The organism is Methylobacterium nonmethylotrophicum (assembly GCF_004745635.1).
In the GTDB taxonomy this organism is placed as follows: domain Bacteria; phylum Pseudomonadota; class Alphaproteobacteria; order Rhizobiales; family Beijerinckiaceae; genus Methylobacterium; species Methylobacterium nonmethylotrophicum.
Genome location: NZ_SRLB01000004.1, coordinates 113,921 through 169,517, shown reverse-complemented (window position 1 = coordinate 169,517; position 55,597 = coordinate 113,921). Strand labels below are relative to the sequence as shown.

The following is a 55,597-nucleotide window of genomic DNA, read 5'->3' as shown; positions in this document are numbered from 1 at the left end:
CAGTAGCCGACGCTCCGCGACCAGCCGATGGCGACCCCGAGGGTGAAGCCGGTGAGCGCCCCGAGGGCGTAGCCGCCGGCCAGCAGCCGCAGGGAGTGCCAGACGCTGTCGGCGAGCCGCGGGTAATCCTCGACGAAGACCTCCAGGATCGCCTGCGGCGGCGGGAAGAACGGCATCGGCAGCCAGCCGGCCTTGGCGGTCGCCGCCTCCCACAGGCCGGTCAGGCCGGCGAGCACGACGAGCCAGGGCGACCAGCCCTGGACCCGCCGGGCGAGGCCGGCCTCGCCGGGACGCAGGAAGCCGGCCGCCAGGAGCAGGGCGCCGAACCCCGCGAAGCCGGCGGCGAGCTCGCGGGTGAGGCCGAAATCGCCCAGGTCGGCTGGCAGGGCCACGAGGGCGGCAAGGCCGATCCAGGCGGCGGAGGCCGCCACGGAGGCCGTGGCGGGCAGGAAGGCGGGGCGCCGGACGGCCGCCCCCGCCCGGGCGAGCGCGATGTCGCTCATGACCGCCGCCTTCAGCTCAGGACGTCGGCGGTGACGCGCTCGGCGAATTGCCGGGCGTCGGTGCGGGCGCGGATGACCTTCACGATCTTCAGCTCGTCGACGTAAGCCGCGATCTGCTGCTTGAGCTCGGCCCCGAGGGGATGGTGGTGATGGGTGTGGCTGCGCAGCATCGCGGCCAGCTCCTCGACCGAGCCCTTGCCGCCGTAGCCGGCAAAGACCTTGGCGGCGTAGGCGGGATCATGCGCGACTGAGGCGCCGGACTCCAGCAGCGCCCGGGTGAGCGCGGTCGCCACCGGGCGCTCGTCGCGCACCAGCGAGCCGCGGACCGCCAGGACGCAGCAGGTGCGGTCGCGGTACTCGGCCGAGAGGTTGTTGGCGACCTCGGTGAGGCGGGTGTCCTTCATCCACAGGAAGGTGCGGGGATCGCCGTCGGCGAGCGCCTGGGCCTCGCCCTTCTCGACCGCGAGATTGAGGAGGTCGAGGGGATAGACCCGCCACTCGACGTCGCGCTCGGGGTCGATGCCGCGCTTGGCCAGGAGCAGGCTGAAGAAGTTCTTGGCCGGCGAGGCCTGGTCGCTCACCGCGATCACCTTGCCCTTCAGCGCCTCGAGGCTGGTCGCCCCGGCGGTGGTGGCGCCGAGCAGCCGCATGCAGCCGCCGTGGATGCCCGCCGTGACCTTGACGTCGAAGCCCTGCTCCAGGGGCTTGAGCCAGCGCAGCGCCATGCCGATGCCGGCATCCGCCTTGCCGGTGGCGATCGCCTCGAGGAGCTGCTCCGTCGAGCCGCCGAAATTGACGAACTCCACGTCGAGCCCGTGCCGGGCGAAGACGCCGCTCTCCTTGGCGACGGGGGCCGCCGCGGTGCAGATCGCCGAGGCGTTCCAGGCGAGCTTGATCGGGCGCAGCGCGCCGGCGGGCGCCGGCCCCTCGGCGGCGACCCGGCAGATCGGCGCCCCGTCGAGACCCGGCACGGGCAGGAGCCCGGCGGAGGAGGGCGAGCCGACGAGGCCGAAGGGCGTCGCGAGGCCGAGGGCGCCGGCCCGGGCGAGGAAGCGGCGACGGGTGTGGAGAGGCTTAGGCAGCGTCATCGTCGGGGGTCTTCGCGGGGGGAGGATCAGGCGGCGCGGGCGGGTGCGTCGGGCGCGCGGTGCTCGATCGTGCCGCGCACGGCCTGGGGCGCGCGCAAGAGGTTGAGGATCGGGCAGGCGCGGTCGACCTCCGCCTCGAGCCGCGCCACCGCCTCCGGCGAGGCCGGCGAGACGATCCGCACGGTGTAGGCGATGTCGTGCGGGCTGACCGGCACCGCCTCGAAGCCCGGGCGCCCGGCCCGGGCCTCGAGCTGGCCGCTCACCGCGACCTCGATCGCCTCGAGGGGCACGCCGAGGCGCGCGGCCTGGATCAGGTAGGAATGGGCCAGGCAGCTGCCGAGGATGCCGAGCTGCAGTTCCGGCGAACCCGGCCCGAGGTCGTAGCCGGCGAAGTCCGGCGGCGAATCCGTCACGACCTGATGGTCGCGGATCCGGATCCGGCGCACGCCGCTGCGCCCCTCGACGGTGACGCGCGCGGAAAGCGGCACCGGCCCCAGGCTGCCGGCCTCGATCCGCGCCTCCCGTGCCGCCACCGCCGCGCGTTTCTCCGCCAAGTATTCGTTGAGCGACGTCATGCCGACCTCATGCATTCAGGGCGCCGATATTCGCCGCATCTGATCTGTCGTGATGCGTCGATCTTGTCGCCGCCGATGAGGATCGTCAACGAGACGGGATTGCTTTTATCTTCGGGTTTGTTGGAACAGGTGTGCGAGACCTGATGCGCCGACAGAAGGATTCTTCTCGGAGGGCCGGTTCTACCGTCCGACTGCTCGGCAAGGCGCCCGGATCGGAGGCCGGTTTGCGCTCTCGCCCCGCTCAGCCTTCGGGACAGCGTGCCGCGATGCCCGCGACGACCTCGTCGACGATGGCGTGCAGCTCCGAGGGCGCCACGCCGTCGCGCGCCTGGATCGAGATGCCCTGCATGACGGCGGCGAGGTGCCGGGCGAGCGTCTCCGCGGGATCGTCCTTCGCGAAGGGAGACAGGGCCTGCACGATCCTCGCGCGCAACGCCTCCCGCCGCGCGGCGGCGTCGCGGGCCAGGTCGGCATGGTCGGGATGACAGGCGACGAGGCCGCTCGAGATCATGCAGCCGCGCTCGAGCGGGCGCTGCGTCACGGCCGCCACGGCATCGGTGAGCAGCCGCCGCACCGCGTCCGGCAGCGACGCCGCCGACTGGATCGCCGCCACGTCCAGGCCGCCCCGCGTCTCCTCGTAGCGCGCCATCGCGCGCTCGTAGAGGCCCGCCTTGCTGCCGAAGGCGGCATACAGGCTCGGGGGCGCCACGCCGATCGCCTTCGTCAGGTCCCCGACCGACACGCCCTCGTAGCCATGGCGCCAGAACAGCAGCATCGCGGTGTCGATCGCCGCATCGCGATCGAAGCTCCACGGCCGGCCGCCGCGCACCTTGCCGCCCTGTTTCATAGCGATCACTAAACGACGCTTGACGCCCCAGGTCAAGGAGATAGGCTAGCGATCACTAAACAGCAGGACCCGCTCCATGGACCAGACCCGTCGCCACCTCGTGACCGCCCTCGCCGCCCTGGGCGCGGCGGCCCGGGCCGGGGCGCCCGACGGGACCCGCACGGACGGGTCCTCCCGGGAGGATGGCCGAGAAGGCCTTCACCGCGCGCTCGGCCGACGGCACGGTGCCGGCGGGCGAGGCCGCGGGCGACGAGGGGGCGCCCGGGATCCTGTTCATCAGCCTGTTTGACTTCCGAGAACGGTATCGCATGGGCCTGATCTATCCCGTCCACGACCTCATCCTGAGGTGCTGGCGATCGAAGATCGCACGTGAAAGGAGCCTCGAAGGAGTACTCCAGATCTCACAGTGATGACTGGACGTCTCCTTCAAGGTCAGTCGATCTTCAATCGTGCGCGATCTCCGATCGCCTTCACCTCAGGATGCGGTTGAGGGTGGGATAAATCTGGCACGCACGTCAAACAGGCTCTCAGAACAGAGCGGAACGGACTTCGCCCTATCCGCACTCGCCGGAGTGAGAACGGCTCTCACGGCTCTGAACGGCGATCGGCGCCGAGCCCGGACTCCCACCTGGAGCGCTTTCGCCTCTTCAGGCAAGGATGCCGGTCCGGCGTCGATCCCCGCGCCGGGCGCGACGTCGGAGCGTCCCGCGGCATCCTTACGCCGGCATGCAGAGTGCGCGTGCCCCGGTACCCGCGGGCGGCCGCGGGCGCGGCATCGCCGCGGCCGGGCAGGGCGGCGGATCGTCGTCGTCGTCCCGGCGGCCGGGGCGTCCGGACCGGCGCAGGGCCGCCAGGCCGCGCGGCCGCCTGCGCGGCGGCTCACGCCGCGCCGGAAGACCGGCGGCTCCGCCATCGAGCTGGGCCAGGGCTGCGAGCACGGCGTCGACCGGGACCGGCTCGGCCCGGCAGCCCGCCAGGCAGCGCAGGCCCGGCGCGTTCTCCAGCGCACAGGCATCCGAGGCCCAGGACGCCAGGACCGCGCGCTTCTCCGCCCGCGACAGGTGCGGGTGCGCCACGACCTCGCGCGGATGGCGAAAGACGTCGCCGGGCGCGACGAGCGCCTGCCACGCCTCGAACGCGGCCGGATGGCCGGCGGGCGGGTTCATGGGGCCGGAGGTCATCGGACCTGACGTCATGAGCCCGGAGGTCATCGGGCCGGAATTCAAGGGACCGGAACGGGTGAGGTGCATCTCCATCGTCGACACGGGTCATCCTCCCTGATGGCGCGTGGCCTTTCACGGCACGAAGCTCGTCCCCGGGGGCGGGCCGCCCCCGGGAGGTCGTTCGTCGGCGGGGTGGCGCAGAGCCCAGGCGGGCCCGGTTTCACGCAGCCTTCGTGCGGTTCTCGACTTGAGCCGGCGCGCTCTGGGTCAGCGCGTTCTGGGCCGGCGCGTTGTCCTGCCCGCGCGCGGCCTGCAGGCCGCCGATGGCGATGCGGCGCGGCTTGAGCGCCTCCGGCACCTCGCGCTTGAGCTCCACGGTCAGGAGCCCGTGCTCCAGGACCGCGCCGGTGACCCGCACGTGGTCGGCCAGGTTGAAGGTCTGGCGGAAGGCGCGCGCCGCGATGCCCCGGTGCAGGTACTGGCGCTCCCCATCCCGGTCCTTCCGCTGGCCGGTGACGACCAGCGTGGTGTCGTGCTGGGTCAGTTCGATCTCGTCCTGCGTGAAGCCGGCGACCGCCATGGTGATGCGGTAGGCGTCCTCCGCCACCTTCTCGATGTCGTAGGGCGGCCACTGCGTCGAGGGCTCGACGCGGGCGGCCTGGTCGATCAGCGCGAACAGGCGGTCGAAGCCGACGGTGGACCGGTAGAGCGGAGCGAAGTCGAAGGTCCTCATGACCACATCCTCCTGGAGAGCAACGTGATGACGAGGGCCGCCGGACGGCCTGTCCGGCGCCCAACGCGCGAGCCCGTTCGGGCCTCGCACGCGCGTAACGCCCCAGGCGAATGTGAGTTCCAGGCTCGCGCGAGATTTTTTCGCTGCGGCGACCTCCCCGACTTCGGGCGGCGAGGGCAGCCGCGGTTCCCGATGCCGCCGCGCGGCAATGCCGGCGGCGTGCGGTCTGGCGCGGGCCATCCAGCCGGCTGAGAACGAACGGGGCCGTCCGCTCATCACCGATCACGGAACCGGACGGCCTCGACCCACGTTCTCGCTGCTATCGACAGCAAGCTGTCATTTCGACAGGAGGCTGAGGATGGAACATTCGACCGATCCCGCTTCGAAGATTCCTTCGGAAGACCGCCTCCGGGCGCGCCGTGCCTGGTCGGGTCTCGTGATCGAGGTGTTTCGCCTCAACGGCGACCTCCTGGAGGCGGGCGACACCCTCGTGGAGGATCTCGGGCTGACCAGCGCCCGCTGGCAGGTGCTGGGGGCCGTCGACCTCGCCCCGGCCCCGCTGCCCGTCGCGCACATCGCCCGCAACATGGGCCTGGCCCGCCAGTCGGTGCAGCGCCTCGTCGACGACATGCTGGCGGAGGGGCTGGTCCGCCTCGCGCCCAACCCCCACCACCGCCGCGCCGCGCTCGTGGCGATGACCCCGCGCGGCGAGGCGGCCTACCGCGAGGCCATGGCGCGCAAGGACCTCTTGGCGGACGCGCTGGCCGAAGGCCTGGCGCCGGAGGCTCTCGAAGCGGCCGGCGCGCTCCTGCGCGTCCTCCAGCAGCGGATCGACGCCGGCCGCGGCCGCATCGCCTCCCTCGCCACCACGACACGCCAGGAGACCCGAGGATGACCGACGCCACCGCCTCGCCCGGATACGACGCCGACGTGATCGTCGTCGGCGCCGGACCCATCGGCCTGACGACCGGCTGCGCCCTGCGCCATCACGGCGTCTCGTGCCTGCTACTGGAGCGGCGCCAGGCGGAGAAGGCGTATTCCCGCGCCAACAACCTGTGGGCGCGGCCGCAGGAACTGCTCGCCAGCATCGGCCTGCGCGACGCCCTGGCGGCGGACGCCTACGCGATCCACACCATCAACTTCTTCGTCAACGGCACGCCGACGGCCCCCATTCCCATCGCCGACGTCGCCAGTCCCTATCCGGAGGTCCTCTACAGCGCGCAGAACGTGATCGAGCGGACCCTGGCCGAGGCGTTCGCGGCGCGGGGCGGCCGGCTGGAGCGCGGCGGCACGGTCGTCGACGTCGTTCCCGACGAGGCGGGCGTCACCGTCATCCTCGCGCGAGGGGAGGGGGCGCCGGAGGAACGGAGGCGATGCCGCTACCTCGTGGCCGCGGACGGCGCCAGGAGCACGATCCGGCCGCTGCTCGGCCTCGACTTCGAACCCGAAGGGCTGCAGGGCTGCATGAACCGGCAGGTGGATGCCAGGCTGTCGTGGCGCCGCTCGCCGGAACCCGACCAGCTCTGGTTCTTCTATTACGAGCGGGGCTTTGCCGGCATCCTGCCGGTCTCGGGCGGCTACCACCGGCTGTTCTTCCTGGCCGACGACACCGGCGTGCCGGACCGCGACCCGACCCTCGACGAGATGCAGGCGGTGGCGCGCGAGGTCACGGGCGACGAGACCCTCACCCTGAGCGACCCGCAATGGCTCACCCACAGCCGCTTCGCGTACGGGGTCTCGCCCGGCTACGCGCGCGGCCGCGTGGTCCTGGCGGGGGATGCCGGGCACCTGTCCCTGCCGATCGGCGGCCAGGGCATGAATGCGGGCCTGCACGACGCGGTCGAGATCGCGTGGCGGCTCGCCATGACCTTGCGGGGGCAGGCGGCGCCGGTCGTCCTCGACTCCTACGACGGCGAGCGGGGCGGCGAGCACGCCCGGCTGAGCGCCCAGCAGGCGCGCGGGTTCCGGTGGACGGTCTATCGCGGCCCGGTCGCCGACACGGTGCTGGGGCTCGCCGCGAAGGCGTTGCCGAAGCTCGGCTCGCTGCTCCAGGGGACGGACGACATGCAGCAGATGGGCGTGGCCTATCCCGGGAGCCTGCTCAACGAGGACCGCCTGTCCGGGCTGACGCAGCGGCTGCGCCCGGGACCGATGCCGGGCGAGCGTGCGCCGGACGCGCAGGTGACGGCCGGGGGCCGGACCACGACCCTGTTCCCGTTCCTCTACAACCCGGACGGATGGACCACGGGCTGGGCGCTCCTGTGCTTCGACGGCCGGTCGCCGGCCCCCGGCGCCTCGCTGCTCGAGGCCGTCGAGGCCGTCGCGCCCTGGCCCTGGGTGCGTCCGCGCCTCGTCCTGGCCGGCCCGATGGTCGAGGGCGGTGATGTCCCGGTGCTCTCGGACATGGATGGCAGGGCGCATGGCGCCTACGGGCTCGAGGGCAGGCCGGCCCTCGTGCTGATCCGCCCGGACGGGCACATCGCCTTCCGGGGCGACGCCGACCGGACCGGCCACCTGCAGGCATATTGCCTCAGGGTCTTCGGTGCGGCCCCCGGGGATGCCGGGCCCGTCAGCGGGCGGACGGAGCCGGCCCTGGCGACCTGACCGGGCAGCGGCGGCCGCGCTCCGCGGTCAGGCAAAACCCCTCCGACCGCCCTCTCGTGCCGCGTCGGCGCCGGCCGGCTCAGGCCGATCCGGCCGGCGCCCGCGCGAGACGCGCCGCGACGGTGTCGAAGGCCTTCTGGTAGACGCCGTGATGGACCTGCGGGATCAGCACGAGGTCGTCGGCCGGGGAGGCGGTCCAGTCGCCGAACCAGGTTCCGAAGGTGTGGCCGGCATCCGTCACCGGCCGCAGGCGCGGGCCCGAGACGTAGTGCAGCCACGGCATCGGGCTCTTCGTGATGCGGTACGTGTAGGAGCGCGTCCGGTCGCAGAGCTGGATCAGCTCCTCGTTGAGGTGGCCCTCGCCGAACAGGAAGTCGCGCACGCCCGACACCTTGTCGGGGCGCACGCCGCCCAGCATGTGCATGCGCGTGATGTCCTCGTGCCAGGCCGCCATGCCGGCGAAGTCGCGGATCGTCGCCCAGACCGCCTCGACCGGCGCCGGGATCACCGAGGAGCAGAACACCTTGTGCGGCGGCAGGCCCTGCCAGCGCGCGGCGCCCGCGGGCATCCCGGGCCGCTCGCGGGCGATCTTCGCCTTGAGCGCGTCCCAGCCCGCCTTGAACACCCCGTCGGCGATGATCCCGGCATAGCGGCCGGCATCCTCGGGCCGCTCGTCGAAGGTGGCCTCCCACTCGGCGAAGGTGGAATCGCCGTTGGTGACCGGGATCAGCGTGACGCGGGCGAGGTACTCCGTCACCGGGAAGGCCGGCGTCTCGAAATTGTAGCTGAAGCTGTAGCGGTGGTCGTCGAGGGAGAGCAGCCGCTCGCGCACCAGGGTGCCGTCGCCGAGGCGGAAGGCGCGCACGCAGCCGACCACGTCGGCGTCGAGCCCGTCCTCGATCCGGCTGTCGGTGATGCCCGGCACCCAGGACGGCAGGCCGTTGAAGTCGCGGATGAGCGACCACACGGTCTCGACCGGGGCCGCGATGATCGTGGAGGCGTAGGCGCGGGCCATCAGCGGGTCTCCGGGAAGGCGATGGACTTGAAGGCGCGGGTGCGCTCGGTGAGCGCCGTCTCGGCCGGCAGGCGCTCCATCGAGGAGGCGCCGTAGAAGCCGTGGCACAGGCGGGTGTTGGCGAGCACGTAAGCGGCGTCCTCCGGGGTCGCGATTGGGCCGCCGTGGCAGAGCACGATCACGTCCGGGCGCACGCGCCGCGCCGCCTCGGCCCAGGCGTCGATCAGGGCCGGGCAGTCGGCCAGCGTCAGCGCCGTCTCGGCGCCGATCGCCCCGCCGGTGGTGAGGCCCATATGCGGGACGATGATGTCGGCGCCCGCCCGCGCCATCTCGGCCGCCTCCTCGGCGCTGAACACGTAGGGCGTGGTGAGCAGGTCCTTGGCGTGGGCCAGCCGGATCATGTCGATCTCGTGCCCGAACCCCATGCCGGTCTCCTCGAGGTTCGCCCGGAACGTGCCGTCGATGAGCCCCACCGTCGGGAAGTTCTGGACGCCGGAGAATCCGAGCCCGATCAGCTCGTCGAGGTAGTGATCCATGATGACGAAGGGGTCGGTGCCGTTGACCCCGGCGATGACGGGCGTGCGGCGCACCACGGGGAGCACCTCCCGGGCCATCTCCTTCACGATCTCGTTGGCGTTGCCGTAGGCGAGCAGCCCCGCGAGCGAGCCGCGCCCGGCCATGCGGTAGCGGCCCGAATTGTAGATCACGATCAGGTCGATGCCGCCGGCCTCCTCGCACTTGGCGGAGAGGCCGGTGCCGGCGCCGCCCCCGATGATGGGCTGGCGCCGGGCGATCATGGCGTGGAACCTCGCCAGGAGGTCGCGGCGGGCGTGGCGGGGCATGGGCTCAGGTCCTCTGATGCAGGGCGTCCAGGAAGGCGCCGACGAGCGCCTGCGCGAAGGCCGGATCGTTGATGGCGGCGTCGACCTCGACGAGCCGCCGGTTCGGGGCCGCGCGCCAGCCGTCGCGGATCGCCGCGAACAGGGCCGCGTCGGCCTCCGGGTCATGGAAGGGCAGCCCCGGGACGTCGATCGCCGAGACGCCGCGAAGCGGCAGAAGGAAGCGCACCGGTCCCTCCATGCGGTTGAGCCGCTCGACGATGAACGCGCCGATCGCCCGGTTCTCCTCCGGCGTGGTGCGCATCAGCGTCACCTGCGGGTTGTGGACGTAGAGAGTCCGGTCGCGGTAGCGCGCCGGCACGGTCTCCCGGGCGCCGAAATTCACCATGTCGACGGCCCCGACCGAGCCGATATAGGGGAGCCGCGTCCGGATCGCGGCGCCGAAGCGGTCCGCCGTGCAGGGGAACACGCCGCCGAACAGGTGGTCGGCGACCTCGGTGGTGGTGATGTCGAGGAGGCCGGCGAGCAGCCCCGAATCGGCGAGCTTCTCCATCGACTGGCCGCCGGTGCCGGTGGCGTGGAAGACGTAGGTCTCGTACTCGGCCGCCAGCGCCTCGCGGACCTGCGTCACGCAGGAGGTGGTCACGCCGAACATCGTGAGGCCGAGGCCGGGCTTGTCGGCCGGTGCCGAGGGCGGCGTGCGCAGGGCCATCCCGGCCGCCGCGTGGGCGGCGTTGCCGATCACCCGGCGCGAGATCGCGTTGAGGCCGGCGATGTCGACGACCGCGTACATCAGCGCGATGTCGCTCGGGCCGACATAGTCGGCGGTGTGGCCGGAGGCGACCGTCGAGACGACGAGCTTCGGCACGCCGACCGGCAGGGACCGCATCGCCTGCGTGACGAGGGCGGTGTTGCCCGAGCCGCCGAGGCCGAGCACCGCCCCGATGTCGTCGCGCGTCGCGAGGAAACGCGTGAGGGCGTCGGCCATCGCGGCGACCGCCGCACCGCGGTCGCGGCCGCCGAGCACCGCGTCGGCACCCTCCGGATGGTGGGCGGCGACCTCACGGGCCGGCACGTCCGCCAGCGCCGAGGCGCCGAGCGTGCCGACATCGACCAGCACGGCCCGCGCGCCCGCTGCCCGGGCGACATCGCGGGCATAGAGCAGCTCGGCCTCCTTGGTGTCGCAGGTGCCGACGACGTAGACGACGCTCATCGCGCTCCTCCCTCCGGTGTTCTTGTTTGTCAGTGCTTCCCTGCGGCGACGCCCAGGTAGCGCCGCTGCAGGTCCTCGTTGCCGGCAAGCTCTGCCGCCCGCAGGGTCGCGGCGATGCGGCCGGTCGCCATCACGGCGACCGTGTCGCAGACGGCGGTCGCCATGCGCAGGTTCTGCTCGACCAGGAGGAGCCCGATGCCCTCCTGGGCGAGGCCGCGCAGCACCTCCGCCAGGTGGTCGACGATCACCGGCGCCAGCCCCTCGGAGGGCTCGTCCATGATGACGAGCCGCGGGTTCATCAGGAGCGCGCGGGCGATGGCGAGCATCTGCTGCTCGCCCCCCGAGAGCTGCGTGCCCCCGTTGCGCCGCCGCTCGGCGAGCCGCGGGAAGGTCTCGTAGGCCCTGGCCCGGGTCCAGCGGGCGCGCGGGCCCTGCTCGACGAGGCGCAGGTGCTCGTCCACGGTCAGCGACGGGAAGGTGCGCCGTCCCTGCGGCACGAGGGCGATTCCGGCCCGGGCGATGCGGTTCGGCGCCCGCCCGATCAGGCGCGCGCCGTCGAGGCTGATCTCGCCCCGGCCCGCGACCAGGCCCATGATCGCCCCGCACAGGGTCGTCTTGCCCATGCCGTTGCGCCCGACGATGGCGACCGGCGCCCGGTCGACCGCGAGGTCGACGCCCTGGAGGATGTGGGCCTGCCCGAAATGGACGTGGAGGTCGCGCACGACGAGCATTCGCTGGCCCCCTCACTGCCCCTTGCCGAGATAGATCGCCTGCACGGTCGGGTCGGAGCCGATCCGGTCGGGCGTCGCCTCGACGGCGACCGCCCCGTCCTTCATCACCGTCACGATGTCCGAGGCCGGCAGCGCCACGTCCATGTCGTGCTCGACCAGCACCAGGGTGAGGCTGCGCGGCAGGTCGCGCAGCAGCGCCAGCAGCTCCGGCCGGTCGCCGGGCGAGAGGCCGGCGGCGGGCTCGTCGAGCATCAGCACCTTCGGGTCGCAGGCGAGCGCCATCCCGACCTCCAGCTGCCGGCGCTGGCCGTGCGAGAGGTCCGAGACCGGCCGCTCCGCGAGATGCGCCAGGCGCATCCGTTCGGCGAGCGCCCGGGCGCGGACGAGGTCGGGGTCGTTGCGCCCGGGCCGGCGGAACGAGAACCGGCCCGGCCGGCCGCCGCGCACCGCGAGGTAGAGGTTGTCGAGGACGCAGAGCCGGTCGAAGAGCAGCGAGGTCTGGTAGGTCCGCCCGATCCCGAGCCGCGTGCGCCGGTGGGCCGGCAGACCGGTGATGTCCAGGCCGAAGAACGCGATCCGCCCCTCCGTCGGCGGGAAGTCGCCGCAGACGAGGTTGAACAAGGTGGTCTTGCCCGCGCCGTTGGGGCCGAGGACGGCCCGGCGCTCGCCGGCCGCCACGCGCAAGGAGACGCCGCGGACGGCATGCAGCGCGCCGAAGCGGCGGCCGATTCCGGTGAGCGCGAGGGCGGGTTCGGGGGTCATGCGGGGCTCGCTCGAGGGCGCGGGGCGCCCGCGCCGGGGCGCGGGCATGGGTGCGGGCATGGGTGCGGGGCTGCGTCAGGTGCCGGCGATGCAGCCGGTATTGCCGCGCGACGGCGCCCCGAGGGCGAGGAAGCGCTCCTCCGGCACCCCGAGGGTCTGGGTGATCGCGGGCGCCCGGGCGAAGGCGACCGTCACGGGCTTGCCGTCCCGCTCCTCGATCTTGGTCAGGAAGATGTCGGACACCGCCTGCCGGTTGTGGTCGAGGAAGACCTCGGCCCCCATCGGGTTCTTGAAGCGGCGCTTGGCCAACGCCGCCTGGAAGGCCTGCTGGTCGCCCGAGAGGTCGCCCCGCACCTCCTCCAGCGCGCCGAGGATGCCCTGGAGGTTGGTGGTGTAGTTCACCCCGTGGATCGACGGCGACTGGAACCCGCCCTCGTTCGCCCAGCGCTTGCGGTAGCGGGCGACGAAGTCGTTCCAGTTCGGGTCCTCGTTGACGTCGGCGATCGGGCCGCCGCTGACCATGCCGACCATCAGCTTGCGGTGGGGGCCGCGGGCCGACATCATGGTCTGGTCGGCCATGATCGAGCCGCCGATGATCGGCAGGGCGCCGCCGGCCTGCGCGTACTGGGTCATGAAGGCGAGGCCGTCGGTGCCGCCATGGACCACCACCAGGGCCCCGGCGCTCTTCGGGATCTGGGCGATCTGCGAGGCGAAGTCGGTGGTCCCGAGGGGCGACCACAGATAGGTCGCCCGGCCGCCGGCGCGGCAATATTCGAGGCTGAAGCCGAACACCTGGGCGTACGGGAAGGCGTAGTCGCCGGCGACGACGCAGACCTCCTCGATGCCCATCGTCTTGCGGACGTGGTTGCCGACGCCGGCCATCCACTGGGTGCCGTCGGTGGAGAACCGGAAGAAGTTCTTCGAGGGATTGCGCAGGGTGGTGTCGGCGGCGGCCGACGAGCCGTTGACGATGGTCTTGCCGGTGAGGGTGGCGGAATAGTCCTTCAGCGCGATGCCCTCGGCGCCCGAGAGCGGCCCGAGCACGATGTCGACCCCGTCCTGCTCGACGAGCTTGCGGGCGCGGGCGAGCGCCACGTCGGCGCGGGCGTTCGAGCTCTCGCGGATGAACTCGATGCGCCGGCCGCCGGCCGTGTGGTTGATCCGCTCCAGCTCCATCTGGACGCAGCGGAACGAATCCTGGCCGCCGGTGGCGAAGGGTCCCTCCAGGGTGGTGAGACCGCCGAGCTTGATCGGCGCGTTCTGGGCGATGGCCGGGGCCGGGAAGGCGCCCGCGAGGGTGGCAGTGCTCAAGCCGGCGAGGGCCTGGCGGCGGGTCAGCGTCGTCATCGTGCGTCCTCCATCGGCCCCGATCGTCCGGCCCGGCGCGCGGGGCCGTCCCCGCCGGGCCTCGTTGTGTCGCTGCGGATTGCGCCTCAGCCGGTCCCGGCCGTCCGCGGGGCAGCGTCGGGTCTCGGGCGCGGCAGCCGGCGCAGGCCGGGGATGCGGCGCACGAGGCCCACGATCCCGTCCGGCGAGACCAGCACGATGCCGAGGAAGACGAGGCCGATCAGGGTGTTGAAGCGGTCGCGGTCGTACAGGGAGGCCGCGAAGGTGTCGAAGACCGCGAAGATCAGCGAGCCCACGAAGGCGCCGGCCGGGTGGCCGAGCCCGCCGATCACGCTGATGATGAGGATGTTGACGCTGGCGCCAAGCCCGATCGAGCCGGGCGAGATGCCGATGTTGTAGATCGTCGTCAGCACGCCGCCGCAGCCGGCGATGAAGCCCGCGACCCCGAAGGCGGCGATGCGGTGGAGCGCCACGTCGTAGCCGAGCGCCGCGGCGCGGCGGGGGTTGTCGCGGATCGCCTGGAGCACGAGCCCGAACGGGGTGCGCACGAGGTAGAGCACGCCGGCATAGAGGAGCGCCGCCACCGCGAGGGAGGCATAGTAGAACAGCTGCGGCTGGCGGAACGGCACGCCGAACAGGCTCGGCCCGACGACGTTGCGGATGCCCTCGTAGCCGTTGAACCAGGCGATGTTCGATTCCGCGAAGCGCGAGACCGCCATCGCCAGCGCCAGGGTGATCATCAGGAGGTAGATGTCGCGGGTGCGCACCGCGACCGCCCCGATCACGAGCCCGGCCAGCGTCGCCGCGAGGATCCCGGCCGGGACCGCGAGGGCGTAGGGCAGGCCCCCGACGATGCCCGGCACCGCCCCCTCGACCAGGATCGCCACCCCGTAGCCGGCGATGCCCGCCACCGTCATCTGCGCCAGGGAGACGAAGCCGCCATAGGTGGCGAGGAACGTGAGCGACAACGCCACGACGCCGTAGACCAGGGCGCGCCCGAGGATGTTGACGGTCCAGAACTGCGCCTGGGCCTGCGGCAGGACGAGCCCGAGGAGGAACGGGGCGGCCAGCAGGACGGCGAGCGCGAGCGTCGAGAGACGGGCGCTCATGCTGGCCGCCCCATCAGGCCCTGCGGGCGCACCGCCAGCACCGCGACCATCAGCCCGAAGGTGAGGATGACCGCGTAGGTCGGAAACAGCGCCTGCCCGATCTGCTCGGCGAGGCCGACCAGCACCGCCCCGACCGCGGTGCCCGGCACCGAGCCCATGCCGCCGACGATCACCACGACGAGGGAGGTGAGGAGGAAGCGGCCGTCCACGCCCTGCGCGAGGGGCTGGGCCGTCGCGCCGATCACCCCGCCGAGGCCGGCGAGCGCCGCGCCGAGGGCGAAGACTGCGAGCGCCACGCCCGGCACGTTCACCCCGCAGGCGGCCAGCATGGTCCGGTCGTCGACGCCCGCCCGTACCATCAGGCCGAGCTTCGTCCGGGCGAGGAGCAGCCACAGGCCGGCTCCGACCGCGACCGCGACCGCGATCTGCACCAGCCGGAAGGTCGGGTAGCGGCCGACGAGCGGCAGGTCGGTGGTGCCGAACAGCGCGTCGGGGGCGAAGAACTGCCGGGGCGTCCCGCCGAACTGCGCGAGCAGCTGGTCGGCCACGACGATCGAGACGCCGATGGTGACGAGGGCCTGGCGCAGCTCCTGGCCCTGCATCCAGCCGAGCAGCAGCGCCTGCATGGCGGCCCCCGCCAGGGCCGCCGCCGCCATGCCGACCGGCACTGCGAGATACCAGGCGTACCACGCGTCGCGGTCGTAGAGCGGCTCGAACACCGCGTAGGCGACATAGGCGCCCACCAGGTAGAGCGAGCCATGCGCCATGTTCACCGTGCGCATCAGGCCGAAGATCAGCGAGAAGCCGGAAGCGACCACGAAGTAGAGCGCGGCGAGGGTGAGCCCGTTCAGCACCACGGTGGCGGCGAGTGCCATCGGACAACCTCCCCTTCTGCCGCGTCGCGCGTGGCGGCCGCGGTCAAGACCCGATTATGTCTCTCGGGTGTTGACGGCACTGTCCGCGCCGGCACGCCGCAAGTCCAGCCCGCGGCGATGACGCGATGGGTAAGATTGGGTAGACGTGCCGCCTGTGCGGCTGGAGCGCGCGAACCTGAGGAGGGTGCCGTTGGAGAGACCAGGCCCGCTGACCCTGCGGACGACGCTCGCCGGCCTCGGTCCGGCCGAGCGGGCCCGGACGCTGTTCGTGCCGGCGCTCGCCGGCGCGCCCGAGGCCCTGTTCGATCTCCTGGCGCTGCTGCCGGTCTGCGACGTCAACGGCGCCCTGACCGCCTGCCTGGCGGCCGGCGCCCTCGGCGAGGGACCGGCGCCGGTCGCGGGCCTGTTCTGCGTCGATCCGTTCCTGCGCGTCCCCGATCTGGCCGAGGCCTTGCTCGCCGCCGGCCTGCGGCGGGTCGCCAATTACCCGAGCATCCAGGCCATCGACGGGGAGACCGGCCGGACCATCGCGGCGGTGGGGTACGGGCCGCAGGAGGAGATCGCCACCCTCGTGCGCCTGCGCGAGGCCGGCCTCGCGCCGGTCGGCTGCGCCGCCTCGGCGGCCTTCGCGGCGGAGCTGGCGGCGGCCGGCATCGCGCCGGTCCTCGCCATCCCGGCCCTCGGCTCGGGCGGCCTCACCTTCGGGCCCTTCACTCCGTGAGGCCGTAGCGGCGCATCTTGTTGTAGAGGGTTTTTCGCGAGAGCCCCAGGAAGGCGGCGGTCTCGGCGCGGCGGAAGCGGTTGCGGCGCAGGGCGTCGACGATCCAGGCGCGCTCGTCGGCCACCGGCCCGGGACGCGGCTCGGCGGGAGCCTGGCCGAGCCGGGCGACGCTCTCGCTGCGGATCGTCCCGTCCGGGCTCTCGGCGGCGGCGCGGGCGAGGAAGGAGCGCAGCTCGCGCAGGTTGCCGGGCCAGTCCCGGGTCATCAGCAGGCGGTAGACGGCGGGCTCGATGGTCGCCGGCGCCTGGCGCCCCTCGCGGCGGGTCAGGCCCCGCAGCATCGCGCGGGCCAGGAGCGGGATGTCCTCCGGACGGTCGCGCAGGGGCGGGACGTCGACTTGGCCCGCCTCGATCCGCGCGAGCAGCGCCGGGACGATGCCGGCCTGATCCGTGGCGGTGACGACGAGGCGGGCGCCCCGCCGCTCCTCGCGCCCGAACCGCCCGACGATCGCCTGCTCCACAACCCGGGCGAGGCGCTCCTGCAGCACCGGCGGCAGCTGCCCGATCGCCTCCACCACCACCGTCCCGTCGGCCGCATCGAGCGCCCCCGGGCGTCCGGCCCCGTCGCCGAACAGCGTCTCGCCGATCTCGGGATCCGCCGCGTCGAGCACGAAGAACGGCCCGGTCCGCCGGCTCGCCACGTGGACCGCGCGGGCGACCGTGGTGCGGCCGGAACCCGGCTCGCCCCGCACCAGCACGGCGAGGTCGGTGGCGACGAGGCGGGCGATCCGCTCGACCATCCGGGCGACCGCCTCGGACTGGCCGACGAGGCCGGCGAGCGCCGTGATGCGGGCGTGCTCGCGCTGCGCCTCGTCCCGGGCCGGCCGCAGCAGGCTCGCGGTCTTGAAGGCGGAGGCGGTCTGCATCACCGACATCTCGAGCGGCAGCCGGTCGAGGGTCGAGCCGCCGACATAGCCGTCCGCCTTCGCCTCGTCGCAGACCCGGATCATGCCGGCCGAATCGACGATCGGCCCGCCCTCGACCACGCAGATCGTCCCGGGCCGGGCCTGCCGGACCCACTGGAAGACCCGCCGCGCGCGGTCGGCGGCCTCGTCGAGCGGCACCCCCGGGATGCCGAGCGAGCCGCCCGCGTTCCAGCCGAAGTTGAGGCACAGGATGTCGACCTCGGCGGACAGCAGCGCCTCGATCTCCTCCCGGGTCTTGGCGTAGCCGAAGCTGGCGAGGCCCGCCGCGCGCGCGGCGCGCAGGAGGGCGATCTCGCGCGCGTAGCCGAGGCCAGCCGCCTCCAGCGTCGCGCGGAACCGGCCCTCGAAATGGATCGCGGTCGGGAAGTTGGCGATGCCGGCATAGCCGGCCTTGGCGAGCCGCGCGACCAGCGCCGGGATGTCGAGCCGCGGATCGAAGGCGGCGGCGCCGAAGAACACCGGCACCGACACCCGGCCGAGGATCTCGCCGCGGGCGAAGGCATCCGTGAAGCCGTTCGCCTCGCGGATCGGGAAGAGCGCCGCGATCGAGGCCGCGCCCATCACCCGCAGGCGCCCGGCATTGAGGACGAGCAGGAAATCGGCCCCGCCCTGCACGCTCGCCCGCGCGGTCATGCCGAGCCCGATCGCCGCACCGATCAGCAGGTCGTTGGCGGGGCGTCCGTGGAAGAGGGGCGGCACGGGCATGAGCGGCGGTCGGACATCCCGCCGCGGCGAGGGGCGGGCCGAGGATCGCCGCAGCCGACCCACCATACGACATCGGACCGATCGCGTCAGGCGACCGCTGTCCCCGCCGCGATCCGGATTTCGGCGTCGCTCGGGCGTGCAGGTCCCCGGTTCGGCGGCGACGCCGCCGCCCGCGACTGCCCCGCCTGCGTCCCGGGGGAGGTTCCGGGCCAGTCTCCCGGCGCGTGTCCCCGGGACCTCATGCTCCGCGCCCCCCGCAGCGCATCTTCGCGGGTCAGCGGTTCTGGTGCCGGGGCTGCCAGCGCAGCAGGTAGGATTGCATGCGCTGGATCCCGGCCGAGAGCACGATGCCGACGATCATCAGCACGAAGACCGCCACCATCATCCCGGCCGCCTCGCCGCGGGCCTCCGACTCGATGATGAGGCGCCCGATCCCGAACTCGGCGCCGATGAACTCGCCGACGATGACGCCGATCAGCGCGAAGGACACCGCGGGCGTCAGCGAGGCGAAGACCCACGCCATGGTCGAGGGGATGATGACGGTCCGGGTGATCTGCCACTCCGAGGCGCCGAGCAGCCGCGAGGCGTTGACGTAGTCCGGATCGACCGAGCGCGCGCCCTCGAAGGTGTTGAAGAACACCAGGAACACCACGACGATCCAGGAGGTCGCGATCTTCGAGGCGTCGCCGATGCCGAAGGCCAGGATGATGATCGGCGCCAGCGCGATCCGGGGGATCGAGTTCACCGCGGTGACGAAGGGCGAGGCGATCTCGGCGGCCCGCGGCGAGCGGCCGAGCAGCAGGCCGAGCACGACGCCGCTCGTGACCCCGGTCAGGAAGCCGAAGAAGGTGTTGCGCAGCGTCACGAAGGTCGCGAACCACAGGTTGTTCTCGTAGCGCGCCGTGCAGGCCGAGAACGCCGTCCCGCCGGGCATCGCCCATTCGCCGGGCTTCGGCTGCAGGCAGCTCAGGTGCAGGAACTGCGCGAAGATCTCGGAGGGCCGCGACACGAAGTAGGGGTCGAACAGGTCCGGCACCGCCCAGGGCGCGTAGGGCTTGAGGCTCCAGGCCCATTGCCAGAGGGCGAGCAGGGCGGCGACGATGCCGACCTGCCAGGCGAGGGTCGTGAGGGGGCGGCTCATGACCTTCTCGCCTTCTTGAACTCCTCGCCGAGCGCGTGCCAGATCCGCGAGAACAGGGCGGCGTATTCGGGCGTCTCGCGCATCGCGACGCCGTCGCGCGGGCGCGGGAACGGCACCTCGAAGCTGTCCTTGATCCGCCCCGGGCGGGCGGAGAACAGGATGATCCGATCCGACAGGGTGAGGGCCTCGCCGAGATCGTGGGTGACGAACAGCACCGTCTGCTTCTCGCGTTCCCAGATCTTGAGCAGCACGTCGTGCATGTCGAGCTTGGTGTGGGTGTCGAGGGCGCCGAACGGCTCGTCCATCAGCAGGATCTCGGGCTCGCGCACGAGCGTGCGCATCAGCGAGGCGCGCTGGCGCATGCCGCCGGAGAGCGAGGCCGGATAGGCCGCCTCGAAGCCGGTGAGCCCCACCCGGGCCACCGCCCGGGCGACGCGCTCGCGCCTGTCCGCCTTGCTCAGCCCGGCGAGTTCGAGGCCGTAGCCGATATTGTCGGCGACCGTGCGCCAGGGAAACAGCGTGTCCTTCTGGTAGACGTAGCCGACCTGCGGCGTGGTGCGGCCCGGCACGACGGCCTTGCCGTCGATCAGGATCGTGCCGCTGGTCGGGGCCAGAAGCGTCGCGATCATGTTGAGCACCGTGCTCTTGCCGGAGCCCGAGGGGCCGAGCAGCGACACGAACTCGCCCTGGCGCACGGTGAACGAGACGTCCTCGACGGCGTCGATCCGGCGGCCGTGCAGGGCGAACGACTTCGACAGGCCGCGCACGTCGACCCGCACGGGCGCGAGCGCGGCCTGGGCCGGAGGGTCGGCGAAGGCGAGCATCAGGCCGGGTACTTCGCGGCGGCGGCCTCGGCGAAGCGCGCCGCGTAGACCGATTCGAGCGGCAGCCGCTGCACGCCGGTCATCTCGCGGAACCACACCTTGGCGCCCCGCTCGAAGGCCGCCTGGTCGATCAGGCCGGCCGGGTTGGCGACCGCCTTGGTGGCCTTGATCTCGATCAGGTTCGACTCGCGCGAGGTCGAGCCGACGAAGGGCTCGATCGCGCCGTAGATCTCCTCCGGCGTGTGCTTGTCGACCCATTGCCCGGCGCGCATCACCGCGTTGGTCCAGGCCTGGATGAGGGCCGGGTCGCGGTCGATGCGCGCCTGCAGGCAGTAATTGACCGTCACCGGCACCGTGCCGCCGATCACGGCGTTCCAGTTGCGCGGGTCCGAGCCGTCGTAGAGCAGCTTGCCGTAGCCCTGGCGCTCGACCTCGCCGACGAGCGAGTAGGTGTTGATGAGGACGTCGACCTGCTTCGTCTTCAGCGAGCCGAGCATCGTGTCGACGTTGCCGACGCCGAGCCAGGTGACGGTGCCGTCGTAGCCGAGCTGCTCGAGGAAGTAGGTCGACCAGACGTGGGTGGTGCCGCCGATCGAGGAGACGCCGACGAGGGGCTTGCGCCCGTCCGGGCGCTTCCAGGCGACGAACTTGGCGAGGTCCGTGATGCCCTGCTCGTAGAGATCGGCCCGGATCATGAACTGCAGCCCGGCCGCGATGCGGTCGACGGCGGTGAGCGCCTTGCAGGGCCGCCCCTTGTTCGTCAGCAGCATCGGGTGGACGAAGTCGGCCAGCGCGAAGTCGCCCTGGCCCGAGGCGATGATCTCCCGGGTCTTCACCCCCGACCCGCCCTGGACGAGGCGGCTGTCGAGGCCCTCGTCCTTGAAGTAGCCGAGCCCTTGGGCGGCGAACATCACCATGTAGCTGCAGGTCGCGACCGGGTAGATGCCCTTGGCGGCGCTCGCGGCGCGCGCCGTGCGCGACCCGGCAAGGGCGGCACCGGCGCCGAGCGCCGTCACCACGCTGCGCCGGGTCAGGATGGACGTCTTCGGCAGGGACGTCAGGGGGGACGTCATGGCTCGCGGTCTCCCGATCGGGTTTGCAAGACTATCCGGCGTGCGAAGGTTGGTTTTATTGCTTTTTATGGGTCATACGGCTTTCGCTTGATCTATTCGTGTTGACCAAGCGCGGGATCCCCTCTCCCGTGTGGGAGAGGGGTAGGGGCGATCGAAGATCGCGCAAGGGTGACACGCTTCAGTGTAGAGCGCTGAGCGTCGTGCTGGCAGCGGAACGATTGGTGCCTAATCCGGCACCGTCTCCACCCTCACCCCCGGCCCCTCTCCCACACGGGAGAGGGGAGATGTGCTTAGTCTCCCACCCCTCAGCCCGCGAGGCGGTCGAGCGAGGCCAGCACGGCGTCCCCCATGGCGGCGGTGGAGATCGGCGCGCGCCCGGGCTCGGCGATGTCGGCGGTGCGAGCGCCGCTCGCCAGGGCGTCGCCGACCGCCCGCTCCAGGAGGATCGCGTCGTCCAGCCGGCCGAGGGTGAGCCGCAGCATCATCGCGACGCTCAGGATCGAGCCGAGCGGGTTGGCGATGCCGCGGCCGGCGATGTCGGGGGCCGAGCCGTGGACCGGCTCGTACAGGGCCGGGCGCTTGCCCTGAGCGTCCGCCGGCCCGAGGGAGGCGGAGGGCAGCATCCCGAGCGAGCCCGCCGCCATGGCGGCGCAGTCCGAGAGGATGTCGCCGAAGATGTTGTCCGTCACCATGACGTCGAACTGGCTCGGCGCCCGCACGATCTGCATCGCGGCGTTGTCGACGTACATGTGGGACAGCTCGACGTCCGGGAACTCCTCGGCGTGGAGCGCGATCACCTCCTCGCGCCACAGCACGCTCGCCTCCATCACGTTGGCCTTGTCGACCGAGCAGAGCTTGCCGCGCCGGCTGCGGGCGAGGTCGAAGGCGAAGCGGGCCACCCGCCGGACCTCCTCGGTGGTGTAGCTGTTGGTGTTGAAGCCGCGCCGGCTGCCGTCGGGCCTCGTCTCGATCCCGCGCGGCTCGCCGAAATAGATGCCGCTCGACAATTCGCGCACGATCACGAAATCGACGCCGTTCAGGACGCGCTCCTTCAGCGGGGCCGAATCGTACAGGGCCGGATCGGTCACGATCGGGCGCAGGTTGGCGTAGAGGTCGAGGGAGCGGCGCAGCTTCAGCAGGCTGCCCTCGCGGCGCGCCTCCGGCGGGACCTCGGCGGTCTCCGGGCCGCCGGTGGCGCCGAACAGGATCGCGTCGGCGCCCTCGATCGCCGCGCGGGTCTCGGGCGGGATCACCTTGCCGGTGCGGCGGTAGGCCTCGAGCCCGAACGCCGCTTCCTCGACCGCGACCGGCAGGCGGCGACGGTCCGAAAACCACGCCAGCACGCGGCTCGCCTGGGCCGTCACCTCCGGCCCGATGCCCTCGCCGCCGATCACCGCGACGCGCATCATGTTGGTCCCGCTCATGCCGGATCTCCCGCCGCATACACCCAGGGCCGCGCCTGCCGGTCCCGCGCCTGGAAGCGCGCGATCGCGTCGGCCTGCCGGAGCGTCGTGCCGATCTCGTCGAGCCCCTGCAGCAGGGCCTCGCGCCGGCGCGCCTCGACCGCGAAGGGGAAGCGCTTGCCCGAGGGCGAGACGACGACGCGCTCCTCGAGGTCGACCGTGACCTTGCCGGCGCCCTGGCTCTCCTCGACCTCGCGGGCGAGGCCCGCCACGGTCGCCTCGTCGAGGACGACCGGCAGGATCCCGTTCTGGAAGCAGTTGTTGAAGAAGATGTCGCCGAAGCTCGGCGCGATGACGCAGGCGACGCCGCGCTCCTGGAGCGACCACACCGCGCCCTCGCGTGACGAGCCGCAGCCGAAGTTGCGTCCGCCCAGGATGACTTGCGCCTCCCGGTAGGGCGGCCGGTTGAGGATGAAGTCGGGATCCTCGGACCCGTCGGCGCGGTAGCGGAGCGCCCCGAAGCACCAGGGCGCCAGCGTGCCGCGGATGCCGTTGCCGACCAGCCGCTCGATGCGGATGATCACGTCGGTGTCGATGTTCTCGATCAGGATCGGCGCGGCCACGGCCTCGAGGCGGGTGAAGCGCTTCATCCGGCCCTCCTCACGTCGGCGATGGCGCCGGCGAGCGCGGCCGCCGCGGCCATCGCGGGGCTCGCCAGATGGGTGCGGGCGCGCGGCCCCTGGCGGCCGACGAAGTTGCGGTTGCTCGTCGAGACCGAGCGCTGCCCGGCCGGCACGACCTCGCCGTTGGCGGCCAGGCACATCGAGCAGCCGGGCTCGCGCCACTCGAACCCGGCCTCGACGAAGACCCGGTCGAGCCCCTCGGCCTCGGCCTCGCGCTTGACGATCTCGGAGCCCGGCACGACCCAGGCGCGCACGCCCTCCGCCACCCGCCGGCCGCGGGCGACCTCCGCCGCCTCGCGCAGGTCCGACAGGCGGCCGTTGGTGCACGAGCCGATGAACACCCAGTCGACGGGGGTGCCGGCGATCGGGCCGCCCGGGGACAGGCCCATATAGTCGAGGGCCGCCGCCATCGCGCGGGCCCGGGTCGGGTCGGCCTCGGCCGAGGGGTCGGGGATCAGGCCGTCGACCGGCACGACGTGCTCGGGGCTGGTGCCCCAGGTGACCTGAGGGGCGACGCGTCCGACGTCGATCACCACCTCGCGGTCGAAGGCGGCCTCAGAGTCGCCGGCCAGGTCGCGCCAGGCGGCGACCGCCCGGTCCCAGGCCTCGCCCTTCGGCGCGTAGGGCTTTCCCTCGAGGTAGGCGAAGGTGGTGTCGTCGGGCGCCACCATGCCGATCTTGGCGCCGAGCTCGATCGACAGGTTGCAGATGGTGAGCCGCCCCTCGACCGGCATCGCCCGGATGGCCGAGCCGGCATACTCCACCGCGTAGCCGGTGCCGCCGGCCGCGCCGATGACGCCGATCAGGTGCAGGATCAGGTCCTTCGGCAGCACGCCCGGCGCCATCGCGCCCTCGAAGCGCACCCGCATGGTCTTGGGCCGGCGCTGCACCAGGGTCTGCGTCGCCAGCACGTGCGACAGCTCCGAGGAGCCGATCCCGAAGGCGAGCGCGCCGAGCCCGCCATGGGTGCAGGTGTGGCTGTCGCCGCAGACGATGAGCAGGCCCGGCAGGCTCAGGCCCAGCTCCGGCCCGATGACGTGGACGATGCCCTGGCCGCGCTCGCCGACGTCGAACAGGCGGATGCCCGCCTCTCGCGTCTCGGCCCGCAGGGCGTGGAGCAGGCTCCAGCCGGTCTCGGTGGTGCCGGCGCGGCCCGCCGCGCTCGAGATCGCATGGTCGGGCGTCGCGAAGGTGAGGTGCGGGCTGTGCACGGGAAGGCCGCGCTGCTTCAGGTCGAGCAGGCCGCGCGAGCCGCCGAGGTCGTGCAGGAGGTGCCGGTCGACGTGCAGGAGCACGGCGCCGTCGCCGAGGTCGCTGACGACGTGCGCGTCCCAGATCTTCGCGAACAGCGTCCTGGCTGCCGGCGGTGTCTCTGCCATGGCGTGTCCTCCCCCGCGGGGCGTTGTCCCCCGTCGGATGCGCGCCCTCTCAGTCGGGGGCTTGCGGCGGGGAGGAGCGTAGGGACGGCGCGCCGCCGCACGAAGCGCCGGTTGGGCATGCCGCCGTCGCGTTTGGAGATGGCTGCGCCGGGGAGGGCTGCGACAGGTAGGCGACCAGCCGGCGCGCCGGGCGCGACAGGCTGGCGTGGTCGCGCAACCCGATATTGAGCGGGCGCATCCGCCACGGATCCTCGAGGGCGAGCGCCGTCAGCCCGGTCTGCCGCATCTGCCCCTCGAAGACCTGGCGCGGCACGATGCCGATGCCGAGGCCGTTCTCGATGATGCGCAGCTGGCCCTCGAAGCTGCCGACCCGGACCCTCACCCGGATCTCGCCGCCGAGATCCTCGGCGGCGCGCCGGCACAGGGTCTCGATCGACGAGCCCCGCTCCAGGCAGACGAAGTCGTGGTCGAGGAGGTCCGCGAAGGCGATCGAGGCGCGCCCCGACAGGACGTGGCCGGGCGGCAGCACGACGACCAGCTCGTCGCGCCGGTAGGGCACGATCTGCAGGCCCGGCGCCGGGATATTGCCGCCGAAGATCCCGAGGTCGGCCTGGTTGCTGGCGACCCGCTGCACGATGTCGGGGCTGATGCCCTCCTCGAGGTCGATCCGGATCAGGGGATGCAGGGCCAGGAAGCCGGCAAGCTCCATCGGCAGCGATTCCATGATCGCCGACTTGTTGGCCGAGACCCGGATCAGGCCGCGCAGGCCGCTGGCGAAGTCGCGCAGCTCGGCATCCATCACCGCGACGCTGCCGTGGATGGTGCGGGCATGGTGGAGCAGGGCGGCGCCGGCCTCGGTCAGGTCGATGCCCTTGGAATGGCGCACCAGGAGCTCGGTGCCGAGCATCGCCTCGAGCTCCGAGATGCGCCGGCTGATCGCCGAGGCCGCGATGTGGGCGCGCTCGGCCGCCGCCGCGATGCTCTGCTCCTCGACGACGGCGATGAACAGTTCGAGGGTGAAGAGGTCGTAGCGATGCATGGGCGAAGGCTCGCCGATCCGGGAGGGTGCCCGCAAGCGGCGCCGGGCCGGCGGGCGACGGAAAGCCGGATTCTCCGGCGACCCGGCCGGTTGCCGTCGTTCGACGCCGTGCCGGCGGCGGCGCGACGGGAGCGTCGTGCGGCTCATCGTCGTCGGCGCAGGCCGCGGCGCGCCGTCCGGTCCCGGTCGTCGTCCCGTCTGGATCCGGGCTCGCGCCCGAGCCGCGGGTCTCGGTGTTCCACCTGGGGCACCAGATCTGCGCCGGCTACCCTACTTGCGTGTTGACGGGCCGGGAGGATGCGGCGCGCTTGCTGGCGTTGGCGGAGCGGGTCGACCCGGGGCGGATTGCAACCAGCCCGCGTGGTCCCAAGCGCAAGGTCGACAAGCCCTCTGTGGCGGCGGCCCCAGCCGGAGCTCATGTGGCGACCGCCAGGGTGCTCGAAAAAGCCAAGCTAATGGCTAAGAAAACACCTTGAAAGGCATGGCTCTTAGGCGGAAGCGAATAGCCGAAACGACGTCTGCCACGGCATTCCGAGTTCCAGCGCATGGCCCTCGCCTGACGCCAGCACTCAGAATCGGCTGACGGCGAACGGCCTGACATCGATCGCGCTGCGTCCCTCCGTCACGATCTCGGCTGCGACGGCGCCGATGCCGGCCGAGTGCTTGAAGCCGTGGCCCGAGCAGGCCGAGACGACCAGGACCCGGTCCTGGCGCGGGTGCCGGTCGATGATGAAGCCCCGGTCGGGCGTGACGGTGTAGAGGCAGGCGGCGGCCTTCGCGACGCGGGGGCTCGCCCCGGCGAGGCGCCCGGCGACGTGGCGCCGGTACATCCCGGCCGATTCCTCCGGCGTGACCGCCCGGTCGACGGTGTCGGCGGTCGTGGTCTCGGCATATTGCTCGGTCGCGACCTTGACGCTGCCCTCGCCCGGCTGCGGCGGGAAGCCGTAGAAGTAGTCGGTGTCCGTCGCGCCGTGCATCCAGATGTAGACGGGCGCGTCGTCGCGATAGGCGCTCGTCTCGTCGAGGGCGTACCAGTGCAGGAGCTGGCGCTTGACGCTCAGCAGGCGGTCGAACGGCGCGCCGAGCAGCCCGGCAGTCCACGCCCCGGCCGTGACCACGACCTGCCCGGCGCTGAAAACGCCGGCCGAGGTCTCGACGCGCACGCCCTCGCCCTCCTGGGCGATCGACCAAACCTCGACGCCGGTCCGGATGCCGGCGCCGAGGGCGGCGGCGCGGGAAAGCTGCGCGGCGATGCAGCGTTCGGGGCGGACAAAGCCGCCGCCGGGCTCGTAATAGGCGATCTCGCTGCCGGCGAGGGTGAGGAATTGCGGGAAGCGGCGGGAGACCTCGCGCCCGTCGAGCACCTCGTGGGCGATGCCGAAGGCCTCCGCGGCGGCGATCGAGCTTTGGACGAAGTCCGGCTTGCCGTGATGCGAGGTGGCACCGGTGCCGGGCCCCATCACCAGCGCGCCGCAGGCTTCGAGCAGCCTCTCGCCGGTCTCGGCCTCCAGCGCGCGCCAGATCCGGTGCGAGGCGAGGACGAGCGGCACGTAATCGCGCCCCTCGCCGACCGCCTGCCGGGTGATGCGCGTCTCGCCGTGGCTCGACCCCATTGCGTGGGGCGGCGCGAAGCGGTCGAGGCCGATCACCGACGCACCCCTCTTCGCCAGCTGGTAGAGCGCCGCGCTGCCCATGGCCCCGAGGCCGATCACCAGGAAGTCCGCTCGCTCGCTCATCGGCGCGTGTCGCCTCGCTCGTCACGTCCGCCGGACGTTGCCCGATCGGATGCCCGCGCGGCAAGCGCCTCGCGCGTGAGGCAGCCTCACGCCCCGAGCGGACCGGTGTGGCGCTCGAGCGCGCGCCACGCCTCGGCGCCGAACCTGGCTTTCCAGTCGGCGTAGTAGCCGGACGCCGCCAGCGCCGCCCGGAACGGCGCACGGTCCGGCGTGGCGACGGAAAGACCCCTGGCGCGCAGCCGCGCCTCGGCCTGGGTGTTCATCGCCACGAAGTCCTGGCGCTGGCGCGTGACCGCCGCGTCGAAGTGGCGGGAGATCACGCCCCGCGCGTCGCCCGGCAGGGCGTCCCAGGTCTTGCCGTGGGCGAGGATCCACAATCCGTCCCAGCTGTGGCCGGTGCGCGAGAGGTATTTCTGCACCTCGTAGACCTTCGTCGCCTCGATCTGCGGCAGCGAGTTCTCCATCCCGTCGGCGATCCGGGTCTGCAGCGCGGCGTAGGTCTCGGCGAGGTTGATGGTGACGGGGGAAGCGCCGAGGGACCGGAACAGCGAGGTCAGGAGCGGGCTCGGCGGCACCCGGATCTTGAGGCCGTGCAGGTCCGCCACCGTCTCGACCGGCCGCAGGCTCGTGATCACGTCGCGAAAGCCGTTGTCGACGATCCGGAAGGACCGGAGCCCGAACGCCCCGAGGGCGTCGCGGATGCGCTCGCTCAGGGGCCCCTCGTCGAGGGCGGCCCAGAGCGGCGGGTAGTCGGCGAAGGCGTAGGCGAGACCCGGGATGCCGGCGACCGGCGCCAGGGTCTGCAGCGAGCTCGCCGAGGTCAGGGTGAAGGCGATGGCGCCCGAGCGCAGCTGCGACTGCATGCTCAGCTCGCTGCCGAGCTGGCTGTCGGGGTAGAGCGTGATGTCGATCCGGCCGTCGGTTTCCGCCCGGATCGCGTCGAGCGCCGCGACGAGGCTGGTGGTGGCCGGGTGCGCCTGCGGCATCGGCGAGCCCATGCTCAGCCGCAGGGTGTCGGTCCCGGCCCGCGCCCCCGCGGCGGCGAGGAGCAGGCCGGCGCCGGCCCCCCCCACGATGGTTCTGCGCGTCGGCATCCTGGCGTCTCCCGTCCGTTGCGGCCGGTGTCCTCCCGGCCTGTGCGCAGGCTAAGCATCATTCGCCGAAATGGTCACCGGTTCGGCGACGACAATGATGCAAGATCAAGGAAATAAACAGAGTTGCACGGGGCAACTCACGGCCACGACAGAGCGGTTTGGAGGGACTGACGCTGCCTCCAAACCGCTCTGTCGTGTACGATGGGGGACAACTCTGCTTAGCCCGGGACGGCCCGCCCCGGCAGGCCGCCCCATCCCGACGGGTCATGGCGCATGCGCGAGCACGATGCGCCCGGCCGCTCCCCCGGCCGCCAGCCGCCGCATCGCCTCCTCGGCCTGGTCCAGGGGCACGGTTTCCGTCTCGACGAGGGTCAGGCGGTGGCTTTGCACCAGGGCGACGAGCTCGCGCAGCTCGCCGAGATTGCCGACGTAGGAGCCGGTCAGCGTCAGGGCGCGCAGGGGCAGGAGCGGCAGCGACAGGGCGATCTCGCCGCCGAACAGGCCGACCGTGATCGAGCGCCCGCCGCGCCGCAGGGAGTCGAGGGCGAAGCGCGTGGTCTCGGGCGTGCCGACGAAGTCGATCGCCGCCGCGAGCCCGGTCTCGAGGTCGAGGAGCGCGGCGCGGGCGCCCGGATCGGCCGGATCGAGGACGAGGTCGGCGCCGAGCGAAGCCGCCCGGGCGCGCTTGTCCGGCGCCGTATCGGCGACCGCGATGCGGTGGTGGCCGAGGGCCCGGGCGAGGCTCAGCGCGCTCTGCCCGAGCCCGCCGGCGCCGACCAGCAGCAGCCAGTCGCGGGCCGGATCGCCGCCGACCTTGCGGAGCGCCGAGTAGGCGGTCAGCCCCGAGCAGGCGAGCGTCGCCGCCGCCGAGGGATCGAGGCCCTCGACGTCGATCAGGTACCGGGGATGGGGCACCACGACCGCCTCGGCGAAGCCGCCGGGCCGGTGCACGCCGAGGCAGCGCCCGGCCGCGCACAGGTTCTCCTCCCCGTCGCGGCAGCGGTGGCAGGTGCCGCAGCCGATCCACGGATAGGCGAGGACGCGCCGGCCGATCTCCACCGCCCCGGCCTCCGGCCCGGCGGCCCTGACGCGGCCGAGGATCTCGTGGCCGAGGGTGGCCGGCAGGGTCATCCCGCGCGCGGCGAGATCGAGGCGCCGGCCGCCGCCGAGGTCGTAATGGCCCTCGCGCAGGTGCAGGTCGGTGTGGCAGACGCCGCAGCGCTCGAGGTCGAGCACCACCTCGGTGCCGTGCGGCACCGGATCGTCCTCGACCAGGGTGCAGAGCGGACGGCCGAACGCGGTGACGGCGAAGCGTCTCATGGCTGGGCTCCCTCGGGCGGGACGCGGGCGCCCGGCCCCTGCGGCGCGCGGCTCCACGGTCCTGCCCCCTCCCGGTGATCGACCGCCAGAATACGGTCCAGGCGGCGGAAGGGAAGCGATGCCGCCGAGGCGGTCCCGCGCCGGGCGGCGCGCTGCGGCTCCAACCGCGCGACGTCCGTGTCGCGCAAGAGGATCAGGCCATTCTCCGACTATTGCCGACGATTCGACCGAGTCTTGTACGGAACCTTTTCCGACTCATTACGGGCCGGGGTGCGGCAACGACAGATCACCGCGAATCGCCACCTGTCGCGGGCAGCGCGCCCGATTCGGCTGTGAATCGAAATTAACATCCACCGCCGAATCTCGACTCCGCGTTGCGGGGCGGCGCCGACTCGTGACACGACTCGTAACGTTACGAGTCGTGGAGCCGAATCGATGGCCGACACCCCGTCTCAGCGCGTCAAGAAGCTCCGCGAGGCCCGCAAGGCGTCCGGAGAGCTGGAGACGAATGTCTGGGTGCCGGCCCCGGTGCAGCAGGCGATCGATGAGGCGGTGCGCCAGGGCAAGTTCCCGAACCGCCGCCTCGCGATCATCCACGCGCTCGAGCAGGCTTTCAAGGGACCGAACATGTAGACGCGGCAAAGCAAAAAGCGCCGAGGTGGGGACCTCGGCGCTTTTTTGGATCTCATAACGGGGCTGGGGAAGCCGCCGCTCGAAGACCGGATTGACACCCTCCTTCTAGCGGTTCCCGCATCCACCGTCAATGACGCCCGCTCGGGCGAACGGTCCCGCTTTGCCTCCGTCCAAGGAGGTGTGGAGTGGAGATGGTTCAGACCGGGGGCCGGCCGCTGACGCGCGCCGCCCTCACCGGGAAGAGACGCGCCCTCGAGGACGGGCGCACGGTCACGCGCAGGGACCTGTCCGCCTCCGCCCGTGAGGCCGCGAAGGCGCTGGCCTTGCGTCCGGCCCTGCGGCTGGTGCTGTCCGAGCTGGTCGCCGCCTGGGGCGAGCAGGACTGGGCGCGCCTGATCGTCTGGCCGTCGAACGAGTACCTGGTGTCGCGCACCGGGCTGTCGGAGCGCGCCGTACGCTACGCCTTGCGCGACCTCGTCGCCCTGGAGCTGGTGACGCCGAAGGACTCGGCCAACGGCAAGCGCTACGCCGTCCGCTCCCGCGACGGCACGATCGTCGACGCCTTCGGGTTCGACCTGACGCCGCTCCACGCGCGGCGGGGCGACTGGGCGGGGGCGATCCAGGCCCGGGCCGAGGCGCGCGAACGCCGCCGCCGCGCTTTCGACCTCCTGACCATGCACCGCCGCGCCGTCGCGGAGGCGCTGCAGGCCCTCGCCTCCCGCCATCCCGAGACGAGCATCGCCGACCTCGCGGCGGCCCGGGCGAGCCTGGAGGCGAGGACGCCGGAGCGGCGCAGCGCCGGCGATCCCGAACGCATCCTCGACGCCTGGGGAGAGCTGCGCCAGATGATCGAGGACCGCTTCTATGGCGCCGGCTGTGACGGCACCGGATGCCCCCACGTAGAAACAGAGAAAGGATCTCCTAGCGAGGCTTGGAGCAAGGACTCGTCGGGGAAGGTTGAAGCCTCGCGCCGGACCGGACGGCCGGGACCGGAGCTGCCGCCGTCGCTGGTCGTCGCCGCCTGCCCGGTGCTGCGCGACCTCGTCGGCGGCGACATCCGGCACGAGCACGAGGTTCTCGATGCCGGCCGGCGGCTGCGGGCCTCGATCGGGGCGCATCCGAGCGCCTGGGCGGAGGCCTGCGACGGGCTTGGCCCATACCGGGCGGCAGTTCTCGTCCTCATCGTGGCCCAGCTCCACGACGACGACGTGGCCTCGGGTCGGGACCGGATCCGCAACCCGGGCGGCTACTTCCGGCGGCTCGTGCGCCTGGCCGGGGAGGGCAGGTACCATCCCGCGGCCGAGCTGATGGCGATGCGGAGGCGGCGGATGACGTAGGACGACGGGACCGTAGGCGATCGACAAGGAGAGCTTTCCGGTGACCACACCTTCTTCGGTTTTTCAGCCCACGTGGAACGTTTAGGAACCTCAATGCGAGCGTTGTCGGCTCACCCCACCCGCGACCTCATCCTGAGGTGCGAGCTTTGCTCGCCTCGAAGGATAACTCCAGATATCGTCGCGATTTCTGGAACCCTCCTTCGAGGCTGCTGCAAGCAGCAGCACCTCAGGATGAGGTCGCGGGTGGGATAAGAATCGGCCTGCTCGCCATGCGATGCGTCCACGTCAAACAAGCGCCAAGGTCCATGCGGGCATGACGACACCCCAGCAGATCCGCCTCGGCGCCGATATCGGCGGCACCTTCACCGACCTCGTCCTCGACGTGCGGGGCCGCCTGCATTCGACCAAGGTGCTGACTGCTTACGCGGCGCCCGAGAAGGCGATCCTCGACGGCCTCGCGACCCTGACCCGGGAGGCCGGGATCACGCTGGCCGATCTCGACCTCGCGATCCACGGCACCACGCTCGCCACCAACGCCCTGATCGCGCGGCGCGGCGCCCGGACGGCCCTCGTGACGACGGAAGGCTTCCGCGACGTGATCGAGATGCGGACCGAGAACCGCTTCGCGCAGTACGACCTGCACATCCGGCTGCCGGCGCCGCTCGTGCCGCGGGAGGACCGCTTCACGGTGCGCGGGCGGATCGGCGCCTCGGGCGAGGAGCTTCTGGCCCTCGACGAAGCCGGGCTCGAAGCCCTCGCCGAGACCCTGGCGGCCGGCGGCTACGAGGCGGTGGCGGTCGGCTTCATCCACGCCTACGCCAACCCGGCCCACGAGCGGCGCGCCCGCGAGATCCTGGCACGCCGGGTGCGCGCGCCGATCTCGCTCTCCTGCGAGGTCTCGCCGCAGATGCGCGAGTTCGAGCGGTTCAACACCGTCTGCGCCAATGCCTATGTGCAGCCGCTGATGGCGGATTACCTCGGCCGCCTCCAGGTCCGGCTGCGGGAGGCCGGCGCCGCGTGCCCGGTGGTGATGATCCATTCGGGCGGCGGGCTCGTCTCCCTCGAGACCGCCGCCGCCTTCCCGATCCGCCTGGTCGAATCGGGGCCGGCGGGTGGGGCGATCTTCGCCGCCGACGTGGCCAGGCGCTTCGCTCTGCCCAGCACCGTCTCCTACGACATGGGCGGCACCACCGCGAAGATCTGCCTGATCGAGGAGGGTCAGCCGCGCACGGCGCGCAGCTTCGAGGTCGCCCGCACCGCCCGCTTCGCGAAGGGCTCCGGCATCCCGGTCTCGATTCCGGTGATCGAGATGATCGAGATCGGGGCCGGCGGCGGCTCGATCGCCTCGGTCGACGCGATGGGCCGGATCCAGACCGGGCCGGAGAGCGCCGGCTCGGAGCCGGGCCCGGCCTGCTACGGCCGCGGCGGCACGCAGGCGACCATCACCGACGCCGACCTGATCCTCGGCAAGCTCGACCCGGAGGCCTTCGCGGGCGGGGCGATCCGGCTGTCGCCCGCGGTGGCCGAGGCGGCCGTGAGGGCGCAGGTCGGCGATCCGCTCGGGCTCGCGCCGGTGGCGGCGGCCTTCGGGATCGGCGAGGTCGTCGACGAGACCATGGCCAATGCCGCCCGCGTCCACGCGGTCGAGAACGGCCGCGACCTCGCCGGCACGGTGATGATCGCCTTCGGGGGCGCCGCGCCGCTCCACGCCGCGCGCCTGTGCGAGAAGCTCGAGATCGACCTCTGCCTGGTGCCGGCGGGGGCCGGCGTCGGCTCGGCGATCGGCTTCCTCAAGGCGCCGTTCGGCTACGAGGCCGTGGGCTCGCGCCTCTTCCGGCTCTCGGCCTTCGACGGGGCGGGCCTCACGGCGCAGCTCGCGGCCTTGCGCGAGACGGCCGAGGGCTTCGTCCGGACCGGCACGGCAGCACCCCTCACCCGCGAGGTCACCGCCTTCATGCGCTATGCCGGCCAGGGCTGGGAGATCCCGGTGCCGCTGCCGGACCGCGCCTTCGCGGACGGCGATGCCGCCGTCCTGGGCGACCTCTTTCGCGAGCATTACGCGGGCTTCTTCGGCCGGCCGGTCGACGGGCTCGCGGGGCTCGACATCGAGATCGTCACCGTCTCGGTGGCGGTGCGGGACACGCCCGCCGCACCCGCCCGCCACGCCCTCGACCCGGTCGGGCGGCCGATCCCCGCACCTGCGGCCCGGCGCGCGGTGTTCGATCCCGCGAGCGGCGCCCCCTGCGACAGCGCGGTGGTGGCCCGGGACGCGCTGGCACCCGGCGACCGCGTCGCCGGTCCGGCGGTGATCGTCGAGCGCGAGACCTCGACGATCCTCAACCCCCGGTTCGATGCCGTGCTCCAGGGCGACGGCTCCCTCCTGCTGGTCCGGAAAGAGCACCGCTCATGAGCGCGATCGACGCCATCCGCCTGCAGGTGATGTGGAACCGGCTGATCTCGGTCGTCGAGGAGCAGGCGACGACCCTCCTGCGCACCGCCTTCTCGACCTCGGTGCGCGAGGCGGGCGACCTCTCGGCCGGGGTGTTCGATCCGAGAGGCCGCATGCTCGCCCAGGCGGTCACCGGCACGCCCGGCCACGTCAACACCATGGCGGAGGCGGTCGGGAACTTCATGGCGGAGATCCCGGCCGACGAGATGCACGAGGGCGACACCTACGTCACCAACGATCCCTGGCTCGGGACCGGGCACCTGCACGACATCACCATGGTGTCGCCCTCCTTCCTCGACGGCGTGCTCGTCGGCTTCTTCGCCTGCACCGCCCACGTGGTCGATGTCGGCGGGCGCGGCTTCGGAGCCGACGGGAAGTCGGTCTACGAGGAAGGGATCCAGATCCCGATCATGCGGTTCATCGACCGCGGCACCGTCAACCGCGACCTGGTGCGGATCCTGCGCCGGAACGTGCGCGAGCCGAACCAGGTCGTCGGCGACTTCTACTCGCTCGCCGCCTGCAACGAGGTCGGCCACCGCCGCCTCGTCGCGATGATGCGCGAGACCGGCCTGTCCACCCTCGAACCGCTCACCGACTTCATCTTCGGGCGCACGCACGCCGCCATGGCCGAGCGCATCCGCGCGCTGCCGAAGGGGACGTGGTCCAACACCCTGATGACCGACGGCTACGACGCGCCGATTCCCCTCGCGGTCGCGGTCACGATCGGCGAGGAGAGTGTCCACGTCGATTTCGACGGCAGCGCCCCGGTGAGCCGCTGGGGCATCAACGTGCCGATCATCTACACCAAGGCCTACGCCTCCTACGCGCTCAAATGCGTGGTGGCGCCCGACATCCCGAACAACGCCGCCTCGCTCGCCTTCTTCACCGTCTCCTCGCCGGTCAACATCCTCAACGCCGAGCGGCCGGCCCCCGTGAGCCTGCGCCACGTGCTCGGCCACCTGGTGCCGGACCTGGTGCTGGGGGCGCTCGCCCAGGCCCTGCCGGGCCAGGTGCTCGCCGAGGGCGCGGCGTCGCTGTGGAACATCCACCTGTCCCTGCGCCCGGTCGCGGGCGGGCCGGGCCGGCGGGCCGAGGTCCTGATGTTCAATTCCGGCGGCATGGGCGCGCGGCCCGGCCTCGACGGCCTGTCGGCCACCGCTTTCCCGTCAGGCGTCCACACGATGCCGATCGAGGCGACCGAGCAGACCGGGCCGGTGGTGATCTGGCGCAAGGAGCTGCGGCCGGATTCCGGCGGCGACGGCACCTTTCGCGGCGGCCTCGGCCAGGTCATCGAGATCGCCGCGGCGGAAGGGCACGAATTCGACTTCTCGGCGATGTTCGACCGGATCGACAACCCGGCCCGCGGCCGCGACGGGGGAGGGGACGGGGCGCCCGGCGGCGTGCACCTCGACGATGGCACGCGGATGCGGGGCAAGGGCTGGCAGCCCGTGCCGGCCGGCCGGCGCCTGATCCTGACCGTGCCGGGGGGAGGGGGCTTTGGCGACCCCAAGGCCCGCGACGCGGCTGCGCGCCGGGACGACCGGCTGAAGGGCTACGTCACGGACGAGGCCGGCTGAGGCCGCCCCCTCGTGGCGACCCCAGGATCATCTGCTGCTGTCCGGCCCTGGCGGCGCGGCTGTCCGGGCCGGAGGATCTCGGCCAGGCGCCGCTCGTCCACCTCGTCCTGACGAGCGACCTGTGGCCGCGCGTGCTGCGGCATCTCGGAATCGAGACCGGCGCCGCCCGCGGCGAGGGCCAGCAGATCCAGGTTCACGGCGCGGCCAGCATGCGGCGGGCCGCCCTGTCCGGGCTCGGGATCGGCTCGTCTCAGGGTGCCCAGCAGGCGTCGCCGGCCCACCTGGGCATCCGGTGGACTGACGGCAGGCCGGTCTTCTCATCCCGGGTCGGGTCGGCGGATGGCTGTCGGCCGGGCGGCGCCATTGACGCCGGCCGCACGCGAGAATATATGATGATCGACATCTAAAAACCCCCATCAACGAGCGCGGGGAGACGGTCGATGGACAGGAGATGGATGCTCGGGCTCGCCGGACTGGCCCTGGCCGGGTGCTCGCCGGCGGAGACCGCGGTGACGCCGGAACCGCCCCTGGTCCAGACCGTCGAGGTCGCGCCGGGGGCCGCTGGCATCGCGCGCTACACCGGGGTGATCCGGGCCCGGACGGAGAGCAACCTCGGGTTTCGCGTCGGCGGCAAGATCTTCGAGCGGCTCGTCGATCCGGGCCAGCATGTGCGCCGCGGGCAGGCGCTGATGCGCCTCGACCGGACCGACTTCACCCTCGCGCTCAACGCCGCCCGCTCGTCCGTCGAGGCCGCGCGGGCCCAGATGGTGAAGGCCCGGGCCGACGAGGAGCGCAGCCGCAAGCTCGTGGCCGAGGGCTGGACCTCCCGCCAGGCCTACGATCAGAACAAGGCCGCGGCGGATGCGGCCGCCGCCCAGTTCGCCGCCGCCGAGGCCCAGGCGAGCCAGATCGAGAACCAGGCCGGCTATGCCGAGCTCCAGGCCGATGCCGACGGCGTCGTGATGGAGGTGCCGAGCGAGCCGGGCCAGGTGGTCGCGGCCGGCCAGACCGTCGTCCGGCTGGCGCGGGACGGCTCGCGCGAGGCGGAGATCTTCCTGCCCGAGGCGAGCCGGCGGCTCGCGACGGGGGTGGCCTCCGCCACGCTCTACGCCGAGGGCGAGGCGACCTATCCGGCGGCCTTGCGGGAATTGTCCGCCACCGCCGACCCGCTCACCCGGACCTACCGGGCGCGCTACATCCTCTCCGGCGGCGGCGAAGACGCGCCCCTCGGGGCGACCGTGACGCTCCGGCTCAAGCCCGCGGAGGCCGAGCGCGCCCCGGCGGTCGCGGTGCCCCTCGGGGCCCTGTTCGATTCGGGTAAGGGCTCGGCGGTCTGGAAGATCGACGCCGCGACCGGGACGGTCGCCGCCCAGCCGGTCGCCGTCGCCCGCCTGTCGGAGGAGAGCGCGGAGGTCGCGTCCGGCCTGAGCCCGGGCGACCGGATCGTGGCGCTCGGCGCCCATCTCCTGAAGCCGGGCCAGATCGTGCGCCAAACGCCCGTCAGCCTGACGGGAGCATCCCGATGAGCGGCTTCAACCTCTCGGCGCTGGCGGTCCGCGAGCGGGCCGTCACGCTCTTCCTCCTCCTGGCGCTCACCGGCGCGGGCCTGTTCGCCTTCCAGAAGCTCGGGCGGGCCGAGGACCCCGCCTTCACCGTGAAGGTGATGGCGGTGTCGGCCGCCTGGCCCGGCGCGACCACCGACGAGATGCAGCGCCAGGTCGCCGACCCGCTCGAGAAGCGCCTGCAGGAGCTCGTCTACTACGACCGCGTCGAGACGACGGTGCGGCCCGGCCTGATGCTGATGAAGGTCGTCTTCAAGGACAACATGCCGCCGGCCAAGCTCCAATCGGAGTTCTACCAGGCGCGCAAGAAGCTCTCCGACCAGGCCGCCAGCCTGCCGCGCGGGGTGCTCGGGCCGCTGTTCAACGACGAGTTCTCGGACATCTACTTCGCCCTCTACGCGCTCCAGGCGAAGGGCCTGCCGCAACGGCACCTGGTGCTGCGGGCCGAGGATCTGCGCCAGCGCCTCCTGCGGGTGCCCGGGGTCGAGAAGATCAACATCCTGGGCGAGCAGGCCCAGAAGATCTTCGTCGAGATCTCGTACCAGCGCCTCGCCACCCTCGGCATCACCGGCCAGCAGCTCCTGGCCTCGCTCGCCAACCAGAACGACGTGACGCCGGCGGGCTTCGTCGAGACCACCGGCCCGCGCGTGTACCTGCGGCTCGACGGCGCCATCGACGGGCTCGACGCGATCCGCGAGCTGCCGGTCGCGGCCGGCGACCGCAGCCTCAAGCTCGGCGACATCGCCGAGGTCAGGCGCGGCTACGAGGATCCCAAGTCCTTCGCGATCCGCAACGACGGCGAGCCCGCCCTGATGCTCGGCCTCGTGATGAAGCCGGGCTTCAACGGCCTCGCGCTGGGCGCGGCGCTCGCCGCCGAGGAGGCGGCGATCCACCGGGAACTGCCGACCGGCGTCACCTTCACCAAGATCACCGACCAGGCGAAGGTCATCGACGACGCGATCCACGAGTTCATGGTCAAGTTCTTCACCGCCCTCGGGGTGGTGATCGTGGTCAGCCTCGTGGCGCTCGGCTTCCGGGTCGGCATCGTGGTGGCGCTCGCGGTGCCGCTCACCCTCTCGGCGGTGTTCGTGGTGATGATGGTCACCGGCCGCGACTTCGACCGGATCACGCTCGGGGCGCTCATCATCTCGCTGGGGCTCCTCGTCGACGACGCGATCATCGCCATCGAGATGATGGTGGTGCGCATGGAGGAGGGCGCCGACCGGATCGCGGCGGCCACCCACGCCTGGAGCGCCACCGCCGCCCCGATGCTCACCGGCACGCTGGTCACCATCGCGGGCTTCCTGCCGGTGGGCTTCGCCGCCTCCACGGCGGGCGAGTATGCCGGCAACATCTTCTGGGTGGTGGCCTTCTCGCTGATCGTCTCGTGGGTCGTGGCGGTGACCTTCACGCCCTATCTCGGGGTCAAGCTCCTGCCGACCATCAAAGAGGTCGAAGGCGGGCACGACGCGATCTACGCCACCAGGAACTACCAGCGCCTGCGCCGGATCGTGCGGCTCTCGGTCGACCACAAGTGGATGGCCGCCGGCATCACCGTGGCGCTGTTCGCCGGCGCCGTGGCCGCCATGGGCAAGGTCGAGCAGCAGTTCTTCCCCAATTCCGAGCGGGCCGAGCTGATCGTCGAGGTGACGCTGCCGACGGGCTCGGCCTTCGCCACCACGGAGGCGAGCGTCAGGAAGGTCGAGGCGGCGTTGCGGGAACTGCCGGAGGCGCGCGAGATCACGAGCTATGTCGGCCAGGGCATGCCGCGCTTCGTGCTCTCCTTCGACCCCGAATTGCCCGATCCGGCCTTCGCGCAGATCGTCGTCCAGACCGCCGATTCGCAAGCCCGCGACGTGCTCCGGGCCAAGGTGCGCCGGCTCGTCGACGAGGGCCGGTTCCCCGAGGCGCGGGTGCGCGTGCTGCAGATCGTGTTCGGGCCGCCGATCCGCTTCCCGGTCGCCTTCCGGGTGGTCGGGCCCGACCTCGACGTCATCCGGGGCATCGCCGCGCAGGTGGCCGAGGTGATGGCGGCCAACCCCAACATGCGGCTCGTCCACCTCGACTGGGGCAACAAGACCCCGAACCTGCGCCTCGTCCTCGACCAGGAGCGCCTGCGCCTGATCGGCCTGACGCCGAAGGAGGCCGGGCAGCAATTGCAGAGCTACCTGACCGGCACGCCGGCGACCCAGGTGCGCGAGAACCTGCGCGCGGTCGACGTGCTCCTGCGCAGCCCCGGCCCCGAGCGGCGCTCGCTCGGCGACATCGGCGACCTGACGCTCGCCACGAAGGACGGGCGCCAGGTGCCGGTGTCCCAGGTCGCGCGGCTCGAGACCCGCAACGAGGACGCGGTGCTCAAGCGCTACAACCGCGAGACGTATGTCCGTGTCCAGGGCGACGTGCGCGACGGCCGGCAGCCGCCGGACATCCACGCGCAGATCTTCCCCCTGCTCGCGCCGATCAAGGCGACGCTGCCGCCCGGCTACCGCATCGACACGGCCGGCGCGGTGGAGGAGAGCGCGAAGGCGATGGCGTCGCTGGTGGCGGTCTTCCCGCTGATGCTGATCGTGACGCTCACCGTCATCATGATCCAGGTGCGCTCGTTCACCACCATGGTCATGGTCTTCGCCACCGCCCCGCTCGGCCTGGTCGGGGCCGCGCCGACGCTCTTGGTCTTCCACCAGCCCTTCGGCTTCAACGCGATCCTCGGGCTGATCGCGCTGTCGGGCATCCTGATGCGCAACACCCTGATCCTGGTCGACCAGATCCATCACGACCGGGCGGCGGGACTGTCGGACTACGATGCCATCGTGGAATCGACGGTGCGCCGGGCGCGCCCCGTCATCCTGACGGCGGCGGCCGCGATGCTGGCCTTCATCCCGCTGACCCACTCGGTGTTCTGGGGGGCGCTGGCCTACGTGCTGATCGGCGGCGTCGGCGTCGGGACGGTGCTGACCCTGCTGTTCCTGCCCGCGCTCTACGCCCTGTGGTTCCGGGTCCGCCGGCCGGGCGAGGCCGGGGCGGCGGCGCATCCCGGCACCGCCGGCGCGCCGTCGGGGCTGCCCGTCTCGGTGTGAGGGCGCTGCCTGCAGGCGCGCGCCGCAACAAGAGGGGCGCGGGTTCTCCTCTCCCCGCCAGATCCCGGGCTTGCCCGAGATCTGCCAAGCAAGGTGCGAAGTCGGGCAAGCCCGACTTCGTCGCGGGGAGAGGGGAAATCCCGCGCCTCGTCTTTCCCCGAACAGCCCTGCGGCAGGCGCGATCGGCGCCCTTCATCAAGGACGCCAGGCATCTATATCGGAGCTTCCAGCGAAGGATCGCGCCATGCCCAGAGTCTCGCAGGAGCAAGCCAAGCTCAACCGTCAACGGGTGGTCGAGGTCGCCGCGACCCTGTTTCGCGAGCGCGGCCTGCACGGCGTCGGCGTCGCCGACATCATGGCGGCCGCCGGCCTCACCCATGGCGGGTTCTACGGGCAGTTCGCCAACAAGGACGCGCTGGCGGTCGAGGCGTTCGACGCGGCCCTCGCCGAGGAGAACCGGGGGACGCTGGACGCGCTGATCGCGAACTATCTCTCCCTCGGGCACGTCCAGTCCCCCGGCCGGGGCTGTCCGCTCGCCGCGCTCGCCAACGACGTCGCCCGCGAGCCGCCGGGCAGTTCGGTGCGCGCGCGCTTCACCCACGGCGTCCGGGGCCTCGCCGGCCTCTTGGCCGAGCTGATGCCGAAGGTGGCGAAGGAGCGCCGCAAGCAGCGCGCCCTGGCGAACCTGTCGACCCTCGTCGGGGCCGTCGTCCTCGCGCGGGCGGTCGACGACGAGGCGCTGGCCAATGACCTGATCGAGGCGGCCCGCGCCGCGGTCGCCGGGTGACGGGAGAGGGGAGCCGGGCGCTCCCGCCCGCCACCCCGGATCCCGCACCGCGCGCGTCTACTTCTCGGCGAGCTTGTCCTGGGTCTTCGTGTCGAAGTCGCTCGCGTCGTGGCGCTCGTGGAGCTGGTCGGCGGGCTCGCCGGTGAGGCGGTTGACCTTGCGCCCGCGCTGCACCGCCGGCCGCGCCAGGATCTGGTCGGCCCAGCGCCCCACGTGGCGGTACTCCCCGACCGCCAGGAACTCGGCCGCGCCGTAGAGCCAGCCCTTCACCAGGCCGCCGTACCAGGGCCAGATCGCCATGTCGGCGATCGTGTAGGCGTCACCCGCCACGAACTCCGTCTCGGCGAGCCGCCGGTCGAGCACGTCGAGCTGGCGCTTGGTCTCCATGGCGTAGCGGTTGATCGGGTATTCGAGCTTCGCCGGCGCGTAGGCGTAGAAGTGGCCGAAGCCGCCGCCCAGGAACGGCGCCGAGCCCATCTGCCAGAAGAGCCAGGACAGCGTCTCGGCCCGCGCCGCCGGCTCGGTCGGCAGGAAGGCGCCGAACTTCTCGGCGAGGTAGGTCAGGATCGCGCCCGATTCGAACACCCGGACCGGCGTCGCGCCGCTGCGGTCCACGAGGGCCGGGATCTTCGAGTTCGGGTTGGCCGCGACGAAGCCCGAGCCGAACTGGTCGCCGTCGCCGATGCGGATCAGCCAGGCATCGTACTCGGCGCCGGCATGACCGAGGGCGAGCAGCTCCTCCAGCAGGATCGTGACCTTCTGCCCGTTCGGCGTGCCGAGCGAGTAGAGCTGGAGCGGATGGCGGCCGACCGGCAGCGCCTTCTCGTGCGTCGCCCCCGCGACCGGGCGGTTGATGCTGGCGAAGCGGCCGCCGCTCTCCCGGTCCCAGGTCCAGACCTTCGGCGGCACGTACTCGGCTTGATCGCTCATGGGATGCTCTCCGGGGTCGGTCCGGTGCGACGGGGTGCGAGGGCGGCTCGCGGGAGCCGCCTCCGAGGACCGGACGCGAGACCGGCGACTTTGAGCACGGATGACCGCGCGAGGCGAGTTCGTGCCGACCAGGCGCGGCCTCCGGGCAATCCCATTCGGGTGAAGAGCGTATTTTTGGAAACGATGAATTTCGATCGTTTCTGTTTTCTATCGAGCGGCGGCACGGCACAGTCAGCCCATCACGACGGCGCCGGGGGCGCCCGAGCGACGGAGACGACGATGACCAAGCCCTATTCCCGCCTCGACCTCGACCAGGCCGTCGTCCTCCTGGTCGACCATCAGGCCGGGCTCCTGTCCCTGGTGCGCGACGTCGACCCGGACCGGTTCAAGAACAACGTGCTGGCCGTCGCCGACCTCGCCGCGTTCTTCCGGCTGCCGACCATCCTGACCACCAGCTTCGAGGAGGGGCCGAACGGCCCGATCATGCCGGAGCTGAAGGCCAAGTTCCCGGACGCGCCCTTCATCGCCCGGCCCGGCCAGATCAACGCCTGGGACAACCCCGACTTCGTCGCCGCCATCAAGGCCACCGGACGCCGGCAGCTGATCATCGCCGGGGTCGTCACGGAGGTCTGCGTCGCCTTCCCGGCCCTGTCGGCGATCGCGGAGGGCTACGAGGTGTTCGTGGTCACGGACGCGTCCGGCACCTTCAACGAGGCCGTGCGCGAGGCCGCCTGGAGCCGCATGACCGCCGCGGGCGCGCAGCTGATGAACTGGTTCGCGGTCGCCTGCGAGCTGCAGCGGGACTGGCGCCGGGACGTGGAGGGGCTGGCGACCCTGGTGTCGGACCACATCCCGGACTACCGCAACCTGATCACGAGCTACACCGCGCTCCGGGGCGGGATGCCGGCGTCACGCCCGGCCGCGTGACGGGGGGCGATCTCGGGCCGGGCCGCGGTCCGGCCCGCCCTCACACCCGCCGCGGCAGCAGGAAGGCCAGGAGCCCAATGGCCGGCAGGTAGGCGCAGAGGCGGAACACCTCGACGATGCCGAGCCGGTCGGCCAGGAGGCCGAGCCCGCCCGCCGCGAGCCCGCCGAGCCCGAACGACAGGCCGTAGAACAGGCCGCCGACGAGGCCGACGCGGTGGGGCACGAGGTCGATCGCGTAGATCAGGATCGACGAGAAGGCGCTCGCCATGATGAAGCTGGCGAGCACGCCGAGCACGCCGGTCCAGAACAGGTCGGCATGCGGCAGGAGGAGCGCGAGGGGCAGCGGGCCGAGGATCGAGATCCAGATGACGCGCCCGCGGCCGATCCGGTCGCCCAGCATGCCGCCCAGGATGACGCCCGCCGCGCCGACCACCAGGAAGGCGAACAGCATCAGCTGCGAGGCCTGCACGCTCACCCCGAACCGCTCGATCAGGTAGAACGTGTAGTAGGAGGTGAAGCTCGCCTGGTAGGCGTTCTTCGACATCAGCAGCAGGACCAGGATCGTCATCGCGAAGGCGACGCGACCGGCCGGCATCGCCGCTTTCCCCTCCGCCTGCTTCGTGCCCGCGGCAGCCTGCTGGCGGCGCGCGCTCGTGTAGAGCGAGACGGTCCAGGACATCAGCAGCATCGCGAGAATCGCGATTCCTGAGAACCAGGACAGGCTCGCCTGGCCGTGCGGGACCACGATGGCGGCGGCGAGCAGCGGGCCGATCGCGTAGCCGACATGGCCGCCGATCTGAAACACGCCCTGCGCGAGGCCCTGGCGTCCCGCCGCGGCGTGGCGCGCCATCCGGGTCGCCTCCGGATGGAAGACGGCCGAGCCCGTGCCGACGAGCGCCGCCGCGGCCAGCACCATCCCGTAATTCGACGCGAAGGACAGGCCGAGGATCCCGGCCAGCGTCGCGGCCATCCCGGCCACCATCGCGTGCGGCCACGGCCGGCGGTCGGTCACGTAGCCGAGCAGCGGCTGCAGCAGCGAGGACGTGACCTGGAAGGCGAGCGTGATGAGGCCGATCTGCGCGAAGTCGAGGTGGTAGGCGTCCTTGACCAGCGGATAGATCGCCGGGATCATCGATTGCAGCGTGTCGTTCAGGAGATGCGCGACGCTGAGCGCGGCCAGCACCGGCATGGCGGGGCGGGCGGCGGATGAGACGAGCGAGGCTGAGGGCATTCCGGCACCCTATCGATGCCGGAAGCGGGCCGTCAATCGACGCGCGCGCGGCGCGGCGGACTGTGTAAGAACTTGACCTGCATGCGCTGCCATGCGGGCCGGCCCGCTCACCGCCGGCCGAGTCGTCTGACGATCAGCCTTGCGGCTCCGGAGGGATCCCGGCCCTCAGCCGCGCAGGCGCGCGTCCCACACCAGCATCGCGTGGGCGGCCACCGCCTCGAGCTCCGCCCGGCTCGCGCCGTCGCGCGCCTGGAGCGACATCCCGTTCTGCACCGTCATCACGAACCGGGCCAGGGCCGCAATGTCGACCGACGGGTCGATCTCGCCGTCGGCCACCGCGCGGGCGAGGCGCGCCCGGACCCGCTCCAGCCCATAGGCCCGGGCGGCGCGCACGATCGCCCCGAGTTCCGCATGGCCCTCGCTGCCGGCGGCCGAGAGCGTCACCATGCAGCCGGTCGGCTCCTCGCGCCCGCAGGACCCGGTCAGGGCGGCGGCCGAATCCATCAGCAGCGCCTCGACCGCCCCGCGCGCGGTCCTGGCCGCGGCGAAGTTGCCCCAGGCCAACGCCTCGTAGCGCTCGCCGTAATGGCGCAGGGCCTCGGCGTAGAGGGCCTCCTTGGAGCCGAACGCCGCGTAGAGGCTCGGCGAGCCGATTCCCATCGCCTCGGTCAGCTCGGCGATCGAGGTCGCGGAAAAACCCTTGTGCCAGAACAGGCGCATCGCCCCCGCCAGGGCGGCGTCGCGGTCGAACCCGCGCGGCCGGCCGCGGCCGCGGCCCGGCGGCCCGCATGGAGGTTTGGTGGGCGGCGAATTCTGCATCGATCGTTATATAAATCGCTTGACCCCACTCCACAACGCGCCTAGCGATTTCTGTGTCGATCGATACAGAAAGACGGGACCATGAGCGAACTTGCAGGACGGCGCGCCCTCGTGACGGGCGCCTCCCGCGGCATCGGGGCCGCCATCGCGCTGGCGCTGGCGGAGAAGGGCGCGGACGTCGCCATCACGTACGAGCGGTCCGCCGACCGTGCGGCGGAGGTCGTCCGCGCCGTCGAGGCGAAGGGCCGCCGCGCCGTCGCGATCCAGGCCGACAGCGCCGACGCCGCGGCGGTGACGCGCTCGGTGGGCGAGGCCGTCGCGGCGCTCGGCGGGCTCGACATCCTGGTGAACAATGCCGGCATCGCCCGGGGCGGCCCGCTGGCCGAGATGGCGCTCGCCGACATCGACGCGCTCCTCGCCGTGAACGTCCGCGCGGTCGTGCTGGCCTCGCAGGCCGCCATCTCGCATCTCGGCGAGGGCGGCCGGATCATCTCGATCGGCTCGTGCCTCGCCGAGCGCGTGCCCTACCCGGGCGTGACGGTCTATTCGATGACGAAATCCGCCCTGCTGGCGTTCAACCGGGGCCTGGCGCGCGAGCTCGGCCCCCGCGGCATCACCGTGAACCTGGTCCAGCCGGGATCGACCGACACCGACATGAACCCCGCCGACGGCGCGATGGCGGACGGGCAGCGGGCGATGACCGCGCTCGGCCATTACGGCCGGCCCGAGGACATCGCGGCCGCCGTGGCGTTCCTGGCCGGCCCTGCGGCGCGGCAGATCACCGGAACCGCCCTCACGGTCGACGGCGGCGCGAACGCCTGAGGCGCATCCACAGGCGGCGGCCGATGCGGTGCGTCGTCCTTCCGCCTCGCGTCGGCGACCAGGCCTCGGCCGCCTGACCTGAGCGTCGTTCCGCCGGTCGCGAACGACCGGTACCGAAGCGGTCACCGGTTCGGCGGCGACAATGAGGCGAACACAAGAGCCTCAGCGGACTTGCGCCATGCAATCCTGCTTAGGACAGGCCGCCTCCGAGAAACCCGGAGCGGTTCAACTCCGCGGGAGATGTCGCCTGCGACAGCGCCGTGAGGGCGCGCAGGCGGGATCTCCCGCGAACCCCCGCGAAGCGACACGACCCCTGCCGGAGGAGGACGTGGCGAAGGGCGGATCCTCTGCAGGCAAGCCCGGCTCGGCTGGCGCGCAGCGCGCGGGACGCGCTCGCCGAGGATGAGCGGAGGCCGGCGGCGCGGCGTCGGGCCGTGATCTCGACAGGTGTTCCGTCGGGCATGGTGATCACCGCCTCGTAGAAGCCGTCGCCGGTCCTCCGTGGGCCCGATGACAGGATCCCCGCTCGGGCGCACCGGTCTGCCATCGCATCGACGGCGGCCTCGCTACCGAGCGGGATCGCAACGGGGTCAGAGCCGCCCGCCTCCTTGGCGCCGTCCGCGGCCCAAGGGCCCGTCATCGGCTCGATGCCGGCTCCAGAGGCAAGGGGCGCAAAGCGCGAGACGAAGCCGTGGCGACGTCGGCTGCGAGAGGGCTCCCCGATCTCGGCGCCGAACCAGGTCCGCCAGAACCCGGTCGCCGCGTCGAGATCGCGGGTCCGCAGGGCGACGTGTGCACGCCGCATGGGCTGGTCCTCTCAGGTGTCGGACATGGTCGCGGCCGGGGCGCAGAACGGCACGACGAGGAGGAGCCCGGCCAGCAGCCAGAACGACGTCGTCAGACCGACATGCTCAGCCACGAAACCGATGCCGGCGGGGCCGACCAGGATGCCGGCATAGCCGACGGTGGTGATCGCCGCGACCGCGAGCCCGGCAGGCATCGCCGTCTGGGAGCCCGCGAGGCGGAAGAGCACGGGCACGATGTTCGACGCGCCGAGGCCGACGAGGACGAAGCCCGCCAGCGACAGCCATGCGGCCGGCGCGGCCAGAACGGCGGCCAGCCCCAGGACGGCCCCGAGCCCGCCGAACACCATCGTTCTCCGGTCGCCGAGACGGGCCGTCACCGCATCCCCGACGAGACGGCCCGCCGTCATGGCGATGGCGAACAGCATGTAGCCGAGCCCGCCCTGCGCCGTCCCGACGAGGGCCGCCTCGGTGATGAGGAGCGCGCTCCAGTCGAGGAGGGCGCCCTCGACGAGGAAGGTGATCGCGGCGAGCGCCGCGAGCAGGAGGACGACGCCGCGCGGCCGCGCGAAGAGCGGTCCCTCGCCGGCCTGAGCGGATCGCAGGAGGCGAGGCCAGGCGACGATCATGGCGGTCGCCATCGCGGCCGAGGCGAGGGCGGTGGCGGCGAGAACGCCGACCGACGCGGAGAGGAGAAGCGTCATCAGCGTCGCCCCGAAGAACCCGCCGATGCTGAAGAGGGCGTGGAAGCCGGACATCAGCGGGGTTCCGGCCGCCTTCTCCACCTCCACGGCGTGAATGTTCATTGCGACGTCGATGGAGCCGAGCGAGGCGCCGAAGGCGAGAAGGGCGAGGCCGAGCGTCAGCGGCGTGCCGGCCATCCCGAGAAGCGGCAGCAGGAGCGCCAGGCCGAAGCCGCCGGCGACGATGACGGGTCGGCTGCCGTAGCGGGCGCTCAACGGACCGGTCGCCAGCATGGCCGCGACCGAACCGACGCCGATGCACAGGAGGAGGAGCCCGAGCGTGGCGTCATCCACTCCGAGCCGGGCCTTGGCGAACGGCACGAGCGGTGCCCAGCAGGCGATGCCGAAGCCGGCGACGAGGAACGACAGCCGCGTGGCGAGGCGGGCGCCCGGCCGGTCGACGGGAAGCCTGGAAGGCGCCGGGTGGTGGCCCATCACGCCGCTCGCGCCTGGACGGCACGCAGGATCATCGCGCCGCCGTCGGACAGGATCCGGACTTCGTCGTCCGGCGCGTCGACCTCGACGACGACCGCGCTCAGATCCGGGAGTTCGGCCACGCGGTGACGGGCGGTGGTGCCGAGCTTCTCCGTCGTCACGAGAACGACCGCCTGCCGGCTTCGCGCCAGCAGGGCGCGCTTGAACGTGGCGTCATCGAAATCGTGGGCCGACAGGCCGTCGACGTCCGAGACCGCGCAGGCGCCGATGAAGCTCCGGTCGAAGCTCATGCGCGCGACCTGCATCGCCGCCGCGGCGTCGACGCAGCCGCCGACCATCAGATTGACCTCGCCCCCCACCGTGATGAGCCGAAGATCCTGCCGGGCGAGAACGGCTGCGGCGATGGGCACCGAGTTCGTGACCACCGTCACGTCGGCGTCCTCGGGAAGGTGCCCGACGAGGGCGAGGTTGGTGCTGCCGCTGTCCAGGAAGACGAGCTCGCCCGGTCGGACCGTCGTGGCGGCGAAAGCGGCCAGATGCTCCTTCCTGTCGCGATCCTGCCGGACGCGCTCGGTCAGGGGGGCTGCCGAGGGCGCGAGAGGCAGGGCACCGCCGTAGACGCGGCGGCACCGACCCTGGGCGGCGAGCGCGCGCAGGTCCCGCCGGATCGCGTCCTCGGAGATCGAGAACTCCGTGGCCAGGGCAGGCGCGGAGACGGGCTGACCGGCGTCGAGGCGGGAGGCGATCAGCTCGCGTCGGGCGATGGGTGGGTTCGCGGACATATCCGTTGATAACGCGCAAAAACGTGGATCACAATCGGGAAAAAACATGCGAATCGATCGACGCATGTCAGTATTGGGGTGCCGGATGGCGGGAATCGTTGGTTGGCCGGGCCCAAAACATGCAGAAACAAGGACCGAACCGGATGACGGCATGCGGCTGAACGGCTGAGGCCGGGATCCGCATGAAACGCCAGCGCGGGCCCGCGCGGCCGGCCGCCGAACGGTCTGGCGCGGCGCGGGCCAGCAACGGCGCCGAGGCCGTGCCCCAGGACGGGATGGAGCCGGGCCTGGTCCACCACCGCGGCCGGCAGCCGACCTGCCCTGGGACGTGCCGTCACGATCGGCGCCGCTCGCGGCACCGCTCCAAGGGACACATCGCCTCTCCGACGAGGCGCCGCGTGATACGGCGGGGGCGCGCGGACGGGGGCAGAACCGTCCGGACCGGACATCCCCGCCGGATCCCATTGGCCGACGGACAATCAGGTCATACAGTCATCCACATGAAAGCGAACGCGACGCCTCAACCCGACCTTCGCCTGCCGCTCTATCAGCGTCTGCGCGACGAGATCGCACACCAGATCGCGCGCAACGTCTGGCGATCGGGCGAGCCGATCCCGACCGAGGCCGAACTGGCCGCCACGCATCGCGTCGCCATCGGGACCGTGAGGAAGGCGATCGACGTCCTGGTCGCCGATGGCCTGGTGGAGCGGCAGCAGGGCCGCGGCACCTTCGTCCGGCGCCCTCGCTTCGACCGCTCCCTGTTCCGCTTCTTCCGGCACCTCGGGCCGGACGGAAGTCAGGTCGTGCCGGAAGGCAGGATCCTGTCGCGCGCAGTCCGACCGGCTCCCGCAGCCGTGCGCGAGGCGCTCGCCCTCGACGCGCGTGCCGAGGCGATCCGACTGGTCCGCCTCCGCCTCCTGCAGGAACGCCCAATCCTGTCCGAGGAGATCTGGCTGCCGGCCGAGCGCTTCGCGCCTCTCCTCACGGTGCCGCTCCCGGAGATCGGCGACCTCCTCTACCCGGCCTACGAGCGGCTCTGCAGCGAGATCGTCGCTCGCGCCGAGGAGACCCTGACCGTCGCCTCCGCGACCGCGGCGGACGGGGACTGCCTCGGCATCGCGGAAGGCGCGCCCGTCGTCGTGGTCGAGCGCCTCGCCTTCGGCTTCGACGGCTGCCCGATCGAGTGGCGCCTCACCCGTGGCGCGGCCGCAGACTTCCGCTACCGCATCGACATCCGCTGACGGTCCCGGGGTGCCTTGACGCCTGCCCGGAACCGTGTTCCTCTAGTCATATAGATGACTAGTCCTCTCAAGAGGACGGAGGAAACCCCGTGTTCCGCTGGTACCGTGAGACCGGTCCGGCCGAGCGTCGCACCTTCTGGGCCTGTCTCGGAGGATGGTCGCTCGACGCCCTGGACGTGCAGATGTTCAGCCTGGCGATCCCGGCCCTGATCGCCAGCTTCGGGCTCAGCCGGGGGGATGCCGGCCTCATCGGTACCGCCACCCTGGTCTCGGCGGCTCTCGGGGGATGGAGCGGCGGGTTCCTGTCGGACCGGCTCGGCCGGGTCCGGGCCCTGCAGATCACGATCCTGTGGTTCGCGGCCTCCACCTTCCTGGCGGCCTTCGCGCAGAGCTTCACGCAGCTCCTGGCGCTGAAGCTCCTGCAAGGACTCGGCTTCGGCGCCGAGTGGGCGGCCGGTGCCGTCCTGATGGCCGAGGCGATCCGGCCGGAGCACCGCGGCAAGGCCCTGGGCGCCGTCCAGGGGGGCTGGGCGATCGGCTGGGGCGCCGCCGTGCTTCTCTCCTCCGTCGCGTTCTCATGGCTGGAGCCGGAGGTCGCCTGGCGCGTGCTGTTCGCCTGCGGCCTCGCGCCGGCGCTCTTCATCCTCTATCTCCGCCGCTCCGTGCCCGAACCGGCGAGGCCCCACGAAGCCGCGGCCGTCCCTGCCGCCGCCGGCCCCCTCGCGATCTTCTCGCCCGGCCTGCGCCGGGCCACGGTGATCGGGGCACTCCTCGGGCTGGGAGCCCATGGCGGCTTCCACGCCCTGTTCACGTGGCTGCCGACCTATCTGAGCGCCGAGCGCGGCGCCTCGGTGCTCGGAACCGGCCTCTATCTCGCGATCATCATCGCGGCCTTCGGCCTGGGCTGCCTCGTCGCCGGCGGGCTCGTGGACCGCCTCGGCCGGCGGCGGACGGTGGCGCTCTTCGCCGGGAGCTGCATGACCCTGGTCGTCCTCTCCCTGCTGGTCCCCGTCGACGATGGGGTGCTGCTCCTGCTGGGCGCGCCCCTGGGCTTCTGCGCGGCCGGGATCCCGGCGAGCCTGGCGGCCCTGTTCAGCGAGCTCTTCCCGTCCGGCCTGAGGGGGACCGGGATGGGCTTCTGCTACAACGCCGGGCGCCTCGCCTCCGCCGCGCTGCCCCTCGGCGTCGGCCTGCTCAGCGAGATCTGCGGCCTCGGTCCGGCGATCGGCCTGTCCGCCCTGGCCGCCTACGGGCTGGTCCTCCTCGCGATCCTCCTCCTGCCGGACGCGCGACGCGACGGCGGGCTCGTCCCCAACCCCGAGATGATTCGATGAACCGGCGCACCTTCTGCCGCGACCTGCTCGCGGGCAGCCTCGCTCTCGGCCTTCCCGGAGGGCTTGCCCTTCCCGATCTTGCCCTTCCCGGATCTGCCCGCGCCGCCGAGCCGGCCTCCCCGGCCGTCACGGCGGTGGACACCCACGCCCACGTCTTCACCCGCGCCCTCACCCTGGCCGGCGAACGGCGCTACGCCCCCGACTACGACGCGAGCATCGCCGATTACCTGGCGATGCTGGACCGGAACGGCATGGCCCGCGGCGTGCTGATCCAGCCGAGCTTCCTCGGCACCGACAACGGCTACCTGCTCACGGCCCTGCGCCAGGCGCCGGAGCGGCTGCGCGGCATCGCCGTGCTGGCGCCCGAGGCCGGGCCTGAGACGATGCGCGACCTGGCCGAGGCGGGGGTGGTGGGCCTGCGCCTCAACCTGATCGGGCGGCCGGACCCGGATCTCGGCGCGCCCGTCTGGCAGACCCATCTGGCGCGGGTGAAGGATCTCGGCTGGCAGATCGAGGTCCAGGCCGAGGCGCGCCGGCTCGTCCACCTTCTCCCGCCGCTGGTCGCGGCGGGCATCCCGGTCGTGATCGATCATTTCGGCCGCATCGATCCCGCCCTGGGCATCGCCGATCCCGGCTTCGAACAGCTCCTGGGCTTCGGTGCCGGCGGCGGCGTCTGGGTGAAGCTGTCGGGCGCCTATCGCAACGGCAGCGGCGAGGCGGGCCGGCAGACCGCGCGGGCAGCCGCCGAGCGCCTGCGGGCATCCTTCGGAGCCGGGCGGCTGCTCTGGGGCAGCGACTGGCCGCACACGCAGTTCGAGACGCAGGCGAGCCCCGCCGCGGCTTTGCGCGACCTTGAGACGTGGGTGCCGGACGCGGCCGAGCGCCGGATCATCCTCGGCGACACCCCCGCGAAGCTCTTCCGCTTCGACCGATAGCCCCCGGACCCGACGACGAGGACAGCCCCATGTCACGGACCACCCTGTCACAGACGACCCCATCCCCCACCGATCCCGGCGGCACCTTCGAGGGCCGCACGATGCGCAAGGTCGGGCTGCGCCTGATCCCCTTCCTCGTGCTGTGCTACTTCATCGCCTATGTCGACCGGGTGAATGTCGGCTTCGCGGCGCTGACGATGAACCGCGACCTCGGCCTCTCCACGGCGGCCTTCGGCCTCGGCGGAGGCCTGTTCTTCGTGGCCTACGTCCTGTTCGAGGTGCCCAGCAACCTCGCGATGGAGCGGGTGGGCGCGCGGATCTGGATCGCCCGCATCATGGTCACCTGGGGGCTCGTGGGCATCGGATCGGCCTTCGTCACCGGCCCGGTGAGCTTTTCCGTCGCGCGCTTCCTGCTCGGCGCCGCCGAGGCCGGGTTCTTCCCGGGCGTCATCCTCTACCTGACCTACTGGTTCCCGAAGGCCTACCGGGCGCGCATCGTGGCGATGTTCATGGTGGCGATCCCGCTCTCCAGCTTCTTCGGCTCGCCCCTCTCGGCCGCGCTGCTCACCCTCGACGGCATGGCGGGCCTGCGCGGCTGGCAGTGGCTGCTGATCCTGGAGGCCGTGCCCGCGGTCCTCCTCGGCCTCGCCGCCCTCGCCCTGCTCCCGAGCCGCCCCGCGGAGGCGACGTTCCTCACCGGCGAGGAGCGGGCCTGGCTGACGGACCGCCTCGACGCCGAGCGTCGGGCCGCCGCGGCCGGACACTCGCACGCGCACGGCCTCGCCGCGGTCCGGGCCGTGCTCACGAACGGACAGGTCTGGATCCTCGCCGTGATCTACGCCGGCAGCTCGGCCACCAGCAACACGCTGTCCCTCTGGATGCCGCAGATCCTCAAGGGGTTCGGCCTCAGCAATCTCGAGACCGGATTGCTGAACATGATCCCGTTCGGCATCGCCTCGGTGTTCATGATCGTCTGGGGCCTGCGGGCGGACCGCAGCGGCGAGCGCATCTGGAGCACGGCGCTGCCCCTCGCCCTGACCTCCCTCAGCTTCGCCCTGACGCTGCTGACGGGCTCGCTCTGGATCACGCTGGTGCTCTTGTCGCTGGTCCTGCTCGGCAACTACGCCATCAAGGGACCCTTCTTCGCGCTGGCGACCGAGACCCTGCCGCCGGCCCAGGCCGCGGCGGGCATCGCGGCGATCAACACCCTGGCGCATCTCGGAACCGGCGCGATCACCTCGTTGATCGGCGTGCTGCGCGAGCAGACGGGAAGCTTCCCGGTCGCCCTCCTGCCGCTCTGCGCCCTCACGGGTGCGGGATGCGGCCTGGTCTTCTGGGTCGGTCGTCGCCGCGCCCGGACGGGGGCCGTCGGCTCCGCCGCCTCGGTCGCAGGGGCGTGACGTCGCTCGACCGCAGGGCTCAAGGTCAAGCTTGCGACCCGCACGGTCGCCCTGTACGCCTTCGCGGCATCAGCCGTCGCCGCCGGGGGATGCGCCCGGTCCGATGGGGCTCCCATCTGCGGGAACGGAACGCCGACCGGCCGAAAGGACGGGCCATCGATGACGGGAATCCCTGACGTGAAAGCGCTGGTTGCCATCTGCGCAGCCTTCGTTGTCATCAATGCCGGAGGTTGCAGGATGGCGAGAGCGGACGAGGGTGACATCGCGCGCCGTGTCGCGCCGACGGGGACGCTGCGCGCCGCGATCAATTACGGCAACATCGTCCTGGCCCAGAAGGGGCCGGATGGGGAGCCGGCCGGGATTTCGGCCGATCTGGCGCGGGAGCTCGGCCGTCGGCTCAAGGTCCCGGTGTCGTTCACGACCTACGACACGGCCGGCAAGGTCGTCGATGCGTTGAACGGCTCTCAGACCTGGGACGTGGCCTTCCTGGCCATCGATCCGAAGCGGGCTCAGACGATCGCCTTCACCCCGCCCTACGTGGTCATCGAGGGGGCGTACATGGTCCCGCAGGCGTCTCCGCTCACGGAGAACGACCAGGTCGACCGGCCCGGAACCAGGATCGCGGTCGGCCGCAACACGGCCTACGACCTGTATCTTGCGCGGATCCTCACGTCGGCCGAACGCGTCTTCGCTCCGACCTCGCAGGCAGCGTTGGACCTGTTTCTCCGGGAGCGCCTGGACGTGGTCGCCTCCGTCAGGCAGCCGCTGGAGATCTACGCACGCGATCATGCGGATGTGCGCGTCCTTCCCGGGCGGTTCATGGTGATCGAGCAGGCCATGGCGGCCCCGAGAGGCCGCGACGAGGCTCTGGCCTATCTGGCTCGCTTCATCGAGGAGATGAAGGCGTCGGGCTTCGTCGCGACCGCGCTTGCACGCAGCGGTCAGCACGATGCAGCCGTCGCGCCGAAGTCGGACGCTCCATAGCGACCGCTTGCGCCCGCTCTCGCGCCCTCGTTCAGCTGCGGCATTCCGGGGGACACAACCGGGGGCACGGTCCCCTTCGCCGCCTCACGGTCGAGAGGACGATCCGGGATCAATGCGTCGGGTGTGGGCGGGAGGCGGCACCCGGCCGCGTCTCACGGCCCGACGCCGTGCGCCGGGTCCAGGGACGCGGGCCGGCCCGGCAGCGCGAGCTGCGCGACACGCGGCGGCGTGCTGGCGATCACGCGGCCGCGGCGGACCACGTGCAGCCGGGGCGGTCGCAGCCGGATCGCCTCGATCGGGTCGCGGGCCTGCAGCACGACGAGATCGCCGAAGGCGCCGACATGGAGCCCGTAATCCGCCAGCCCCATGATCGCGGCGGCCTGCGTCGTGACCGCCTCGAAGCAGGCCTGCATCGCCTCCCGGCTCGTCATCTGCGCCACGTGCAGGCCCATATGGGCGACGTCGAGCATGTCGGCCGAGCCCAGGCTGTACCAGGGGTCCATGCAGCAATCCTGGCCGAAGGCGACGGTGAGGCCGGCGGCGCGCTGCTCGGGCACCCGGGTCAGGCCGCGCCGCTTCGGGTAGGTGTCGTGGCGGCCCTGCAGCACGATGTTGATGAGGGGATTGGCCACCACCTGCAGCCGCGCCTCGGCCATCAGGGCGAGGAGCTTCGAGACGTAGTAGTTGTCCATCGAGTGCATCGAGGTCAGGTGCGAGCCGGCCACGCGTCCCTGGAGCCCGTGCCGGACCGTCTCGGCGGTCAGCGTCTCGACATGGCGCGAGAGCGGGTCGTCGGTCTCGTCGCAGTGGATGTCGACCATCAGCCCCCGCTCGGCGGCGATCCGGCAGAGACGCCGCAGGGACTCCGCGCCGTCCTCTATCGTGCGCTCGAAATGCGGGATGCCGCCGACCACCTCGACGCCGCGGTCGAGGGCCCGGATCAGGTTCTCCGCGGCATTCGGCGCGCGCAGGTAGCCGTCCTGCGGGAAGGCCACGAGCTGGAGGTCGAGATAGGGCGCGACCTGCCGCTTCACGGCGAGCAGCGCGTCGACGGCGAGCAGCCGGTCGTCGCAGACGTCGACGTGGCTGCGCACGGCGAGCAGCCCCTGGGAGACCGCGAGGTCGCAGTAGCGCAACGCCCGCTCGATCACGGCCTCCTGCGTCAGGAGCGGCTTCAGCTCGCCCCAGAGCGCGATGCCCTCGAGCAGCGTGCCGGAGCGGTTGAGCCGCGGCAGGCCGAGCGAGAGCGTCGCGTCCATGTGGAAGTGGCAATCGACGAAGG

The 55,597-nt window shown here is 72.2% G+C and carries 50 protein-coding genes (2 of these 50 cut by a window edge); 18 read left to right on the top strand and 32 right to left on the bottom strand.

The features are described from left to right. The 4 genes from EU555_RS05815 to EU555_RS05800 all read right to left on the bottom strand — a co-directional run. Positions 1-503: the 5' portion of an ABC transporter permease gene (locus EU555_RS05815; protein WP_135413724.1), read on the bottom strand. Its footprint begins 493 nt before the window's first position; 503 of the gene's 996 nt are visible here — the first part of the coding sequence; its start codon is at positions 501-503; its stop codon lies off the left edge, out of view. Positions 504-514: 11 nt separating this feature from the next. After that, complete coding sequence (locus EU555_RS05810) at positions 515-1,591, bottom strand: ABC transporter substrate-binding protein (RefSeq protein ID WP_135413723.1); 1,077 nt, start codon at positions 1,589-1,591, stop codon at positions 515-517. A gap of 26 nt (positions 1,592-1,617) precedes the next feature. Beyond that, complete coding sequence (locus EU555_RS05805; protein ID WP_135413722.1) at positions 1,618-2,166, bottom strand: OsmC family protein; 549 nt, start codon at positions 2,164-2,166, stop codon at positions 1,618-1,620. A gap of 241 nt (positions 2,167-2,407) precedes the next feature. After that, positions 2,408-3,013 (bottom strand): TetR/AcrR family transcriptional regulator, encoded by a 606-nt coding sequence (locus EU555_RS05800; RefSeq protein WP_135413721.1) that lies wholly within the window; start codon positions 3,011-3,013, stop codon positions 2,408-2,410. A 182-nt stretch (positions 3,014-3,195) separates the two neighbouring features. Between EU555_RS05800 and EU555_RS05795 the strand changes: the two genes are divergently transcribed. Next, positions 3,196-3,423, top strand: a complete 228-nt coding sequence (locus EU555_RS05795; protein WP_135413720.1) for a hypothetical protein — start codon at positions 3,196-3,198, stop codon at positions 3,421-3,423. Positions 3,424-3,729: 306 nt separating this feature from the next. Here EU555_RS05795 and EU555_RS05790 read toward each other — a convergent pair whose 3' ends face one another. Both EU555_RS05790 and EU555_RS05785 read right to left on the bottom strand, forming a co-directional pair. Then, positions 3,730-4,194, bottom strand: a complete 465-nt coding sequence (locus EU555_RS05790) for a nucleoside-diphosphate kinase (protein WP_245524159.1) — start codon at positions 4,192-4,194, stop codon at positions 3,730-3,732. A gap of 202 nt (positions 4,195-4,396) precedes the next feature. Then, positions 4,397-4,909: an Hsp20 family protein gene (locus tag EU555_RS05785; RefSeq protein WP_135413718.1), complete on the bottom strand. Its 513-nt coding sequence runs from the start codon at positions 4,907-4,909 to the stop codon at positions 4,397-4,399. 358 nt (positions 4,910-5,267) lie between these two features. Here EU555_RS05785 and EU555_RS05780 point away from each other — a divergent pair, with 358 nt between their 5' ends. Continuing rightward, on the top strand, positions 5,268-5,804 hold the full coding sequence (locus tag EU555_RS05780) for a MarR family winged helix-turn-helix transcriptional regulator (RefSeq protein WP_135413717.1): 537 nt from the start codon (positions 5,268-5,270) through the stop codon (positions 5,802-5,804). Continuing rightward, positions 5,801-7,513, top strand: a complete 1,713-nt coding sequence (locus EU555_RS05775) for an FAD-dependent monooxygenase (protein WP_135413716.1) — start codon at positions 5,801-5,803, stop codon at positions 7,511-7,513. The genes EU555_RS05780 and EU555_RS05775 overlap by 4 nt, the downstream gene beginning before the upstream one ends. A 79-nt stretch (positions 7,514-7,592) precedes the next feature. On the opposite strand, the gene EU555_RS05770 is transcribed toward EU555_RS05775, so the two are convergent. From EU555_RS05770 to EU555_RS05735, 8 genes are all read right to left on the bottom strand, one after another. Then, the gene (locus tag EU555_RS05770) at positions 7,593-8,528 is read right to left on the bottom strand and encodes an SRPBCC family protein (RefSeq protein ID WP_135413715.1); all 936 of its coding nucleotides are present in this window, start codon (positions 8,526-8,528) and stop codon (positions 7,593-7,595) included. Next, on the bottom strand, positions 8,528-9,370 hold the full coding sequence (locus EU555_RS05765; RefSeq protein ID WP_135413714.1) for a phosphoenolpyruvate hydrolase family protein: 843 nt from the start codon (positions 9,368-9,370) through the stop codon (positions 8,528-8,530). Before EU555_RS05765 ends, EU555_RS05770 begins: the two co-directional genes overlap by 1 nt. 4 nt (positions 9,371-9,374) lie before the next feature. After that, positions 9,375-10,580, bottom strand: coding sequence for a Tm-1-like ATP-binding domain-containing protein (locus EU555_RS05760; protein WP_135413713.1), 1,206 nt, complete (start codon positions 10,578-10,580; stop codon positions 9,375-9,377). Positions 10,581-10,609: 29 nt separating this feature from the next. Then, positions 10,610-11,311 (bottom strand): ABC transporter ATP-binding protein, encoded by a 702-nt coding sequence (locus EU555_RS05755; protein ID WP_135413712.1) that lies wholly within the window; start codon positions 11,309-11,311, stop codon positions 10,610-10,612. A gap of 12 nt (positions 11,312-11,323) precedes the next feature. Beyond that, positions 11,324-12,073, bottom strand: a complete 750-nt coding sequence (locus EU555_RS05750; protein WP_135413711.1) for an ABC transporter ATP-binding protein — start codon at positions 12,071-12,073, stop codon at positions 11,324-11,326. Positions 12,074-12,148: 75 nt separating this feature from the next. Next, positions 12,149-13,420: an ABC transporter substrate-binding protein gene (locus EU555_RS05745; RefSeq protein ID WP_135413710.1), complete on the bottom strand. Its 1,272-nt coding sequence runs from the start codon at positions 13,418-13,420 to the stop codon at positions 12,149-12,151. 86 nt (positions 13,421-13,506) lie between these two features. Further along, on the bottom strand, positions 13,507-14,529 hold the full coding sequence (locus EU555_RS05740; protein ID WP_135413709.1) for a branched-chain amino acid ABC transporter permease: 1,023 nt from the start codon (positions 14,527-14,529) through the stop codon (positions 13,507-13,509). Then, a complete protein-coding gene (locus EU555_RS05735; RefSeq protein WP_135413708.1) occupies positions 14,526-15,404 on the bottom strand; it encodes a branched-chain amino acid ABC transporter permease in 879 nt (292 codons plus the stop codon). Before EU555_RS05735 ends, EU555_RS05740 begins: the two co-directional genes overlap by 4 nt. A gap of 190 nt (positions 15,405-15,594) precedes the next feature. Here EU555_RS05735 and EU555_RS05730 point away from each other — a divergent pair, with 190 nt between their 5' ends. Then, positions 15,595-16,125: a phosphoenolpyruvate hydrolase family protein gene (locus EU555_RS05730; protein WP_167858451.1), complete on the top strand. Its 531-nt coding sequence runs from the start codon at positions 15,595-15,597 to the stop codon at positions 16,123-16,125. Here EU555_RS05730 and EU555_RS05725 read toward each other — a convergent pair. The 11 genes from EU555_RS05725 to EU555_RS05675 all read right to left on the bottom strand — a co-directional run bounded on the left by EU555_RS05725 (position 16,115) and on the right by EU555_RS05675 (position 29,507). After that, positions 16,115-17,815: a phosphoenolpyruvate hydrolase family protein gene (locus EU555_RS05725; RefSeq protein WP_167858450.1), complete on the bottom strand. Its 1,701-nt coding sequence runs from the start codon at positions 17,813-17,815 to the stop codon at positions 16,115-16,117. The genes EU555_RS05730 and EU555_RS05725 overlap by 11 nt on opposite strands. A gap of 274 nt (positions 17,816-18,089) precedes the next feature. Beyond that, on the bottom strand, positions 18,090-18,956 hold the full coding sequence (locus EU555_RS05720; RefSeq protein WP_135413705.1) for an ABC transporter permease: 867 nt from the start codon (positions 18,954-18,956) through the stop codon (positions 18,090-18,092). Further along, positions 18,953-19,780 carry an ABC transporter ATP-binding protein gene (locus tag EU555_RS05715; RefSeq protein WP_135413704.1) on the bottom strand — a complete coding sequence of 276 codons (828 nt, stop codon included), beginning with the start codon at positions 19,778-19,780 and terminating at the stop codon, positions 18,953-18,955. Before EU555_RS05715 ends, EU555_RS05720 begins: the two co-directional genes overlap by 4 nt. Next, entirely contained in the window at positions 19,780-20,853 is a 1,074-nt protein-coding gene (locus EU555_RS05710; RefSeq protein WP_135413703.1) for an ABC transporter substrate-binding protein, read from the bottom strand. The genes EU555_RS05715 and EU555_RS05710 overlap by 1 nt, the downstream gene beginning before the upstream one ends. Positions 20,854-21,158: 305 nt before the next feature. Then, entirely contained in the window at positions 21,159-22,277 is a 1,119-nt protein-coding gene (gene leuB / locus EU555_RS05705; protein WP_135413702.1) for a 3-isopropylmalate dehydrogenase, read from the bottom strand. Next, a complete protein-coding gene (leuD, locus tag EU555_RS05700; RefSeq protein WP_135413701.1) occupies positions 22,274-22,906 on the bottom strand; it encodes a 3-isopropylmalate dehydratase small subunit in 633 nt (210 codons plus the stop codon). The genes leuB and leuD overlap by 4 nt, the downstream gene beginning before the upstream one ends. Next, on the bottom strand, positions 22,903-24,318 hold the full coding sequence (leuC, locus tag EU555_RS05695) for a 3-isopropylmalate dehydratase large subunit (RefSeq protein ID WP_135413700.1): 1,416 nt from the start codon (positions 24,316-24,318) through the stop codon (positions 22,903-22,905). Before leuC ends, leuD begins: the two co-directional genes overlap by 4 nt. A gap of 49 nt (positions 24,319-24,367) precedes the next feature. Then, positions 24,368-25,357, bottom strand: a complete 990-nt coding sequence (locus tag EU555_RS05690; RefSeq protein WP_167858449.1) for a LysR substrate-binding domain-containing protein — start codon at positions 25,355-25,357, stop codon at positions 24,368-24,370. A 569-nt stretch (positions 25,358-25,926) separates the two neighbouring features. Beyond that, positions 25,927-27,093 carry an N-methyl-L-tryptophan oxidase gene (gene solA / locus EU555_RS05685; RefSeq protein WP_135413698.1) on the bottom strand — a complete coding sequence of 389 codons (1,167 nt, stop codon included), beginning with the start codon at positions 27,091-27,093 and terminating at the stop codon, positions 25,927-25,929. Between the two features lie 86 nt (positions 27,094-27,179). Beyond that, a complete protein-coding gene (locus EU555_RS05680; protein WP_245524158.1) occupies positions 27,180-28,187 on the bottom strand; it encodes a TRAP transporter substrate-binding protein in 1,008 nt (335 codons plus the stop codon). Between the two features lie 264 nt (positions 28,188-28,451). Beyond that, on the bottom strand, positions 28,452-29,507 hold the full coding sequence (locus tag EU555_RS05675; protein ID WP_135413697.1) for an alcohol dehydrogenase: 1,056 nt from the start codon (positions 29,505-29,507) through the stop codon (positions 28,452-28,454). A 435-nt stretch (positions 29,508-29,942) separates the two neighbouring features. On the opposite strand from EU555_RS05675, the gene EU555_RS05670 reads away from it, so the two are divergent. From EU555_RS05670 to EU555_RS05640, 7 genes are all read left to right on the top strand, one after another. After that, positions 29,943-30,140 carry a hypothetical protein gene (locus tag EU555_RS05670; RefSeq protein WP_135413696.1) on the top strand — a complete coding sequence of 66 codons (198 nt, stop codon included), beginning with the start codon at positions 29,943-29,945 and terminating at the stop codon, positions 30,138-30,140. A 191-nt stretch (positions 30,141-30,331) separates the two neighbouring features. Then, the gene (gene repC, locus EU555_RS05665; protein ID WP_342636467.1) at positions 30,332-31,477 is read left to right on the top strand and encodes a plasmid replication protein RepC; all 1,146 of its coding nucleotides are present in this window, start codon (positions 30,332-30,334) and stop codon (positions 31,475-31,477) included. 313 nt (positions 31,478-31,790) lie between these two features. Further along, positions 31,791-33,887, top strand: coding sequence for a hydantoinase/oxoprolinase family protein (locus tag EU555_RS05660; RefSeq protein WP_135413694.1), 2,097 nt, complete (start codon positions 31,791-31,793; stop codon positions 33,885-33,887). Then, positions 33,884-35,503: a hydantoinase B/oxoprolinase family protein gene (locus EU555_RS05655; RefSeq protein WP_135413693.1), complete on the top strand. Its 1,620-nt coding sequence runs from the start codon at positions 33,884-33,886 to the stop codon at positions 35,501-35,503. Before EU555_RS05660 ends, EU555_RS05655 begins: the two co-directional genes overlap by 4 nt. A gap of 440 nt (positions 35,504-35,943) precedes the next feature. Next, positions 35,944-37,029 carry an efflux RND transporter periplasmic adaptor subunit gene (locus tag EU555_RS05650; protein WP_135413692.1) on the top strand — a complete coding sequence of 362 codons (1,086 nt, stop codon included), beginning with the start codon at positions 35,944-35,946 and terminating at the stop codon, positions 37,027-37,029. Beyond that, the gene (locus EU555_RS05645) at positions 37,026-40,142 is read left to right on the top strand and encodes an efflux RND transporter permease subunit (protein ID WP_205820796.1); all 3,117 of its coding nucleotides are present in this window, start codon (positions 37,026-37,028) and stop codon (positions 40,140-40,142) included. The genes EU555_RS05650 and EU555_RS05645 overlap by 4 nt, the downstream gene beginning before the upstream one ends. Positions 40,143-40,386: 244 nt before the next feature. Further along, positions 40,387-40,929 (top strand): TetR family transcriptional regulator, encoded by a 543-nt coding sequence (locus EU555_RS05640; RefSeq protein ID WP_135413690.1) that lies wholly within the window; start codon positions 40,387-40,389, stop codon positions 40,927-40,929. A 57-nt stretch (positions 40,930-40,986) separates the two neighbouring features. Here EU555_RS05640 and yghU read toward each other — a convergent pair whose 3' ends face one another. After that, on the bottom strand, positions 40,987-41,859 hold the full coding sequence (gene yghU / locus EU555_RS05635; protein WP_135413689.1) for a glutathione-dependent disulfide-bond oxidoreductase: 873 nt from the start codon (positions 41,857-41,859) through the stop codon (positions 40,987-40,989). Between the two features lie 279 nt (positions 41,860-42,138). Between yghU and ycaC the strand changes: the two genes are divergently transcribed. Beyond that, positions 42,139-42,786: an isochorismate family cysteine hydrolase YcaC gene (gene ycaC, locus EU555_RS05630; protein WP_135413688.1), complete on the top strand. Its 648-nt coding sequence runs from the start codon at positions 42,139-42,141 to the stop codon at positions 42,784-42,786. A gap of 40 nt (positions 42,787-42,826) precedes the next feature. Here the strand turns inward: ycaC and EU555_RS05625 are convergent, their stop codons facing one another. After that, positions 42,827-44,017 carry an MFS transporter gene (locus EU555_RS05625; RefSeq protein ID WP_135413687.1) on the bottom strand — a complete coding sequence of 397 codons (1,191 nt, stop codon included), beginning with the start codon at positions 44,015-44,017 and terminating at the stop codon, positions 42,827-42,829. Between the two features lie 165 nt (positions 44,018-44,182). Beyond that, complete coding sequence (locus EU555_RS05620; protein ID WP_135413686.1) at positions 44,183-44,836, bottom strand: TetR/AcrR family transcriptional regulator; 654 nt, start codon at positions 44,834-44,836, stop codon at positions 44,183-44,185. Between the two features lie 81 nt (positions 44,837-44,917). Between EU555_RS05620 and EU555_RS05615 the strand changes: the two genes are divergently transcribed. Then, entirely contained in the window at positions 44,918-45,658 is a 741-nt protein-coding gene (locus tag EU555_RS05615; RefSeq protein WP_135413685.1) for an SDR family oxidoreductase, read from the top strand. Between the two features lie 190 nt (positions 45,659-45,848). Here EU555_RS05615 and EU555_RS37595 read toward each other — a convergent pair whose 3' ends face one another. Genes EU555_RS37595 through EU555_RS05600 form a run of 3 tightly spaced genes read right to left on the bottom strand, consistent with a single transcriptional unit; the run spans position 45,849 to position 48,469 of the window. Beyond that, positions 45,849-46,463: a VOC family protein gene (locus tag EU555_RS37595; protein ID WP_342636465.1), complete on the bottom strand. Its 615-nt coding sequence runs from the start codon at positions 46,461-46,463 to the stop codon at positions 45,849-45,851. 12 nt (positions 46,464-46,475) lie between these two features. Beyond that, complete coding sequence (locus EU555_RS05605) at positions 46,476-47,639, bottom strand: MFS transporter (RefSeq protein WP_135413684.1); 1,164 nt, start codon at positions 47,637-47,639, stop codon at positions 46,476-46,478. Next, positions 47,639-48,469, bottom strand: a complete 831-nt coding sequence (locus EU555_RS05600) for a DeoR/GlpR family DNA-binding transcription regulator (protein ID WP_245524157.1) — start codon at positions 48,467-48,469, stop codon at positions 47,639-47,641. The genes EU555_RS05605 and EU555_RS05600 overlap by 1 nt, the downstream gene beginning before the upstream one ends. A gap of 452 nt (positions 48,470-48,921) precedes the next feature. Here EU555_RS05600 and EU555_RS05595 point away from each other — a divergent pair, with 452 nt between their 5' ends. From EU555_RS05595 to EU555_RS05575, 5 genes are all read left to right on the top strand, one after another. After that, on the top strand, positions 48,922-49,662 hold the full coding sequence (locus EU555_RS05595) for a GntR family transcriptional regulator (protein ID WP_135413683.1): 741 nt from the start codon (positions 48,922-48,924) through the stop codon (positions 49,660-49,662). 89 nt (positions 49,663-49,751) lie between these two features. After that, a complete protein-coding gene (locus EU555_RS05590; RefSeq protein ID WP_135413682.1) occupies positions 49,752-50,996 on the top strand; it encodes an MFS transporter in 1,245 nt (414 codons plus the stop codon). Continuing rightward, positions 50,993-51,931: an amidohydrolase family protein gene (locus tag EU555_RS05585; protein WP_135413681.1), complete on the top strand. Its 939-nt coding sequence runs from the start codon at positions 50,993-50,995 to the stop codon at positions 51,929-51,931. The genes EU555_RS05590 and EU555_RS05585 overlap by 4 nt, the downstream gene beginning before the upstream one ends. A 29-nt stretch (positions 51,932-51,960) precedes the next feature. After that, a complete protein-coding gene (locus tag EU555_RS05580; RefSeq protein ID WP_245524156.1) occupies positions 51,961-53,331 on the top strand; it encodes an MFS transporter in 1,371 nt (456 codons plus the stop codon). Positions 53,332-53,490: 159 nt separating this feature from the next. Continuing rightward, on the top strand, positions 53,491-54,315 hold the full coding sequence (locus EU555_RS05575; RefSeq protein WP_135413680.1) for an ABC transporter substrate-binding protein: 825 nt from the start codon (positions 53,491-53,493) through the stop codon (positions 54,313-54,315). A 152-nt stretch (positions 54,316-54,467) separates the two neighbouring features. On the opposite strand, the gene EU555_RS05570 is transcribed toward EU555_RS05575, so the two are convergent. Beyond that, positions 54,468-55,597 carry the 3' portion of an amidohydrolase family protein gene (locus EU555_RS05570; RefSeq protein WP_135413679.1) on the bottom strand. The gene runs 157 nt beyond the window's last position, so the window shows 1,130 of its 1,287 coding nt (coding positions 158-1,287); its start codon lies beyond the right edge, outside the window; its stop codon occupies positions 54,468-54,470.

Excerpts from the sequence above, each read along its gene's own strand:
- EU555_RS05810 (WP_135413723.1), bottom strand. The coding sequence starts at position 1,591 with ATGACGCTGCCTAAGCCTCTCCACACCCGTCGCCGCTTCCTCGCCCGG.
- EU555_RS05805 (WP_135413722.1), bottom strand. The coding sequence starts at position 2,166 with ATGACGTCGCTCAACGAATACTTGGCGGAGAAACGCGCGGCGGTGGCG.
- EU555_RS05800 (WP_135413721.1), bottom strand. The coding sequence starts at position 3,013 with ATGAAACAGGGCGGCAAGGTGCGCGGCGGCCGGCCGTGGAGCTTCGAT.
- EU555_RS05795 (WP_135413720.1), top strand. The coding sequence starts at position 3,196 with ATGGCCGAGAAGGCCTTCACCGCGCGCTCGGCCGACGGCACGGTGCCG.
- EU555_RS05790 (WP_245524159.1), bottom strand. The coding sequence starts at position 4,194 with ATGACCTCCGGCCCCATGAACCCGCCCGCCGGCCATCCGGCCGCGTTC.
- EU555_RS05785 (WP_135413718.1), bottom strand. The coding sequence starts at position 4,909 with ATGAGGACCTTCGACTTCGCTCCGCTCTACCGGTCCACCGTCGGCTTC.
- EU555_RS05780 (WP_135413717.1), top strand. The coding sequence starts at position 5,268 with ATGGAACATTCGACCGATCCCGCTTCGAAGATTCCTTCGGAAGACCGC.
- EU555_RS05775 (WP_135413716.1), top strand. The coding sequence starts at position 5,801 with ATGACCGACGCCACCGCCTCGCCCGGATACGACGCCGACGTGATCGTC.
- EU555_RS05770 (WP_135413715.1), bottom strand. The coding sequence starts at position 8,528 with ATGGCCCGCGCCTACGCCTCCACGATCATCGCGGCCCCGGTCGAGACC.
- EU555_RS05765 (WP_135413714.1), bottom strand. The coding sequence starts at position 9,370 with ATGCCCCGCCACGCCCGCCGCGACCTCCTGGCGAGGTTCCACGCCATG.
- EU555_RS05760 (WP_135413713.1), bottom strand. The coding sequence starts at position 10,580 with ATGAGCGTCGTCTACGTCGTCGGCACCTGCGACACCAAGGAGGCCGAG.
- EU555_RS05755 (WP_135413712.1), bottom strand. The coding sequence starts at position 11,311 with ATGCTCGTCGTGCGCGACCTCCACGTCCATTTCGGGCAGGCCCACATC.
- EU555_RS05750 (WP_135413711.1), bottom strand. The coding sequence starts at position 12,073 with ATGACCCCCGAACCCGCCCTCGCGCTCACCGGAATCGGCCGCCGCTTC.
- EU555_RS05745 (WP_135413710.1), bottom strand. The coding sequence starts at position 13,420 with ATGACGACGCTGACCCGCCGCCAGGCCCTCGCCGGCTTGAGCACTGCC.
- EU555_RS05740 (WP_135413709.1), bottom strand. The coding sequence starts at position 14,529 with ATGAGCGCCCGTCTCTCGACGCTCGCGCTCGCCGTCCTGCTGGCCGCC.
- EU555_RS05735 (WP_135413708.1), bottom strand. The coding sequence starts at position 15,404 with ATGGCACTCGCCGCCACCGTGGTGCTGAACGGGCTCACCCTCGCCGCG.
- EU555_RS05725 (WP_167858450.1), bottom strand. The coding sequence starts at position 17,815 with ATGCCCGTGCCGCCCCTCTTCCACGGACGCCCCGCCAACGACCTGCTG.
- EU555_RS05720 (WP_135413705.1), bottom strand. The coding sequence starts at position 18,956 with ATGAGCCGCCCCCTCACGACCCTCGCCTGGCAGGTCGGCATCGTCGCC.
- EU555_RS05715 (WP_135413704.1), bottom strand. The coding sequence starts at position 19,780 with ATGCTCGCCTTCGCCGACCCTCCGGCCCAGGCCGCGCTCGCGCCCGTG.
- EU555_RS05710 (WP_135413703.1), bottom strand. The coding sequence starts at position 20,853 with ATGACGTCCCCCCTGACGTCCCTGCCGAAGACGTCCATCCTGACCCGG.
- leuB (WP_135413702.1), bottom strand. The coding sequence starts at position 22,277 with ATGAGCGGGACCAACATGATGCGCGTCGCGGTGATCGGCGGCGAGGGC.
- leuD (WP_135413701.1), bottom strand. The coding sequence starts at position 22,906 with ATGAAGCGCTTCACCCGCCTCGAGGCCGTGGCCGCGCCGATCCTGATC.
- leuC (WP_135413700.1), bottom strand. The coding sequence starts at position 24,318 with ATGGCAGAGACACCGCCGGCAGCCAGGACGCTGTTCGCGAAGATCTGG.
- EU555_RS05690 (WP_167858449.1), bottom strand. The coding sequence starts at position 25,357 with ATGCATCGCTACGACCTCTTCACCCTCGAACTGTTCATCGCCGTCGTC.
- solA (WP_135413698.1), bottom strand. The coding sequence starts at position 27,093 with ATGAGCGAGCGAGCGGACTTCCTGGTGATCGGCCTCGGGGCCATGGGC.
- EU555_RS05680 (WP_245524158.1), bottom strand. The coding sequence starts at position 28,187 with ATGCCGACGCGCAGAACCATCGTGGGGGGGGCCGGCGCCGGCCTGCTC.
- EU555_RS05675 (WP_135413697.1), bottom strand. The coding sequence starts at position 29,507 with ATGAGACGCTTCGCCGTCACCGCGTTCGGCCGTCCGCTCTGCACCCTG.
- EU555_RS05670 (WP_135413696.1), top strand. The coding sequence starts at position 29,943 with ATGGCCGACACCCCGTCTCAGCGCGTCAAGAAGCTCCGCGAGGCCCGC.
- repC (WP_342636467.1), top strand. The coding sequence starts at position 30,332 with ATGGTTCAGACCGGGGGCCGGCCGCTGACGCGCGCCGCCCTCACCGGG.
- EU555_RS05660 (WP_135413694.1), top strand. The coding sequence starts at position 31,791 with ATGACGACACCCCAGCAGATCCGCCTCGGCGCCGATATCGGCGGCACC.
- EU555_RS05655 (WP_135413693.1), top strand. The coding sequence starts at position 33,884 with ATGAGCGCGATCGACGCCATCCGCCTGCAGGTGATGTGGAACCGGCTG.
- EU555_RS05650 (WP_135413692.1), top strand. The coding sequence starts at position 35,944 with ATGGACAGGAGATGGATGCTCGGGCTCGCCGGACTGGCCCTGGCCGGG.
- EU555_RS05645 (WP_205820796.1), top strand. The coding sequence starts at position 37,026 with ATGAGCGGCTTCAACCTCTCGGCGCTGGCGGTCCGCGAGCGGGCCGTC.
- EU555_RS05640 (WP_135413690.1), top strand. The coding sequence starts at position 40,387 with ATGCCCAGAGTCTCGCAGGAGCAAGCCAAGCTCAACCGTCAACGGGTG.
- yghU (WP_135413689.1), bottom strand. The coding sequence starts at position 41,859 with ATGAGCGATCAAGCCGAGTACGTGCCGCCGAAGGTCTGGACCTGGGAC.
- ycaC (WP_135413688.1), top strand. The coding sequence starts at position 42,139 with ATGACCAAGCCCTATTCCCGCCTCGACCTCGACCAGGCCGTCGTCCTC.
- EU555_RS05625 (WP_135413687.1), bottom strand. The coding sequence starts at position 44,017 with ATGCCCTCAGCCTCGCTCGTCTCATCCGCCGCCCGCCCCGCCATGCCG.
- EU555_RS05620 (WP_135413686.1), bottom strand. The coding sequence starts at position 44,836 with ATGCAGAATTCGCCGCCCACCAAACCTCCATGCGGGCCGCCGGGCCGC.
- EU555_RS05615 (WP_135413685.1), top strand. The coding sequence starts at position 44,918 with ATGAGCGAACTTGCAGGACGGCGCGCCCTCGTGACGGGCGCCTCCCGC.
- EU555_RS37595 (WP_342636465.1), bottom strand. The coding sequence starts at position 46,463 with ATGCGGCGTGCACACGTCGCCCTGCGGACCCGCGATCTCGACGCGGCG.
- EU555_RS05605 (WP_135413684.1), bottom strand. The coding sequence starts at position 47,639 with ATGGGCCACCACCCGGCGCCTTCCAGGCTTCCCGTCGACCGGCCGGGC.
- EU555_RS05600 (WP_245524157.1), bottom strand. The coding sequence starts at position 48,469 with ATGTTTTTTCCCGATTGTGATCCACGTTTTTGCGCGTTATCAACGGAT.
- EU555_RS05595 (WP_135413683.1), top strand. The coding sequence starts at position 48,922 with ATGAAAGCGAACGCGACGCCTCAACCCGACCTTCGCCTGCCGCTCTAT.
- EU555_RS05585 (WP_135413681.1), top strand. The coding sequence starts at position 50,993 with ATGAACCGGCGCACCTTCTGCCGCGACCTGCTCGCGGGCAGCCTCGCT.
- EU555_RS05580 (WP_245524156.1), top strand. The coding sequence starts at position 51,961 with ATGTCACGGACCACCCTGTCACAGACGACCCCATCCCCCACCGATCCC.
- EU555_RS05575 (WP_135413680.1), top strand. The coding sequence starts at position 53,491 with ATGACGGGAATCCCTGACGTGAAAGCGCTGGTTGCCATCTGCGCAGCC.